Below are 49,477 nucleotides of genomic sequence, written 5' to 3' on the forward strand. Positions count from 1 at the left end.
GGCGGCCGCGGAAAGCCGTAAAGGCCGGCCGCCAGGTCGAAGTAGTCGCCCATCTTGAGCTGGGTGTCGTCGCTGGCATTGCTGGCGCGCTGCGGCTTGCCGCGCCACAGCGCCGCGAGGCAGGCGCGGGCCAGGTCGTCGGCGTGGATGTGATTGGTATAGACGTCGTCTTCCGCGCGCAGCACCGGCGTGCCCTTGAGCAGCCGGCCGCGCGGCGTGCCGCCTTCGCGGTCGGGCGCGTAAATGCCCGGGATGCGCAGCAGGTGCACCCGGGTGCCGGTGGCCCGGCCGAACAGCCGCACATGGGCCTCGGCGTGCACGCGGCGCTGGGCGCGGGGCGTGAGGGCGTTCAGCGGCCGGGTTTCACGCACCCATTGGCCGCCGCAGTCGCCGTACACCCCGCTGGTGGAGGCATAGACCAGGGAGCGCGGCAAGCCGCGCAGCCGCAGGGCGCGCAGCAGGGCCAGCGTGCGCGGGTCGCTGCGCAGCTCGGCTTTGTCATTCGGGGGCGGCGCCAGGTGCAGCACCCGGGTGGCCAGGCCCGCCAGGCGGCGCAGCGAGGCGCCGTCGTCCAGGTTGCCCCGCAGCGGCGTGATGCGGCTGGCCCGCAGTTCGGGCACGCGCGCGGCCGAAGAGGTGAGCGCCATGAGCCTGGCGTTGCGCGGCAGTTGCCGGGCCGCGCGCAGGCCCACGTCGCCGCAGCCGACGATCAAAATGCGCTCCCGGCGAAAACGGGAAGGCAGCGCGCCTAGGGAGTTCAGGTTTGAGGGCAAAATTGGGGGGTTGCCGGGAAAACCGGCCGAGTCGAGAACAGTTACCGCAAGGATACCGAATATGAGCTTTAACGTGACCGTGCAGCCCAGCGGCCGGACTTTCATCGCCCAGGTGGACGAAGCCCTGCTGGCCGCCGCCATACGCCAGGGCATAGGCCTGCCCTACGGCTGCAAGGACGGCGCCTGCGGTTCCTGCAAATCCAAAAAACTCGAGGGTACGGTGACCCACGGCGCGCACCAGGCCAAGGCCCTGTCGCCCGAGGAAGAAGCCGCCGGCTTCATCCTCACCTGCTGCGCCACCGCCCATTCCGACGTGGTCATCGAGTCGCGCCACGTGACCGACGAAAGCGCCTTCCCCGTCAAAAAGATGCCGGTGCGTGTCAACAGCCTGGCCAAGGCCTCGCACGACGTGATGGTGGTGCGCCTGCAGTTGCCGGCCAGCGACGTGTTCAAGTACCACGCCGGCCAATACGTGGAATTTTTGCTGCGCGACGGTGACCGCCGCGCCTATTCCATGGGCAACGCACCGCACACCCAGGCCGAGAACCCGGGCGTGGAACTGCACATCCGCCACATGCCGGGCGGCAAGTTCACCGAGCATGTGTTCGGCCCCATGAAGGAAAAGGAAATCCTGCGCATCGAGGGCCCCTTCGGCAGCTTCTACCTGCGCGAAGACAGCGACAAGCCCATGGTGCTGCTGGCCTCGGGCACCGGTTTTGCGCCCATCAAGGCGCTGATCGAGCACCTGCAGTTCAAGGGCATCACGCGCCCGGCCGTGCTCTACTGGGGCGGCCGCCGCCCGGCCGACCTCTACATGGACGAGTGGGTGAAAACCAAGACCGCCGAAATGCCGAATTTGCGTTATGTGCCTGTGATTTCCAATGCCCTGCCCGAGGACAACTGGACCGGCCGCACCGGCTTTGTCCACCAGGCTGTGCTGGAGGATTTCGCCGACCTGTCGGGCCACCAGGTGTATGCCTGCGGCGCACCCATCGTGGTGGACTCGGCCCAGGCCGCCTACACCGCCGCCGGCTTGCCGGAAGACGAGTTTTATGCAGACTCTTTTGTGACTGAAAAGGAAAAATCCCAGGCCACTGTTCCCGCGCAGGCCTGAGCGGCGCCCCCAACAAACAAGAAGAATAAAAGAAGAAGAAAAAGAAACGCCCCGGCTGATGCATCAGCCGGGGCTTTTTTATGCGCGGGCCAAGGGCGGCGAAGTTCAGCCGGCTTTGGCGGGCGCGACCTGCCGGTCGTGCTTCTGGCGGCGGATGGCGGCGCTGGCGCGGTTTTCTTCGTGCTTGAGTTTGCGGCGTTCGGCCTTGGTGACCTTGCCGTCGGATTTGGCGGCCAGCTTGTCGGCTTCGATTTTGGTCTCGCGCTTATCGAGCTTGGCCGTCTCCTTGGCGGTCAGCGCGCCCGAGCTCACGCCCTGGTCAATGCGCTTTTCCTGGTTGGCCTGGCGCTGGTCGATGCGGGGCGTGGCCAGCGGGTCTTTGGGCGCCGCGGGGGCGGCGGGCGCCTGGGCAAAGGCATGGCCACCGGCAGCCAGTGCGAGGGCAGCGACAAGGGTATGAATCTTCATGGGGTTTCCTTGAGTTTGAGGGGGGAGAAAACATGAAGCGGGCGCCTCATGAAACCCCAACGCGGCGCGGCCGCCGGGCGACCATGTCCCGCAGGTAAAGATGCTGTAAGCGCATGCGACGGAGCGGGCAAGCGCGGCACGGCTGACTTTTTTGCAACAATAGGGCAATGAATATTCGACCCCTCCCCCTCCCCTTCCTGATGGCCAAAAGCCTGGCCGTCGTTTTGATGGCCGGCGCGGCCCTGTCGCCCATCCCCGCGCTGGCCCAAGCCAAGATCATGCGCATCATCGTGCCGTACGCGGCCGGTGGCCCCATTGACGCGACCGCCCGCCTGATGGCCGAGCGCGTGAAAGACTCGCTGGGCACCGTGATCATTGAAAACAAGCCGGGCGGCGGCGGCAACATCGGCGTCGACGCGATCGCCAAGGCCCAACCCGATGGGCTCACGGTCGGCATCTCGGCGGTGGCCACGCATGCCATCAACCCCTGGCTCTATAGCAAGATGCCGTACAACGCGGCCACCGATTTCGCGCCCATCACGCAGATGGTGCGCGTGCCCAATGTGCTGGTGATGAACGCCGACACCGCGCGGCGCCTGAACATCAACACGCTGGCCGACCTGATCAAGTACGCCAAGGCCAACCCGGCCAAGCTCAACTACGCCAGCGGCGGCAACGGCAGCGCGGGCCACCTGGCCGGCGAGATGTTCAAGGCCCAGGCCGGCATCTTCGCGCTGCACATTCCCTATAACGGCGGCAACCCGGCCCAGCTGGCACTGCTCAGCGGCCAGGTCGACTACAACTTCGACAACCTCGCCACCGCCTCGGCCAACATCAAGGCCGGCAAGCTCAAGGCCCTGGCCGTGACCACGGCCAAGCGCAGCGCCATGCTGCCCGAAGTGCCGGCGGTTGCCGAGACGCTCAAGGGTTTTGAAATCGACACCTGGTGGGGCCTGGTGGCGCCCGCGGGCACGCCCAAGGACGTGGTGGCCAAGCTCAACCAGGCCTTTGTCGCCGCACTGAACTCCCCCGAAGCCAAGACCCGCTTCGCCACGTTGATGGCCGAGCCCGTGGGCAACACGCCCGAGCAGTTCGGCGCCTTCATGAAAAGCGAACTGGCCAAGTATGAAAAAGTGGTGAAAGCCTCGGGCGCCAAGGTGGACTGACCCGACGCCCATAAAAAAGGCCGGCCCCACGAAAGGGGCCGGCCTTTTTATTTGTTATGCGCCGTGACGGCTCACCGGGTCACACGATCACCGTAGCGGATGCTTTTGAGGGAGCCCCCCTCAAACAACAGCATGGTCATGAACTGCCCGTAGCCGGGGTTGTAGGTCCATTCCTCAACCTGCTGGCAGGTGTTGACCGTAACGTTGGTGGTGGTGCCGGAGGTGCTGGGCACCGTCGGCGTGGTGACGGGCGCGCTGGAGACGGTCTCCTGCACCGGCTTGCAGAAGCTGTCTTTCATGACGGGCTCGCCGCATTTTTGCAAAATGGTGCTCTTGGAGTTGCCGATCTGCGCAAGGTCGCCCTTGCAGCGCAGCGACTGGGCGGAGGCACCGGTGAACGCGGACGAAGCCAGGAAGGCCAGGGTCACGGCGGCGGCGCGGATAAAGATTGGATTCATTTTTTGTTCCCGGAGTTCTATAAAGATGCGCATGCGGCGCATCCTTTGAACTTTATGCGCAAAGATTTGGCGCCGCAAGGCATTTGTGGCCCCGGGGCGGCCCGCCGGTGTTACGGCTGTAATGCGCATCCCGCGGCGCCGTGCGGCGCGCGGGGCTGGCGCAATGCAATGGCTTACTCGCCGAGGTAGGCGGCGCGCACGCGCGGGTCGCTGAGCAGTTGCTTGGCGTCGCCGTTCATGGTGACGTTGCCGGACTCCATGACGTAGCCGCGGTTGGCGATGCCCAGCGCGCGGCTGGCATTTTGCTCGACCAGCAGTACCGTCACGCCGCGCGAAGAAACGTCCTTCACGACCTCGAAGATCTTGTCGACCATGATGGGCGACAAACCCATGGAGGGCTCATCGAGCAGCAGCACCTTGGGGCGGCTCATCAGCGCGCGGCCCATGGCCAGCATCTGCTGTTCGCCGCCGGACATGGTGCCGGCCAGCTGGTCCTTGCGCTCACGCAGGCGCGGGAACAGCACGAACATCTTTTCGATGTCTTCGGCGATGCCGGCCTTGTCGCTGCGGATGTAGGCGCCCATCTGCAGGTTCTCGGTAATGGTCATGCGGGTGAATACGCCGCGGCCCTCCGGCACCATGGCCAGGCCTTCCTTGACCAGGTCCCAGGCACCGCGGCCCTTGATGCTTTTGCCCAGGTATTCGATGTCGCCGTCCAGCATCGGCAGGGTGCCGGTGATGGCTTTCATGGTGGTGGTCTTGCCGGCGCCGTTGGAGCCGATCAGCGTAACCAGTTCGCCTTCGTGGACTTCGAAGTCCACGCCCTTGACCGCCTGGATGCCGCCGTAGGCGACTTTCAGGCCGGTCACTTTGAGGAGTGTGTTTGCTGCCATGTTCTTGTTTTCCTTCAATGACCGGTGCCGAGATAGGCGGTGATCACTTTTTCGTCTTTTTGCACCTCGGCGGGCGCGCCTTCGGCGATCTGCTTGCCGTAGTCGAGCACGGTGACGCGGTCGCACAGGCCCATGACCAGCTTGACGTCATGCTCGATCAGCAGGATGGTGCGGTTGTCCTTGCGGATACGGTCTATCAGTTCGCGCAGCTGCACTTTTTCGGTGGCGTTCATGCCGGCGGCAGGCTCGTCGAGCGCGATCAGCTGCGGATCGGTGGCCAGCGCCCGAGCGATTTCCAGGCGGCGCTGGTCGCCGTAGCTCAGCGTGCGGGCCTTGAAGTCGGCGTATTTGCCTATGCCCACGTAGTCGAGCAGTTCCTGCGACCGCTTGGCGATGGCGGCCTCCTCGTGCTTGAAGCCGGGCGTGCGGAACACCGCGCCCATGAGGCCGGATTGGGTGCGGATATGGCGACCGACCATCACGTTTTCCAGGGCCGTCATGTCGGCGAAGAGCCGGATGTTCTGGAAGGTGCGAGCGATGCCGGCCTTGGCGACTTCATGCACGGCCGTGGGCTTGTAGGCCTTGCCGGCGAGTTCAAAAGTGCCGCTGTCGGGCGTGTAAAGGCCGGTCAGCACGTTGAAGAAAGTGGTCTTGCCGGCGCCGTTCGGGCCGATCAGGCCGTAAACCTGGCCGCGCTCAATGTGGATGCCGACGTCGGAGAGGGCCTGCAAACCGCCGAAGCGCTTGGAGACACCGGAGACTTTAAGAATGGTTTCGCTCATGTCCATTCTCCTTAGGGGTTGATTGACTGGATGGGGTCTTTGCCGACGACCTTGTTCAGCGACTTGCCGTGCTCGGCGGAAGGCCAGAGGCCGCGCGGTCGCATCAGCATGATGGTGATCATGGCCAGCGCAATCAGCAGCTGGCGCAGGATGGCGGAGTCGAGGCGGCCGTCGGTCATGGCCTGCAGCGGGCCGGCGACGTGGCGCAGCACTTCGGGCAGGGCGGCCAGCAGCAAGGCGCCCAGAATGACACCAGGCAGGTGGCCTATACCGCCCAGCACCACCATGGCGACGATCATGACGGACTCCATCAGGCTGAAGGATTCGGGGGACACAAAGCCCTGGAAGGCCGCGAACATCGAGCCGGACACGCCGCCGAAGGTGGCGCCCATGCCGAAAGCCAGCAGCTTCATGTTGCGGGTGTTGATGCCCATGGCCTTGGCGGCGATTTCGTCTTCGCGGATGGCCATCCAGGCACGGCCTATACGGGAGTTTTCCAGGCGGTGGCAGATGACGACCGAGACGATCACCAGCACCAGGAACAGGTAGTAGTACATGGACACCGAGTTGACCTCGATGCCGAAAAACTCATGCGGCTTGCCCAGGTCGAAACCGAAGAACTTCATCGAGTCGATCTGGTTGATGCCCTTGGGACCGTTGGTCAGGTTGATGGGGCGGTCCAGGTTGTTCAGGAACACCCGGATGATTTCACCAAAGCCCAGCGTCACGATGGCCAGGTAGTCGCCGCGCAGCTTGAGGGTCGGGGCGCCCAGCACCACGCCGAAGAATCCGGCCAGGGCCGCTGCGGCCGGGATGATGGCCCAGATCGGCAGATGCAGCCCGTTCGGAAACTGCGCAGCGATCCAGGGGAAGGCATCGGCCAGGTGGGGCGAGCCCAGCAACGCGAACAGGTAGGCGCCGACGGCGAAGAAGGCGACATAGCCCAGGTCCAGCAGGCCGGCGTAGCCGACCACGATGTTCAGGCCCAGGGCCAGCAGCACGTAGAGCAGCGCCATGTCGACAATGCGCACCCAGGCGTTGCCGCCCTGCTGCAGGATCAGGGGCAGCACCAGCAACGCCGCCGCGACGACCAGGAAGGTCACCAGTTTTTTCGATTGTGTGGAATTCATCAATATTCTCCTTGTGTACCGGATGGCAGGGCCTTCAGGCCCGGTCCGCCACACGCTCACCGAGCAAGCCGGAAGGCCGCAGCGTGAGGACAAAAATCAGCACGATAAAGGCGAAGATGTCGGAGTACTGGCTGCCCAGCACCCCGCCGGTCAGCGGTCCGATATAACCCGCTCCGATTGATTCGATCAGGCCCAGCAGGATGCCGCCCAGCACCGCGCCACCCAGGTTGCCGATGCCGCCGAACACGGCGGCCGTGAAGGCCTTGAGGCCGGGCAAAAAGCCCATGGTGTGCTGCACCGTACCGTAGTTGGAGGCGTACATCACGCCGGCCAGCGCCGCCAGCACGGCGCCGATGATGAAGGTTGCGGAGATGACGGTGTCGGGCTTGACGCCCATGAGCGCCGCCACGCGCGGGTTCTCGGCGGTGGCCCGCATGGCGCGACCCAGCTTGGTGTAGTGCACCAGCCACATCAACACCGAGAGGGAGACGGCGGTGGCGCCCAGAATGAAGAGCTGGGTCACCGTGATGACGGCGCCGCCGACCTGGAAGGGCTCGGTGGGCAACAGGGTGGGATAGGGTTTGTAATTGGGTTTCCAGATGATCATGGCCAGTGTCTGCAGCAGCAGCGACATGCCGATGGCGGTGATCAGCGGGGCCAGCTTGGGGGAGTTTCGCAGCGGCCGGTAGGCGATTTTTTCAATCGCGAAATTGAGGGCCCCGCAGACGACAAAGGCAATCAGCAGCGATATCAGCAGGATCAGCCAGCCCGGTGTGCCCGGCATGGCGCTCTGCATCAGGCCGATAATGGTCCAACTGGTCAGCGCCCCCACCATCAATACCTCGCCGTGCGCGAAATTGATCAGGTTGATGATGCCGTACACCATCGTGTAGCCCAGCGCGATCAGGGCATACATGCTGCCCAGGACCAGACCGTTAATGATCTGCTGTAGCAATACTTCCATAACTCACTCTCCCGTGTAAATGAAATTGCCAACTCTGCTGGCGGCGCCTGCTGCCGGGATCACCGACGGCTGGCACGAGTTAACAAAAAGCCCGCCCATCAAAGCCGGTTGGCTGCTGAATGGCGAGCTAGTCCGCAAATTGTAGCCACCGGTGTTAAGCGAGAATCGGGCCAAGCGGGCGGTTTTCGCGGGGTTTACCCTTAACATTTGGTGAAACATCGATTTTTAACTTTTCATTAGTCAGTCTTATGTTGATCGCTCCTTGAAAATCAGACCTTATGCGAAGCCCACCTCGCCACCATGCGGCACCCCGTTGACACAGCGCAATTCGTTCATTTTTAGATTACGACATGCGATTTCATAAATACGAGGCCATCAACGCGGTATTTCTCTGCGGCACCGTCACAGGCGCGGCAAAGATGCTCAATCTTTCCCAGCCGGCCGTGTCCCGCCTGATTTCCAGCGCGGAAACCGAACTCGGCTTCCTGCTGTTTCACCGCCAGCAAGGACGCATGGCGCCGACCGACGAAGCCCAGCAGCTGCGTCCGGCGATCCTGAAAATCATGGAATCCATGAGCCATGCCTCTTCGCTGGCAGCCGGGCTGCGCAACGGAGGCGTCAAGCAGTTGAGGATCGCAGCCGTACCTTCGCTGGCCACAGCCGTCCTGCCCAGCGCTGTGAGATCCTTCATCGGGCAATATCCCAAATGCAAACTGACGCTGGAAACCTACCACTACGACTCTCTTGTTGAGGCGCTTCTGGCCGGGCAGGTCGATATCGGGTTTGTTTATGAACCGGTCGCGCACGCGGCGCTCGACACCACGGACCTGCTCCAGGCCCACTTTTGTTCAGTCTCCACATCGGGTTATTTTTCCAAATCCAAAAAATCCATCTCCATCCAGGACCTCGGCTCCTGCAACATCATCGGACTGAGCAAGGATGACCTGGTTGCCTCGCTGATTGCCCAAACGGACGGGATGGCGGACATTGCACTCACCCGCAATGTGTCGGTCGAAACCAGCGTGGTCGCCATGCACCTGGCCATGCAAGGGATGGGAGTGGCATTGGTCGACTCCCTGACCGGCGCGCTGGGCAAAATGCTCGGAGCGCAGGTTTTGCCCTTTGCGCCCGAAGTGCCAATACGGGTCGCCGCGATGCGCCTGGTTACGCACCAGGCAGGCTTGCATGAGAAAAAGTTTATGGAGCATTTCAAGGCCCAGGCGAGTCTCATTCATGGTGGCTGAGGTGGCGGCAGACACGGGCTTTGTCGCTCAGTAATTGTCGAAATAGCACTGCAACTGCACCGCATCCTGCGTCAAGGTCAATGCCAGGCAAAGCAGCACACGGGCTTTTTGCGGGCTGAGCGTGTCGGCACCCACACTGCCAAAGGCATCATCGTTCATCGCACCGTTGCGCGAGACAAGGCCGCTCCCGGTGCGGGAACTCCTGACAACCGGGACGCCGCGAAGGATCGCCTCGCGATACGCCGCCCGATGAACACTGGAGATGGAACCATTTCCGGTTCCCGCATGCACCAGGCCGCGCGCGCCATGGCTCAGGAACGCACGAATACTTTCACAGCCGGCGCCTGCGTAGGCGTAAACAATATCCACCTTCGGCAGGCTATGCAGACCGGCCACGTTGAAAGGCGAATCCATCGTGTGGTGACGCGACGGCATCCGATGCAGCTTGACCTCGCCGTTTTGCATATAGCCGACACAACCAAATTCAGGACTGCCGAAACTGTCAATCGACGAAGTATGGGACTTGGTCACTTCACGAGCCGAAAAGATGCGCTCGTTGGCAACCACCATCACACCCAAGCCCCGTGCAAGGGGGCTGGCGGCCAGTTGCACCGCCCGCAGGAGATTCAGAGGACCATCCGCGCTGAGGGCCGTTGCCGGCCGCATGGCCCCCACCACCACGACCGGCTTGGGCGTCTTGATCGCCAGGTGCAGAAAGTAAGCGGTCTCCTCCAGCGTATCCGTCCCCTGCGTCAACACAAATCCGTCCGGCGCCTCGGTCTCCTCAAGGCGGGTAATCGCGTCAGCCAGGCCGAGCCATGTATCGGTGGAAAAGTTTTCGCTGCCCAGCTGGCTGATTTGAACCACGAGCAGCTCAACGTTCCCGGGCAAATAGGGCCTCAAAGGCGCCAGTGTGTCAGCCGCGGAGAGTTGGGAATCCTGGTAGTTAAGTACGTCCGCCGCGGAATTGGCTTCGCCCGCGATGGTGCCTCCAGTGCCCAGAACGGCAATTTTTATTTTTGGCATCAATGTTCAACGATTGCGTTAGGCGCGCACCGGGAAGACAGCGGCGAGAATCACCGCCGCAGTCTTCTAAGGTGCTCGAACTTTCCAGGCGCGGTCACTTCATCGTGACAAGCGTGGTCTTGATGCCCTGGGGATAGGTGGACAAGGTGACGGCAGCATTCTTGCGCTGGCCCGTTCCGTCAAACTCGATATGCCCGGTGATGCCCTCGTGCTTTGTCTTGCCGACATACGCCAGGTATTTCGCGGGCTCCGCCGAACCGGCCGCACGCATGGCATTGGCCAAGATCATGACGTTGTCATAGGCATAAGGCGCATAAACCACGACCTCGGCACCGTAAGCGGCCTTGTAGCGTTTTGCAAAACCGGGGCCGCCTTTCATATCCATCAAGGCTTCGCCGCCGTCACCGCAAATAACGTTTTTCCCAACGGCCTGCGCACCCAGCTTGGGCAGATCGCCGGTGCAGACACCGTCACCGCCCATGAAAGGAAGTTGCCCCATTCCCAATTGGGCCATCTGGCGAAGCATGGACCCGGCCTGTCCATCAAGCCCACCAAAAAAAACAGCCTGCGCCTTCTTGCCTTTGATCGTCGTCAGGATAGGAGAAAAATCGCTCGCCTTGTCATTGGTAAATTCACGCGCGACAATTTCACCGCCCAGTGATTTGAAGGTTTTTTCAAACTCGTCCGCCAGGCCCTGGCCATAGGCCGTACGGTCGTCAATCAAGGCAACTTTTTGGAGCTTGAGTTTGGTCGCCGCGAACACAGCCAGGGCACTACCGATCATTCCGTCATGCGCAATGGTGCGGAAGGTGGTCTTGTAGCCCAGCTGGGTGAGTTTTGGGTTGGAGGCCGCCGGGGTGATATGCGGAAGGCCGGCTTCGCTGTAGATGCGGGCGGCGGGAATCGTGGTGCCGCTGTTGTTGTGGCCCACAACACCGTTGACGCCGCTGTCCACCAGCTTTTGCGCAACGGCGGTTCCCTGCTTCGGGTCGGCCTGGTCGTCTTCGGAAATCAGCTCAAACTTTACGGCCTTGCCGCCGATCTTGAACTGGCTGGCGTTCAGGTCCTCAATGGCCAGCTGCGCGCCGCGCTCATTGTCTTTTCCGTAGTTCGCCGCCTGGCCGGACAAGGGCCCGACGATGGCAATTTTTATTTTTTCCTGGGCGAAGGCCGAAGTTGCCGAAACAACTGCCAGCACCGAAAGAATGCTTTTTATGCAATAACCTGACGACATACCGACTCCTGATGAATTGATGAGTGGGTAGTATCAAACGGGGATTTCTCTTGGCGCATGCGCAGACGGGGCACGCCATGCAGAAAGCGTATGCGCTGTTTTGGGGAGCGCCGATGCGCATCGGGCGAGCCGCTCTTCGCTGCCCGCCGGCAAGCCCCGCCTCAACTCGCCGCGCGCGGCTTATTTCTTCGCGTCGTTCTTTGCCCGCAGCTGCTCGAGCTTTTCAGCGATTTTCATTTCCAGCCCCCTGTTAACCGGCCTGTAAAAGCCCGGGGCCCGCATGCCTTCGGGAAAGTAGTTTTCACCGGCCGCGAAGCCGTCTTCCTCATCATGGGCGTAACGGTAGTTTTTCCCGTAGTCCAGCTGCTTCATGAGCTTTGTTGGTGCATTGCGCAAATGCAGGGGCACCGGGCGGGTGCCGTCCTTGGCGATAAACGCCTTGGCCTCGTTGAAGGCCTTGTAGACCGCGTTGGACTTGGGCGCCACCGCCAGGTAAATCACGCACTGGGCCAGGGCCAGCTCGCCTTCGGGGGAGCCCAGGCGCTCATAGACCTCGGCCGCGTCCAGCGCCATGCGCAGCGCGCGCGGGTCGGCCAGGCCTATGTCCTCGCTGGCCATGCGCACCAGCCGGCGCGCCATGTAGCGCGGCTCGGCGCCGCCGTCGAGCATGCGCATGAACCAGTAGAGCGCGGCGTCGGGGTCTGAGCCGCGCACCGATTTGTGCAGGGCCGAGATGGTGTCGTAGAACTGCTCGCCGCCCTTGTCGTAGCGGCGCAGGCGCTCGCCCAGCACCTTGAGCAGCCAGGCGTCGGTAACCCCGGTGACCTTCTCGGCCTTGGCCGCCACGCTGAGCGACTCCAGCGTGTTGAGCAGGCGCCGCGCATCGCCGTCGGCATAGGTCACGAGGCGGTCCACGGCCTGCGCATCGATGGCGGTGATGGCCGGCAAGGCGTTTTCGGCCAGGACTTTGTCCACGATCTGTTTCAGGTCGGCCTCGCCCAGCGGCTGCAGCACATAGACCACCGCGCGCGACAGCAAGGCCGAGTTGACCTCGAACGAGGGATTTTCGGTGGTGGCGCCTATAAAGGTGAAAAGGCCGCTCTCCACATGCGGCAGGAAGGCATCCTGCTGGCTTTTGTTGAAGCGGTGCACCTCATCGACAAACACGATGGTGCGCCGCCCGCCCTGGGCCTGCCAGATGCTGGCCTGCTCCACCGCTTCGCGGATGTCCTTGACGCCGCCCAGCACAGCCGAGATGGTGATGAAGTGGGCGTCAAAGCTGCTGGCCATGAGGCGCGCGATGGTGGTCTTGCCGACGCCGGGCGGGCCCCACAGGATGCAGCTGTGCGGCTGGCCGGACTCAAACGCGATGCGCAGCGGCATGCCTTCGCCCAGCAGGTGCTGCTGGCCTATGACCTCGCCCAGGTTTTGCGGGCGCAGGCGCTCGGCCAGGGGCTGGTGGGGGGTGGACGCGGCTTTCACGGGGAGGCTGGAAAACGGAAGGTCAAGGGGATGATGAACGGCAATGACACGAGTCTAAGCCACGGAGCCCGACCCGGCGGCAGGGTTGCGGCAAGTCAGGTACAACGCCAATAACCTTCAGGAGGAATCCTCATGCCAAGCCCCGAAACACTGGAACGATTTATCGCGCGCGTGGAACAAAACGCCCATGCCGAGGCCATCGCGGAGTTCTACACCGAGAACGCTTCCATGCAGGAAAACCAGGCCCCGCCCCGCGTGGGGCGCGCCAATTTGATCCTGGGCGAGCAAAAGGTAATGGAGAGAGCGAAGTCCCTGACATCGACCTGCGTGCGCCCCGCCCTGCTCCAGGGCGACCACGTGGTGATCCGCTGGATCTTCCGCTTTGAATGGCAGGACGGCAGCCGCACCGAGATGGAGGAACTCGCCTGGCAACGCTGGGAAGGCGAGCGCATCGCGGAAGAAACCTTTTTCTACGATCCCGCGCAGCGGCTTCCCAAGCCCCCGGTCGCCTAGAACCGGTTTTGTTTACTGCCGGATCACGTCCGCGCCCTTGGGCGGGGTGAAGCGGAAGGTATCGGCCGGCAGATTGGGGTTGACCTCGACCTTGCTGAAGCTCAGCACCGAGCGCTGGCCGAAGCTGTCGGTGATCTCCAGCGCGGCCAGGCCGGAGGATTTTTCGCCGGGGCGAAAGCCCACGCGCACGGACTGCAGCTGGCCTTCCTTGGTCTTGGGCGTGGCCACCACCCATTGCAGGCCGCCGGCATCGGGCGCGGCGGCCAGCGTGAAATCGGCCTGCAGGGCGCGCAAGTCGGGCGCCGCGGCAATCAGCGCTGCGGGGGTGGAGCCCAGCACGCTGGACTGCTTGCGCGAGGTGACCTGGTTCAGGTCCACGTCGTGCAGCCACAAAGTCTGGCCGTCGGCCACGATGCTTTGCTCAAAGGGCTTCTTGTAAATGAAGCGAAAGCGGTTGGGCCGGGAAAACTCAAACGTGCCGGTGGAAGTCTTGCTGCGCGCGGCCTGGCCGTCCCTGGCCGGCGCGGTGACGACCTGGGTGAATTCGGCGCGGCCGCTGCTGACGGTCTTCACGAAAGCCTCCAGGCTGTCCAGGCCGTCGGCCCAGGCGGGATGCGCACAGGCCGCCACCAGCATCGTTGCAATGTATTTCTTCATGATCGTCACTCCGCCCTTGCGGGCACCAGGATGTCGCGCTGGCCGCTGCCACTCATGGCACTGACCAGCCCGGCTTTTTCCATGTCTTCGACCAGCCGCGCGGCGCGGTTGTAGCCGATCTTGAGGTGACGCTGCACCAGCGAAATGCTGGCCTTGCGGTTCTTCAGCACGACCTCCACGGCCTGGTCGTACATCGGGTCTTTCTCGCCGCTGCCGCCGTTGCCGCCCTCACCCAGCAGGTCGCCGTCCTCGCCATCGACCGTGCCACCTTCGAGCACGCCTTCGATGTAATTGGGTTCGCCCTGCTGCTTGAGGTAGGCCACCACGCGGTGCACTTCGTCATCACTCACAAACGCACCATGCACCCGGATTGGAAAGCCTGTACCACTCGGCATGTAAAGCATGTCACCCATTCCCAGCAAGGCCTCGGCGCCCATCTGGTCCAGGATGGTGCGGCTGTCGATCTTGCTGCTGACCTGGAAGGAGAGGCGGGTCGGGATGTTGGCCTTGATCAGGCCGGTGATCACGTCCACGCTGGGGCGCTGGGTCGCCAGCACCAGGTGGATGCCGGCGGCCCGGGCTTTTTGCGCCAGGCGGGCAATCAGCTCCTCGATCTTCTTGCCGACCACCATCATCAGGTCGGCCAGCTCGTCGATCACCACCACGATGTAAGGCAGGCGCTCCAGCGGCTCGGGTTGCTCGGGCGTGAGGCTGAAGGGGTTGTAGATGAACTCGCCCTTGGCCTTGGCCTCGTCCATCTTGGCGTTGTAGCCGGCCAGGTTGCGCACGCCCAGCTTGCTCATGAGCTTGTAGCGCTTTTCCATTTCGGCCACGCACCAGTTCAGGCCGTGGGCCGCCTGGCGCATGTCGGTAACCACCGGGGCCAGCAGGTGCGGAATGCCTTCGTAGACACTCATCTCCAGCATCTTGGGGTCTATCAGCAGCAGGCGCACGTCGCGCGCATCGGCCTTGTAGAGCAGGCTCAGGATCATGGCGTTGATGCCGACCGACTTGCCCGAGCCTGTGGTGCCGGCCACCAGGCAGTGCGGCATCTTGGCCAGGTCAGCCACCACCGCGGCGCCGCTGATGTCCTTGCCCAGGCCTATGGTGAGCAGGGACTTGGCTTCGTTGTAGACCTGCGAACCCAGGATTTCGCTGAGCTTGATGGACTGACGCTTGGCGTTGGGCAGTTCCAGCGCCATGTAGTTCTTGCCTGGAATGGTTTCGATCACGCGGATGGAGACCAGGCTCAGGGCGCGCGCCAGGTCCTTGGCCAGGTTGACGACCTGCGAGCCCTTGACGCCCGTGGCCGGCTCTATCTCATAGCGGGTGATCACGGGGCCGGGCGCGGCGGCGACCACACGCACCTCGACGCCGAAATCCTTGAGCTTTTTCTCGATCAGGCGCGAGGTCATCTCCAATGTCTCGGGCGCAACGCCCTCCTGGCGCTGCAGCGCGCCGTCCAGCAGGTCGACCTGCGGCAGCTTGGAATCGGGCATTTCGCTGAAAAGCGGCTTTTGCCGTTCCTTGGCCACGCGCTCGCTTTTGGGAATGTCGACCAGCACAGGCTCAATCAGCACCGGCACCGGGTGGTGTTCCTCGATTTCGATGCGTTCGTCGATCAGTGTCTCCTCACGCTCGCGGGCGGCCAGCTTGCCGAAGGCCAGGTCTTCGGCGATTTCGCGCTTTTCGCGGCGCGAATCGATCAGGTTGTCTATCCAGGCGCCTACGCGCAGCGCCACATGGGCCCACGAAAAACCAAAGACCGCCGACACGGCAATGACGCCCAGCGCGATGAACACCAGGCCGGAGCCGGCAAATCCCAGCCACTTCTCGCCCTGCACACCCGCCAGGTAGCCGAGCACCCCCCCCGCATGGCCGGGCAGCTTGAATTCAAAGCGGTAAAGCCGCGACCACTCCAGTGCCGCGCTGGCCAGTAGCAGCAGCAGCAAGCTGAGCCAGAAACGGATGCGATGGGACTCCCCGGCCTCCAGGGGTTCGCCGCGCAGCCAGCGCGCCAGCGACCTCAGCCAGGCTTGGCCGCCCGCGGCCAGTGCCCACCAGACCGAAAAGCCCAGCAGGTAATAGCTGGCATCGGCGAGCCAGGCGCCCACGCGCCCGCCCCAGTTGAGGGTCGCGGCATGGCCGCCGGCCACGGCTTGCGCGGTGCCGGAAGTCGACCAGGCCGCATCCTGCGGCGAATAGCTGAGCAAGGCGGCCAGCCAGAAAACCAGGCCGAGCAGGCCCAGGATCAGGCTGACTTCATGGGCAAAGCGTTTGATGCCGCCGGGCGCGCCCGTGACGGGGGAGTTTCTGGAGTTCAGGGTATCGAGTGAGTAAGTCATGGCTCACTTGAAGCTTACCGCAGTTGAGTGCAAGCCTTGAAGGAGCGCCATGGGCGCCAAACGGGTGGCGGGCGATCGGCCGGGCGTGTTAACCCAGGGTATGCAGCCGCTCTTTCACGAGCACGGAGCCGTCGTCCCGGGTTTCAATGAAGCCGCGCTCCTCCAGGTCCTTCATGACCCGGCTGACCATCTCGCGCGAGGCGCCGACCATCTTGGCCAGATCCTGGCGCGAGACCTTGTCGCGGATCACGGTGTTGCCGGTGCCGTCGTCGCTGGCGAACTCCAGCAAGGCCCTCGCCACGCGGCCGTAGACGTCCATCAGGGCCAGCGACTCGATCTGCCGGTCGGCGTGGCGCAGCCGCTGCACCAGGCCCTTGAGCACGGCATAAGCCATGGAGCTGTTCTCGGGCAGGCAGCGTGCGAATTCGAGGCGGCCCAGGATCAGGGCGTCGGTCTGGATCTCGGCGCGCACCGTGGCCGAGTGCGGCTCGTTGTCGATCAGGCTCATCTCGCCGACGTAATCGCCGGGGTGCATGGTGGCCAGAATGACCTCGCGCCCGCGGGCATCGGTGGTGACGACGCGGGCCCGGCCCGTCAGGATGATGGATAGCGCATTGGACTTCTTGCCCTGCTCGACGATAGGCTCGCCGCGCTTGAAGCGGCGCTTGACCACCGTATCGGCGACGGAAGCGGCCTGGGCGGCCGTCAAAACGGAGAAAAGGGGTACCCGGCGAATCAATTCCAGGTTGGACACCATCGTCGTCATATCTGATATCTCCCAACCTCACAAACAACGGGACGTCGCGTGAGTTCTTACAATGGCACGTAATTTATAAAACCCAATGCCGCAAAAGTACTACCTCGACGGTTTTACCTTGCGCTGCGCTTATGCGGCACGACTCTACCCGAGTTCTTACACTTTCCCAATCAGTTTTTCAACATGAAACATTCAAGCGTCTTAATCCTCGGTTCGGGGCCCGCCGGCTACACCGCGGCCGTCTACGCGGCCCGCGCCAACCTCAACCCGGTGCTGATCACCGGCATCGCGCAGGGCGGCCAGCTCATGACCACCACCGAGGTCGACAACTGGCCGGCCGACGTGCACGGCGTGCAGGGACCGGACCTGATGCAGCGCTTCCTCGAGCACGCGGAACGCTTCAAGACCGAAATTATTTTTGACCACATCAACAAAGTCGATTTCAGCAAGCGCCCCTTCACCCTGACCGGGGACAGCGGGACCTACACCTGCGACGCGCTGATCATCGCCACCGGCGCCTCGGCCAAATACCTGGGGCTGGAATCGGAAAGCGCCTTCATGGGCCGCGGCGTTTCCGGTTGCGCCACCTGCGACGGCTTCTTCTACCGCGGCCAGGAAGTCTGCGTGGTGGGCGGCGGCAACACCGCCGTGGAAGAGGCCCTGTACCTGTCCAACATCGCCAGCAAGGTCACGCTGGTGCACCGCCGCGACAAATTCAAGGCCGAGGCCATCCTGATCGACAAGCTGCACGAGAAGGTCAAGGCCGGCAAGATCGAGCTCAAGCTGCACCACACGCTGGACCAGGTGCTGGGCGACGCCTCCGGCGTGACGGGCGTGCGCCTCAAAAGTACCCAAAGCGACGCCACGCAGGATCTCAGCCTCAAGGGCTGCTTTATCGCCATCGGCCACCAGCCCAACACCGACATCTTTGCCGGCCAGCTGGAGATGAAGGACGGCTACATCATCACCAAAACCGGGCTGCAAGGCTTTGCCACCATGACCAGCGTACCGGGCGTTTTCGCCGCCGGCGACGTGCAGGACCATGTCTACCGCCAGGCCATCACCAGTGCCGGAACCGGCTGCATGGCGGCCCTGGATGCCCAGCGTTTCCTCGAACAAGCAGAGTAATCAAAAAATCCCTTATAATTCAAGGCTTTGCTAAATTTGCCCTGTTAATTCCGATTAAGGGGCCGGTTTGGCAGTCTCGGGTTACCGCCACCCTATTCTGGCGAGGTGAGGCAGGCATGACGACAGGCACAGGGTGCTTTCGGCGTGGCTGCTGTTGAAAATACTGGAGTGCATATGGCACGCGTATGTGAAGTCACGGGCAAGCGCCCAATGGTGGGCAACAATGTTTCCCACGCCAACAACAAAACCAAGCGCCGGTTCCTCGTGAACCTGCAATACCGTCGTTTCTGGGTCGAAAGCGAAAACCGTTGGGTCCGCCTGCGCGTTTCCAGCGCCGCCCTGCGCCTGATCGACAAGAACGGCATTGATTCCGTGCTCGCAGACCTGCGCGCACGCGGCCAAGCTTAAGGAGCACCATCATGGCTAAAGGCGCACGCGAAAAAATCAAGCTGGAATCCACCGCCGGCACCGGTCACTTCTACACGACCACCAAGAACAAGAAGACCACGCCCGACAAGATGCTGATCATGAAGTTTGATCCCAAAGCACGCAAGCACGTGGAATACAAGGAAATCAAGCTGAAGTAATTCGGCTCTTCCCGCCAAAAACCCGCCGCATCCCGGCGGGTTTTTTTATGGCCGACAATTTTCTCGCCGCCTTCTTTTACCAACTCGTCGGCCCAGGGTGATGCGCCCAAAACAAAACCGCCCCCGTGAATCAACAACGGAGGCGGCTTGAGGGGTCGGCGGGCCGGCCCAGGCCGGCGGACGGGGTGGCGTCAGGCGCGGGCGGCGCGCAGCTTCAGCGAGAACTCGCGCAGCGCGGCAATACCGCTTTCTTCCGCGCGGTGGCACCAGGCCTGCAGGTCGGTCGCCAGTTGCTCGCGGGAGGCCGAGGTGCTCATCCACATCTGGCGCAGCTCTTCGCGCATGGTGACCATCTTGTCGAGCACGGGGTGCTCGGCGCGGGCCTGGGCCAACTGCGGCTTGGCGGCCGCAGGCACCTTGTCGTCGTCGCGGTGCAGCCAGCGGTTGGCCGCGCGCAGCACGGACACGTCGGCCTTTTTGGCCTTCAGCACTTCGATTTCAGCCTTGCCGGCACGGCGCAGTTCGCGCGCAAAACCGGCCATCACTTCGTAGCGGTGGGCGATCAGGGCTTCCAGCGTTTTCTCGTCAGCCACGGGCTGGATGGAACCCAGCTGGAGCTTGGGCGGCACCTTCTTCACGGCGGCAAGGCCCATTTTTTCGAGGGCGCGGATGTAAATCCAGCCGATGTCAAACTCATAGGGTTTGACCGAGAACTTGGCCGAGGTCGGGTAGGTGTGGTGGTTGTTGTGCAGTTCCTCGCCGCCGATCATGATGCCCCAGGGCGAGATATTGGTGCTGGCGTCGGGTGCCTCAAAGTTGCGGTAACCCCAGTAGTGGCCGATACCGTTGATGATGCCGGCCGCCGTCACGGGAATCCAGGCCATTTGAACCGCCCAGACCGCCAGGCCGGCCGCGCCGAAGAAAGCCAGGTCGATGATCATCATCAGGCCCACGCCTTGCCAGCTGTAGCGGGTGTAGACATTGCGCTCCAGCCAGTCATTCGGTGTGCCATGGCCGTACTTGGTCATGGTTTCCTTGTTCTTGCTCTCGGCGCGGTACAGCTCGGCACCTTCCCAGAACACCTTCTTGATGCCGTGGGCTTGCGGGCTGTGCGGATCTTCAAGGGTTTCGCACTTGGCGTGGTGCTTGCGGTGAATGGACACCCATTCCTTGGTCACCTGGCCCGTGCCCAGCCACAGCCAGAAACGGAAAAAATGCGAGGGGATCGCGTGCAGGTCCATGGCGCGGTGCGCCTGGTGGCGGTGCAGGTAAATCGTCACGCTGGCGATAGTGATGTGGGTGGTCACCAGGGTGTACAACACGATCTGCCACCAGCTGGCGGCGAGCAGGCCATTCGCCAGCCAGTCGAGGGCGGCATCAAACAAAATCATAAAAATCCTTTAAACAACCTGCACCAGCCGCCCATCCAAATTTGTCTCCAGGCGCTGCACCAGACAAGGGTCTTATTGTAAGGCGAACCCCTGCAAACACCAAGTCGCCTGAGGCACAGGCGAAGGGGCAAATCAGTGCGAAAAATCACGAATAAATATGTAACATCAGCCTATCTGTCGTCTTTTGCCGGCAAAAATATCAGGACTTTTGCCATACTGCGGCGAAAAACCCGTCAGTCTGGTGCAAGTAGGGCCAGAGGCGAAGGTAGGGGCCGCGGCAGAGTTTTTCGGCATGTTCCACCCCCAGATGGGTCAACAAAGGCCCGGTTTCAAGGACGTTAAACCCTGTATTGGCCGCGCTGAAGGCTTCGGCAATCGCCTCGTTTTCTTCGCGCAAAACGCTGCAGGTGGCATAAACCAGCCGGCCGCCGGGCTTTAAAAGCCGCGCGGCGCTCTGCAAAATCGCGGTTTGCTTGGCCTGGAGCTCTTCGATGGCCTTGGGTGTCTGCCGCCATTTGAGGTCGGGGTTGCGCCGCAAAGTGCCCAGGCCCGAGCACGGCGCATCGACCAGCACCCTGTCTATCTTGCCGGCCAGGCGCTTGATGCGGTCGTCGCGTTCATGGGCGATGGCCACGGGGTGCACATTCGACAGCCCGCTGCGCGCCAGCCGGGGCTTGAGCGCATCAAGCCGGTGGCCGGAGGTGTCAAAGGCATACAGCCGTCCGGTGTTGCGCATGGACGCGCCCAGCGCCAGCGTCTTGCCGCCGGCGCCGGCGCAGAAATCGACCACCATCTCGCCGCGCTTGGCGTCCATCAGCAGGGCCAGAAGCTGTGAACCCTCGTCCTGCACCTCGATGGCGCCGCGCGTGAAGGCGTCCAGCTTGGCCAGCTGGGGCTTGCCGTCTATGCGCAGGCCCCAGGGCGAATACGGCGTGGCGACGGTTTTGATGCCCGCCTTCGACAGTTCTTTCTGGACATCGGCGCGCTTGTCTTTCAGCGCGTTGACGCGTAAATCCAGTCCGGCCGGCGCATTGAGGCTTTCCACCAGCGGCCAGAAATCGTCGCCCAGTTGCTCCTTGAGCGGTTCCACCAGCCACTGCGGCAGGTTGTGGCGGTGCAATTCCATCAGGTCGCCTGGCTTGACCTGATCGCAGCGGGACAGCCAGTCTTTCTCCTGGTCGGTCAGCGCGCCCAGCAGGAAATCCCGCTCGGCGGCAAAACCCAGGATCGCCAGGCGCCGCTCCAGCGGGCCGCTGCCGTGCTGGGCCAGGTAGGTATAGAGGTTTTTTTTACGCAGCACGCCGTAAATGGTTTCCGCCACGGTGGCGCGCTCGCGCGGGCCGAGCCGATAGTCGCGGAAGTAGCGCGAAACCACCATGTCGGCGGGATGATCAAATTTGAGGACCTGCTTGAGAAGCTCGGAACAACTGTCGAGTAAGGCTTTGGGGTGCATGGCCCCATTGTCCCACCCTTGCCGAGCGGCTCAACCCGGTTCAGTCCATGGCGCGCAGGTAGACGGCCTCAAAAGCGTTGCGTTCGATGTCACCCAGCGTGGGCGAATAACCGGCCCACAGGACCAGCACGGGGCCCGGCAGGTCCAGCGAACGCTCCAGGTCGCGGCACAGCGCATAGCGCGATTCATCATCCAGCCCCGGCAGGTCCAGGAACAGCAGGTAGCAGCGCCTGTGGGCAAATTCCTTGAGGTTCTTGCGCACCAGCCAGGCCCGCGCCACCGGCTTGCAGCGCGCAAGCTGCGCCTGCAGTTCGCCGTGCTCAAAAAGGCTGAGGTCGTGGCGACCTATGGCCTGGAAAAACGGCGTGTCGGTCAGCTCCTCCCAGGCACGCCCCTCGGCTTCTTCCGCCTGCTTGAGCCGTTCACGCCACAAGGCCAGGGCCTTCTCATCAAAACTGCCGTCGACGGCGGGCTGCTCCATCTCTGCCACGGCCACCCGGCAGGCCCACCAGCGGCTGGCCACGCTGTGCTCGAACAGCTGCCCCAGGCAATCCAGGCGCAGCGCGCGCTCCGCGGCCGGCAGGCATTGCGCCAGGCCGCGCAGGGCCCCTGCATGGCCGGGCGTCATCTGCAGCGCGCGCTCGTAGTGGCCGCGGACATCGGCCCGCGCGTCCAGGCGGCGCCGCAGGTTGCCCAGTTCGACCATTTCCTCGGCGTTGTTGCGCTTTTCGCTGGAAGCCAAGGCATCGGCACGGGCCCGCACCCGCCCCAGGTAGGCGTGGTGCTGCTTCCAGTCGCTGGCGTTGTCCCTGCACCATTGCTTGTCGAAATGCGCGATCCATTTCGCGCCGCCGTCACCCAGCAGCGCCAGCGCGGAGCGCGAAGAAGCAGACCATGCCGGCAGGTTTTTGCCGGCTTTCAGCGCCTCCAGCCGGTCGCGCAGGCCCGGATGGGTGTCGTCCACGTCGCTGATGCGGCGCAGGGCCTGCCGCAGCGACTCGCGGGCGAAATCCCCGGGCGGCGCCAGACCCAGCAAGGGCCGCATGGCCGCGTAAGGCCCCACCGGCAGGGCCTGGGCCGCGGCGGCGCTCCAGTGCTCGAGCCAGAACTCCCTGGCGACCCAGTCGCCCTTGACGGCCAGTTCGGTCAGCGCCGCGGCGGCGACGTCCTTGCCCAGCAGCTTTCCGGAAATGCGGTCGGCCTCGTATTCGTCCTGGCGGGCCAGCGCAAAGGTCTTGGCCGAAAAACGCGGAAAGTACCAGCGCAGAAAAGCCTGCGTGGCGGCCGCCACCGGGCCTTCGTCGTTGCGCAGGCCGTGGTTCAGCATGGCCCAGCTCAGGCGGGTGCGGTAGATCCAGGCGGCGAAACGGCCATGGTCGCCTCGCAAATGGCCGTACTCATGGGCCAGCACGGCCAGAAAGCGCGGACGGTCCAGGGCCATCAACAGCGGCAGGCCGATATTGAGGTGGTTGACGCCGCCGCCAAACAGGCCGAAGCGCGGATGCTGCCGGATGCTGGCGTTGAAGTCCGCGTCCAGCCGCACGCAGTGTATGGGCGGACCCTTGATCTTCCTGCGAATACGCTCCAGCGCCTCGAACAGGGCCGGCGCGTCGGCCGGCTGCAACACCACGCCTTCCGGCTCGTCAAAACGGCACCACAGCGCCCGCAGGCTGGTCCAGAGCAATCCCCCGGCCGCGACGACCAGGGCGACATAAAAACCCTTGATGCGCCCATGCATCATGGCGCTGGCGACCCAGGCCAGGATGCCGGCGGACAGCAGCAGGCAACCGACGACCCAGGCGTAACCCAGCGCCGCAAAAGCCGCCACGCTGCGGCGGTAGGCCTTGCTGTCGTCGGCGCTGGCATGCTCGCTCAGGCGCACCAAATGGATGAAATCTGCCCGGTCCATCGGCCCTCCCATTTTTGTTGGCGACAATCTTACCCATGAACCAAGACCCAGACCTGCCGCCCCTGATTGAAACCCCGCCCGGCCTGTACCGCCACTACAAGGGCATGCTTTACGAGGTGGTCGGCACCGTGCGCCACAGCGAAAGCCTGGAGCCCATGACGCTGTACCGCGCGCTTTACGGCGAAAAAGGCCTGTGGGTACGGCCCGCCGCCATGTTCAATGAACAGGTGGTGATAGACGGGGTGCAGCAGCCGCGATTTGCCCTGCAACCCGGCCCGGTGCCCGATTAAGCGCCGTCATCGATAATCGTGGGTTATGTCCGAATCCACCGAAATCGAAAAACAGGTCAAACGCCGCCGCACGTTTGCCATCATCTCCCACCCCGACGCGGGTAAAACCACGCTGACCGAAAAGCTGCTGCTGTTCTCGGGCGCGATCCAGATCGCCGGCAGCGTCAAGGCCCGCAAAGCCGCGCGCCATGCCACCTCCGACTGGATGGAGATCGAAAAGCAGCGCGGCATCTCCGTGGCCAGCTCGGTCATGCAGATGGAATACCGCGACTGCGTCATCAACCTGCTGGACACCCCGGGCCACCAGGACTTCTCGGAAGACACCTACCGCGTGCTGACCGCCGTGGATGCGGCGCTGATGGTGATCGATGCGGCCAACGGCGTCGAGCCGCAGACGCGCCGCCTGCTGCAGGTCTGCCGCGCGCGCAACACACCCATCCTGACCTTCGTGAACAAAATGGACCGCGAGGTGCAGGACCCGATGAGCGTGATGGACGAGATCGAACGCGAACTCGGCATGACGGTCATTCCCTTCACCTGGCCGGTCGGCATGGGCAAGCTGTTTCACGGCGTCTATGACAGGCGCGAAGACCGCATGCGCGTCTTCAGCCCCGGCGAGGAAAAAGCCGGCGGCGACGACGAGATCCTGGCCGGCCTGGACAACGCCGAAGCCGCCAAGCGCTTCGGCGCCGAATACGCGCAAGCCCAGGGCGAAATCGAGCTGGTCGCCGGCGCCACGCCCGAATTCGACCGCGCCGAATTCCTGGCCGGCAGGCAGACCCCCATGTTTTTCGGCTCGGCCATCAACAACTTCGGCGTGCAGGAAGTGCTGGACGCGCTGGTCGACCTGGCGCCCGCGCCCGCCGAGCGCGGAGCCATACAGCGCGTGGTGCACCCCGAGGAGAAGAAATTCTCCGGCGTGGTGTTCAAGATCCAGGCCAATATGGACCCGGCCCACCGCGACCGCATCGCCTTCCTGCGCGTGGCCAGCGGCGAATTCACGCGCGGCATGCGGCTGAAGGTGGTGCGCAGCGGCAAGGAACTGCGGCCCAACACCGTGGTGAGCTTCATGAGCCAGCGCCGCGAGCTGCTGGACACCGCCTTTGCCGGCGACATCATCGGCATCCCCAACCACGGCGTGCTGCAGCTGGGCGACACATTGACCGAAGGCGAAGCCCTGCAGTTCACCGGCCTGCCCTTCTTCGCGCCCGAAATGTTCCGCGCCGTCGAGGTGGCCGACCCGCTGCGCAGCAAGCAGCTGCGCGCCGGCCTCACCCAGCTCGGCGAGGAAGGCGCGATCCAGGTGTTCCGCCCGATTGCCGGCTCCCTGCTGCTGCTGGGCGCGGTCGGCCAGCTTCAGTTTGAAGTGGTCGCCCACCGCCTGGAGCACGAATACGGCGTCAAGGCCCGCATCATGGGCAGCAATTTCAACCTGGCACGCTGGGTCACCAGCGACGACGCCAACGAGCTGAAGAAATTCATGGATGCCAATGCCCACCGCGTCGCACTGGACGCCGTCGACGCGCCCACCCTGCTGGTGGACCACAGCGCCACGCTGCGCGCCGTGGAGCAGCAATGGCCCAAGATCAAGTTCCATGCGCTGCGCGAGCACGCCGGGCTGGTGTTCCAGTCCAAGATGTAAGCGGCTTTCCCCTCGCCTGCCCCAAATGCAAAACGGGCGCCAGAAGCTATCCGGTGGATAGCGGCTGGCGCCCGTTCTTTTGCGCGGCTTATTTGGCGTTCAAAAGCTCCCCGACCTCGAGCAGGACCAGTTCGTTGTCATCGGCCTTGTTCGGCTCGCGGCTGCTCGAAAACGGCAGGTTGTTGTCGTTGCCGACCACGATGTGGGTCGCGTCCACCACGTCCACGTTTTCAATCGTGAAGAAGGGGAATTTGAGCACGCCGTCGTTCAGCGGCTTGCGCGCCAGCTTGTGGGGGTCGGCGATGTTGAGCAGGTCGATGTAGCCGACCTTGCGCACCGGCCCGCCCACATTGGCGTCCGTCATTTCAATCTTGTAGACGCGCTTGAACTTCGCGATGTCGTGGAAGCAGTCGGTGCGTTTCTGGCCTTCGGGGCAAGCCTTGTCGGCCGTGCCTTCGCCGTTGTCGCGCTCGATGATCAGGCCGGTCGTGCCGTCGATCATATTGAAGTCGCCGATGGCGTTGCCGTTGGCTTCCAGCGGGTACATCCATGAACGGCCGCTCCACTTGCCGGCTTGCACGTCGAACTCCAGCACGCGCAGGGCTTCCTTGCCGGCCACGCGCTCATAGTCCTTGGCCTCGGCGTTCCACACCGGGCCTTCGAGCAGCGCGTAGAGCTTGCTGCCGTCCTTCGACGAGGCCATGCCTTCAAAGCCCTTGGAGCGCTTGACCTGGAAGTCAACCGCGCCGCCGGGCGCACCAGGCGTGGTGACGGCCGGGTGGTCGGGCGAGCGCACGACCTTGCCGTCCACCAGGGTCTCGAACACCGCCAGCACCTTGCCCTTGAGGTCGGCCTTGATCAGGAAGGGGCCGAACTCGTCGCCTATCCACAGCGCGCCGCCGGCGAACTGGAAGCTCTCGGTGTCGAAGTCGCTGCCGGTCAGGTAGCGTTTTTTGCTGCCTTCATGGACGATGCGAAACGGCACCTTTTTGTCCGGATCATGCAGGAAGACGGTTTCCAGCTTTTTCATGCTGCCGGCCTTGAAGTCGACCTTGTAGCGGTTCAGGTACAGCATGGCATCGGGCGAGTTCGCCTTGGCGCCGAAACCGTTGTCCGTGAGGATCCAGAACGTGCCGTCGGCCATCTTCTTGATGCCGGAATGGCCTTGCAGCGGCTGGCCCTTGAAAGGCAGCGACACGCCGGTGGGGCGGCCGGCCGACAGGCCCGGCACCGTGCCCAGCGCCTCGGTGCGCTGGCCGTTGGTGAACTTGCCGCTGACCTGCAGGTCCTGCGGCGCGTCCTTGGGCGCGGGAACAAAGGATTGGGCGGGCATCACCGCATGGCCTGCCAAGGTGGCCGGGAAAGCGGCGGGCGACTGTGCCAGCGTGGGCAGGGGGGACGCCAGCAGCACCAGCATCAAGGAAGAAAAAAGGCCGGCATGGCGTTTTGGCAAGGTGCGGGCGGTGCCGCCGAGGTCAGATAAGAACATGTGTCATCCATGGTTAGAGGAAGACGCATGGTCGCCACCCGGTGTGACGTCACGATGACATGGGATGCTTGAGGCCCGGTTCCGCCAGGCAGCGAGACTGCGGAAAACCCGGCCCTTACTGCAAGAAATACAAAATTGCCAAAGATGCTTTCCAGGCCGACTGGATGTGCAGGAACAAGCCCCGAGTTTTCAGGCGCCTGCGCCTTCTGACCGCGCTCTTTGGCGAGCGGCTGCAAGGCAGCGGTATCGGCCCTGCTTTTTTTATTGCCGGATTCTTCCGTTTCCGCTGACGATGGTCATCTCCACGAAGCGCGAACCGTTGCGCATCCCCGGGCGAAATCCGACGACATATCCTCCGAGGTCAAAGCTTTCCAGCCCGTCCAAAGCGGCGGCAAAACCTTCACGGGTCACACGCGAGCCTTGCCGCCGGGCGGCTTCAACGATCACCTTTGCCGCGATGAAACCTTCCATCATGGCGTAGCTGATCGGAACATCCTGCGCTCCGGCCGCCGCCGCGATGTCGTTGAACTCCTTGGAAAGCCGGTTTGTCAGTTTGTAGGGGCTGGGCGTGACCTGGGCGATCGCGATGCCTTGCATCTGCTCTTCAGAAAGCCGCTTTGCCATCTGCTCGATGTCCGCGCCAGAATGCGTATACAGTTGGGCCGCTCCTCCGGCTGAACGGTATTTCTCAATAAAGCTGGAAGCAGCGCCTCCGCTCGCAATCATGATGATCGCCTGCGGTGATGCCTGCAGCATGGCGTCAGCGGCGGCGTTCACGCGGCTGGTTCCAGCGTCATAACCCGCCGTTTGTATGATCCTGGCCTTGGCATTCGCCGCTGCTTCCTGTGCCGCGGCGATGAGGGGCGCGGCGCCGGCGCCATTTTCGTAAAACAGGCCGAGCCTGGTGATTCCGACCGTCGCCAGGTGCGCCGTGATTCGGGCAGGTTCGTCCCGCAGCGTGGCGCGTACGCCGTAAAGTTGCGGGGCTTCCAGATTCAGTTCGGTCGCGCGGAAACCGACCAGTACGATACGCTCGCGCTCAAACAAGCCCGCGCTGAGCAGTTGAGCGATATTGCGGCTTCCAAAGTAGCCGGCAAGCACCACGGGTTTGTCCTCGGCCAGAAGCGCGCGCGTTTGGTTCAGTGTTTCATCGGGTCGCCCTGCGTCGTCGCGGCGCGCCAGGATGAAGGTGTTTCCGTTGACGCCACCCGCCTTGTTCACGGCGTTGAAATGCAGCTGCATCCCAGCCGCGTAGGCACGGCCCTGGCTCGCGTCGATACCGGTCAAGGGCGCCACCTGGCCGACCACAAGCTGCGCGGCCAGTGTGGACGACGCGATGCCGCTTGCGACGACCAAGCCCGCCAGGCGGGCAATCAACTGACCAGTTCTCATTTCCAGTTTCCCTCATAAAGTCCAATTCGCATGTGCAAGGCTTTCACGCGGCACCCATGGTTTGTCCGGCGGGACCTGCCGGCGTCGGCGGGCCACCGTGATAGGGCGGCGCCGAGACGATCGAGGTCAGGGCGGGCTCGACGGCCTGCAGGCGGTCCAGCGCGGGACGCGGCCGTCGCAGCTCATCCGAGCCGGCAAAGGCCTGCTCCAGGGCCGCCGCCACGCCAAGCACCTGCTGGTCCGCGCGGAAGTGGCCGACGATTTGCAGGCCGAAGGGCATGCCCGCGTGGTCAACCCCGCAAGGCAGGCTGAGCGCCGGCAGGGTGGCCAGCGTCACGACATAGGTCAGGGCGAGCCAGCGGTAGTAGTTGGCTTGCGGCTTGCCGGCAATGGTGTCGGCGTGCAGCGTTGTCCAGGGGAAGGGGGACAGCGGCGTGGTCGGCGCCAGGATCACGTCATAGCCCGCCATCGTGGCGTTGAAGCGGGCCAGGATGCGTGTCTGCTCGGCCTGGGCCCAAGCGCTGTCCAGCAGGCTCATCGCCGCGCCCATCTCATAGTTGGCGCGCGTGTTGGGCCCCAGGCTGGCGGGGTCGCGCGCGTAGGCGTCGCGGGTCGCGGCCACAAAGGCCTCCGCGCGCAGCACGTCAAAGCAGCGGTGCACCTCGCCCAGGTCGAACTCCACCTTTTCGCAGCTGCGAAACAGGTGCGACATGGCGCGTACCTTGCGGCCGAAGGTCTCCCGTATCAGGGGATCGACATCGCAGGCGCCGAAGTCCTCGGTCCAGCCGACGCGCAGGGTCCCGAGGTCCAGCGCCGGGGGGTGCAGGAAACCGGCCGCGTCCACCGGATAGCTGAGCGGGTCGCCCACGGCGGCGCCGGCCGAGGCGGCCAGTTGCTGGCAGGTGTCGGCGACGGTGCGGCCCATGGGGCCCACCACGGAGATCGGGGTCCAGCCCAGCGGCTTGCGCGAACTGGGCACCAGGCCCGGCGAGGGCCGAAAGCCCACCACGCCGCACAGGGCCGCCGGTATGCGCAGCGACCCGCCGGTATCGGAGCCGGTGCATACCGGAAGCATGTCGCAGGCCAGCGCCGCCGCCGAGCCGCCCGACGATCCGCCGGCGTTGAGCCGGGGGTCGAAAGGGTTGCCGGTGGCGCCCCAGACCGCATTGCGGGTGTTTGCGCCTGCGCCGAGCTCGGGCACGTTGGTCTTGCCGACCACGATGGCGCCGGCGGCGCGCAGCCGCGCCACGAGCACGTTGTCGGCCGCGGGCACATGGTCGCGGTACAGCGCCGAGCCCAGGGTGGTCAGCAGGCCCTCGGTGGCCTCCAGGTCTTTCACGCCCATGGGCAGGCCGTGCAGCAGGCCCAGCGTGCGGCCTTGCATCACCGCGCGCTCGGCGTCCTTGGCCTCGGCACGCGCACGTTCAAAACAAGTGGCCGTCACGGCGTTGACGAAAGGGTTGACCGCCTCGATGCGATCGATGCAGGCTTCCAGCAGTTCGACGGGCGATACCTGCCTGGCCTCTATCAGGCGCCGCAGCTCCACCGCCGAGAGAGCTACCAGTTCCTTGCGGCTCGCCACCGTCAATCAATCCGGATGTTGGAACGCAGGGCGATCACGCGCATGCGGGGCAGCTCGTTTTCGATGCGCGCAGAGACCGCGGCAGCGGGCTCCCAGGCGTACTCGAGTCCGTTCGCGATGAGTTTTTCGCGAATCTCCGGGTCCTTCATGGTGTCAGCCAGCGCCTTCTGCAGCTTGGCTTTGACATCCGCCGGCACCCCCTTGGGCGTGGCAATGGCCAACCAGGAATCGGCCGAGAAACCTTTGAAGCCGCTCTCCGCCACGGTCGCCACCGTGGGCATTTGCGTCGCGCGGCTCTCGCCGGTGACGGCGATGGCCTTGATCCTCGGCTTGGCCGCCTTCAGCTGCGGTAGCGCGGCCGCGACGGTGTCAATGGTGAAAGGGATTTGCCCGGCCATCAAGTCGTTCATCGCCGGCGCGCTGCCCTTGTAGGCGATGTGCTGCAGCTTGATGCCCGTGGTGCTCCACAGCATTTCGCCTGCGAAGTGCCCCGTGGTGCCGTTGCCGAACGAGCCATACATGTATTTGTCCGGTGCGGCGCGCACTGCTGTTATGAGTTGCTTCAGATCGTTGATCGGGACATCGACGTTGGCCAGCAGCACAAGGGGCACGCGCGCCACCATCCCGACAGGCTCAAAACTCTTGATCGGGTCGTAAGGCAGCTTGGGCATGAGTGCCGGGTTGACGGTGAAGGTTGATCCCGAGCTGATCAGCAGCGTGTAGCCGTCCGGCGCGGCCTTGGCGACGAAGGCGGCGCCGACAACGGTGCCGGCGCCCGGCCGGTTGTCGATGACCACCGGCTGTCCCAGGCGCTCGCCCAGCTTCTTGGCGACCAGCCGCCCGGCGATGTCGGTGGCGCCTCCCGGTGGAAACGGGATGACCAGCTGGACCGGCTTGGACGGATAGCCCTGCGCGTGCACGCCGGCCCAGGGAGCCAGCAGGACCAGCGCCATGGCCAGGAGGAAGCGCTTCTCATACCTTGGTTTCATCATCGTACTGCTCCTTTTTGATACGGCACGGGCCGCGTTGATCAACCGTTGCGAAACAGGAAGCTGTAGGCATTGAGCGCCGGCACGCCGCCCAGGTGCGCGTACAGCACGCGCGAGCCGGCGGGGAATTCGCCGCGCCGCACCTTTTCAATCATCCCGTGCATGGACTTGCCTTCGTACACCGGGTCGGTCAGCATGCCCTCCTGCCGCGCGCACAGGCGAATCGCCTCCAGCGTGCCTTCGTTGGGCAGGCCGTACTCGGGGCCGCCGTAGCCGGTGTCCAGCACCACGTCTTTCGCGGTGATCTCGCGATTGAGCTCCACCAGCTTGGCGGTGTTCTGCGCGATGCGCAAAATCTGCGCATGGGTTTTTTCCGGCTTGGCCGACGCATCGATGCCAATCACGCGGTCGGCCCGGCCGTCGGCCGCGAAACCCACCACCATGCCGGCCTGGGTGCTGCCGGTGACCGAGCAGACCACGATGTAGTCGAACTGGAAGCCGAGTTCGGCCTCCTGCGCGCGCACCTCTTCGGCAAAACCGACAAAGCCCAGGCCACCGTAAGGATGCTCCGAGCAGCCCGCCGGAATCGGGAAGGGCTTGCCGCCGGCCTTGCGCACGTCGTCCATGGCCTGTTCCCAGCTGGGGCGTATGCCGATGTCGAAGCCCGCGGCGTCCAGGCGCACGTCGGCGCCCATGATGCGGGACATCTCGATATTGCCCACGCGGTCATACACCGCGTCGGAGTAGTTGACCCAGTTCTCCTGCACCAGCACGCACTTCATGCCCAGGTGCGCGGCCACCGCCGCCACCTGCCGCGTCTGGTTGGACTGGATGCCGCCTATGGACACCAGCGTGTCGCAGCCCTGGGCCAGGGCTTCGGGAATCAGGTATTCCATCTTGCGGGTCTTGTTGCCGCCGAAAGCCAGGCCGCTGTTGCAGTCCTCGCGTTTGGCAAAGAGCTCGACCTTGCCGCCCAGGTGGGCGCTCAGGCGCTTGAGCGGCTGGATGGGCGTGGGGCCGAAGGTCAGCGAATGTCTGGCGAATTTCTGGAGCTGCAGCGGATGTTTGAGAGGATGCTTGAGCGAAGTGGACATGAAGGAGGTTCCCGGTTGAAAGTGAAACTGAAGCCTTGAAGCGACGATGAATCAAATCGTAGCCAGGCCCTCCTGCAATGAGTTGCTTAAACAGCCATTCAAATAGACTAAAAAATCTTCCTTTAATGAATTTATGTGATTAATTCCATAAATTCTATTTTTCACGCAATATTTGTAGAATCCCCCCATGGAACACACGCTGGACCGCATTGACCGCAAACTCCTGAAGCTGCTGCAGCAGGACGCTTCCCTGCCCAATATCGAGCTGGCTGAAAAGACCAGCCTGAGCCCGCCCGCCTGCTCGCGGCGCGTGGCCAGGCTCAGGGAAGCCGGCCTGATCCGCAAGACGGTGGCGCTGGTGAACCCGCGGGCGCTGGGCTACAACGGGCTGGTCATCATCGGCGTGGTACTGGACCGCTCCACCACCGACTCCTTCGCGGCGTTTGAGAAAGCCGTGGCCGGCCTCACGGGCTGCCTGGAAGTGCAGCTGGTGACCGGCGAGTTCGACTACTTCGTGAAGCTGCGTATCCAGAGCATCGACTCCTTCAACGAGCTGCATGCGGCGCAGCTCATAGGCCTGCCCGGGGTGCGGCAGATCCGCACCTTTGTCTGCCTCAAGGAGGTGTTTGAGACCACGGTGATTCCGGTTTAGACCGGGCTTTTGCCATAAGCTATGCCCATGTCCCTCAAAGCAAGCCTGCGTGGTTTTTTCTTCATGCTGCTGTGCGCCCTCTGCGGCGCCGGCCATGCCCAGGTGTTTGACCGCCTGTATGAAAGCAGCACCCAGATCACCCTGGCCCAGCCGCTGCAATGGATCGCGGTGCCCAGGGATTCCATCGCATCGCCCGATGCCTTCGCCACGGGCGAATTCGCGGCCGCCGCAAAACGCGCCTTCCAGCCCTACACCGACGACACAATTCTTCCCACCTCGGACACGCAGGAAGTCTGGGCCAGCTTCGCCCTGCCCACCACGGAAACCCTGCAGACCTGGTACATCCGGCTGGCAGGCCAGGCTGTCTACAAGGTGAGCCTTTACTCGCGCGACGCGCAAGGCGGCTGGCAGGTCCATGCCGCCGGCGAGGCGATCGCCCCCGCCTACTGGGCCCTGCGCACCCGCGTCCCGAGCTTTGAGCTGCAATCGCACACCGACCAGCCACAAACCTACTACCTGCGCTTCGAACACCGCCGGCCCATCACCGAGCGGCCCATGCTGCTCACACCTGTCGAGTACATAGACGGCGCCTCGCGGGTCGGCGTGGTGATAGGCCTGATGTGGGGCATGTTCAGCGTGCTGGCGGTGCTGTGCCTGGCCGCCTTCAGCATGTCACGCAGCAAGGTCTTCCTCTGGTTCGGCGCCGTAGTGATCACACTGATGTTCACGCAGCTGGTGCTGATCGGCTACGGCGGCTGGCGCATCTGGCCCTACAGCGTCCATCTCAACCAGGTCATGGGCTGGGTGTCGGCCACGGTGACCATGGCCGCGGCCGCCTGGTTCTGCGCCCAGGCCAGCTATGCGCGCGACGGCCATCCGCGCCTGTACCGGCTGCTGGCCGGCGTCACGGCAGGCAGCCTGCTCATGGCCTGCGTGATGATGGTCCGACTGGACTTCGTGCCGCGCGACCTGCGCAACCTGTGGCTGGCGCTGGCCACCGTGGCGATCCTCGCGAGCCTGGTCTGGATATCGCTGCGCGGCCAGGCCTGGAACCTTCTTTTATTGATAGGCGCCGCGCCCATAGGCGGGGCCGCGCTGGCGCGGCTTTCCTATAACGCCGGCTGGGTGCTCAATGTGGAATCGGCGCAGGCCGCAGGCGTGCTGTCGGCCATGGTCGGTCTGCTGTGGATTTTCGGGGTGCTCGCGTGGCGCAGCCGGGCGGCACTGTTTTCCAACCACCGCGGCGCGGCTCTCGCGACCTACGACGCGGCCAGCGGCCTGATGCTGCCCCGCATCATCGAGGCCAGGCTGCCGGCCATGCTGCTGCGCGGCCGCCGGCAGAAGCTGGCCTGCGGCGCGATGATGCTGCACTGGCTCAACCAGGCGCCCAGCCATGACGAAGTGGGCGACTTGAAGCGCGGTGCCGCACTGTCGCGCATCGGCGAGATCCTGCGCCGCGCCGCGCGCGACGTGGACACCGTGGCACGCTGCGACGAAAACCATTTCATGGTGCTGGTCGAAGGCCCCGTCAGCCGCGCCGTGCTGTCCGAGATTTCCACCAAAATCCTGGCGGACTGCATACGCGCCTCTGAAAAACAGGGCGAGGCCGACGCCTTCACCCTGCACATCGCCATATGGCACGACACGCCGCGCGCACAGACCGCCGCGGAGGTGACCGACCTGCTCAAGATACGCCTGCACCACATGGCTGCCGGCACCAAACGGCCCGTGCAGTTTGTCGACTCGCCGCTGGAGCCCGCCAGCGCCGCGGCCGAAGAGGCCAGCCGGCGCGAAGACCTGGTCGCCAAAATCAACGCGATCGAGACCTCGCATCCCACACTGGGATAAAGGCGGCTCGCTGGAGAGCCGCCCCGGTCAGTGCCCGGGAAGCGGCAGGGCTGTTTTGTACCGGACCTGCTTGAGCGCAAAGCTCGAGCGGATTTTTTCGATCCCCGAGATCGGCGACAGCTGCTCGAGGATGAATTTCTCCAGCGCGCCTATGTCGGCCACCGCCACGCGTATCAGGTAGTCACTGTCGCCCGACATCAAATAACACTCCATCACCTGGTCGTGCTCGGCAATGCGCCGCTCAAAGTCGGCCAGCGACTCCTTGCTTTGCGTGCGCAGGCTGATCGAAATAAACACATTGAGGCCCAGGCCCAGCGCTGCGGCGTTGGCAATCGCCACATACCGGTCAATCACGCCGCCAGCCTCCAGCGCCTTGACGCGGGCCAGGCAGGGCGAGGGGCTCAGGTGCACACGCCGCGACAGCTCCACATTGGACAGCGAGCCGTCGCGCTGCAGTTCGTCGAGGATCTTTAAATCGAGGGCATCAAGCTGCATCATCTGTAAAAACCAGTTTTCACGGCATTTTATGCCTCTCAATAGTCAAATACCACGATATTGAGGCTACAACTTCTGGACAAACCTGCGTACAGTCATTTTTGCCATGAACCATTCCACTCCCCACCATTTGCTGGCGCAGGCCGAAATGCCCGCCGATACCGATCCGCAGGAAACCGCCGAATGGCGTGAAGCTTTCGAAGCCCTGGCCCTCACCCATGGCCCTGCCCGCGCGCGCCACATGCTGGGCGAATTGAGCCGCGTCGCACGCAAGCAGCGCATAGGCTGGCAGCCCGAGCTGGCCACGCCCTATATGAACACCATCGCCGTGGACGAGCAGCCCGTGTTCCCCGGCGACCTCGCGCTGGAAGAACGCCTGGCCTCGCTGATGCGCTGGAACGCGCTGGCCATGGTGGTGCGCGCCAACCAGGCCGAAACCGGCGGCTCCGCCGAACTCGGCGGCCACATCGCCAGCTACGCCAGCGCGGCCGACCTGTTTGAGACCGGCTTCAACCACTTCTTCCACGCACGCGAAGGGGTGGCTGAAGGCCAGCACCGCGGCGACCTGGTGTTCTTCCAGCCGCACAGCGCGCCCGGCGTCTATGCGCGCGCCTACCTCGAAGGCCGGCTCAGCGAAAAAGACCTGGGCTTTTACCGCCAGGAGCTCAGCGCGCCCGGCCAGGGCGCGCAAGGCCTGTGCAGCTATCCGCATCCCTATTTGATGCCGGACTTCTGGCAGTTCCCGACCGGCTCCATGGGCATAGGCCCCATCAGTTCCATCTACCACGCGCGCTTCATGCGCTACCTCACGCACCGGCGCTTGCTCGACTGCGCGGGACGCAAGGTCTGGGGCGTGTTCGGCGACGGCGAGATGGATGAGCCCGAATCCATGAGCGCGCTGACCCTGGCCGCGCGCGAAGGCCTGGACAACCTGGTCTGGGTCGTCAACTGCAACCTGCAGCGCCTGGACGGCCCGGTGCGCGGCAACGGCCGCATCATCGACGAGCTCGAAAAACTGTTTGCCGGCGCCGGCTGGAACGTCATCAAGCTGGTCTGGGGCAGCGACTGGGACGGCCTGTTCGCGCGCGACCTCACCGGCGCGCTGACGCAGGCTTTTGCCCAGACGGTCGACGGCCAGATGCAGACCTTTGCCGCAAAAGACGGGCGCTTTAACCGCGACAATTTTTTCGGCCAGAACGCCGAACTCGCGCGCCTGGCCCAGGGCATGACCGACGAGCAGATAGACCGCTTGAAACGCGGCGGCCACGACCTCGTGAAAATCCATGCCGCCTACGCTGCGGCGGCGAACCACCAGGGTCAGCCCACCGTGATCCTGGCGCACACCAAAAAAGGCTACGGCATGGGCAGCGCCGGTCAGGGCCGCATGACCACGCACTCGCAAAAGAAGTTCGACGGCGAGGACCTCATTGAATTTCGCAACCGCTTCAACTTGCCCCTGTCCGACGAGCAGGCCAGAAACCTGGCTTTCTACAAACCCGCCGCCGACAGCGCCGAGATGCAGTACATGCACGCCAGGCGCGCGGCGCTGGGCGGCTATTTGCCGCGCCGCGAGACGGCAGCCGACGTGGTGGACATCCCCGCCCTGTCCTCCTACGCCCAGTTCGCGCTGGCCGCCGACGGCAAGGACATGAGCACCACCATGGCCTTTGTGCGCATGCTGGGCGGCTTGCTCAAAGACCCGGCGCTGGGCCCGAAGATCGTGCCCATCGTCGCCGACGAGGCACGCACCTTCGGCATGGCCAACCTGTTCAAGCAGGTCGGCATCTATTCCAGCGTGGGCCAGCGCTACGCGCCTGAAGACATAGGCTCGGTGCTGAGTTACCGCGAAGCGCTGGACGGCCAGATCCTCGAGGAAGGCATCAGCGAAGCCGGTGCCCTGGCCAGCTGGACGGCCGCCGCCACCAGCTACAGCGTGCACGGCCTGGCCATGCTGCCCTTCTATATCTATTACTCCATGTTCGGCTTCCAGCGCGTGGGCGACCAGATCTGGGCCGCCGCCGACCAGCGCGCGCGCGGCTTTTTGCTGGGTGCCACCTCGGGCCGTACCACCCTGGGCGGCGAAGGCCTGCAGCACCAGGACGGAACCAGCCACCTGGTCGCCGCCACCATCCCCAACTGCAAGGCCTATGACCCGGCTTTCGCCGGCGAACTCGCCGTGATCCTGGACTACGGCATGCGGGAAATGATGGTCGAGCAGAAAGACGTCTTCTATTACGTCACGCTGATGAACGAAAACTATGCCCAGCCCGACCTGCGGCCCGGCGCCGAGGCCGACATCATCCGCGGCTGCTACCGCTTTGACAGCTTCCTGCCCGCCGGCAAGAAGGCCGAGGGCGAAGTGACCCTGATGGGCTCGGGCGCCATCCTCACCGAAGTCATCAAGGCCGCGCGGCAGCTCGCGCAACAGGGCATCGCCGCCACGGTGTACAGCGTGACCAGCTGGAGCGAACTCGCGCGCGACGGTGCAGCCTGCCAGCAAGCGGCGCTCAACGGTGAAGCGCACGCCACAGCCTTTGTCGCGCAGCAGTTGAAGACCGGCACCGGCCCCATCATCGCCGCCACCGACTATGTGCGCGCCGTGCCCGAAAGCATCCGCGCCTTCCTGCCCGAAGGCCGGCGCTACCTGACCCTGGGCACCGACGGCTTCGGCCGCAGCGACACGCGCGCCGCGTTGCGCGAGTTTTTCAGCGTCGATGCGCAAAGCATCGCCAAGGCCGCGCTGCACCTGCTCAAGCCGACCTGAGGCCCTTCACCGGGCAGCCGGGCGGCCAGGCCGCACCGGCCCCGCCCCTGCGTGTCCCCGGGCACGCCTTCACCCGTCAACCCTTCTTCGCGAGTTCGCGCGGGCTTAAGCCTGCCCGCGACGATTGCTCGCGCCTCAGGCTGGGTTCATGAGCACACACAAAAGAAACAGCAACATCCCACAAACATTGTCCGCACAAAGACCATCTCTCATCTCTTGGAAGGGTGTGCTCAGTAAGCTTCAAAACATTCTGTATCGCGAACTACTACTGGCTGCTGATCTCCTTCATCACCGCAACATGCATTGCACCCACGCCGCGCCACACAAGATGGCACCTTCCTACACCATCACGCCGACGGCGGCTGGCAACAAGGCCTGAACCATGATCGCCGGCAACATCAGCTACAGCCACGGCACCACCATCGGGTTTGAGTGCTCCGCCGCCATGATGGCGATTTTGATGATGGCCCGACGCCAGCCCGACCGCTCCAGGGTCGGCGCCCCTCGCCAGGCCCACCTCGCCCATCGCTCCCGCCAGATCATCCGCATGATGCTCGTAGCACTGATGGGTTGCTCGCTGCCCTGCGGCGCGGTCAGCCTCGGCGACGCCACCCTGCTGTCCGGCCCAGCCCAACCGCTGCGTGTGGAGATTGAACTCGCATCCGAACTACAGCCCGGCCTGCAGGTCAGGCTGGCTTCCGAGCAGGCATTCCGCGAAAGCGGCATTGCCTATCCGGCCTGGCTGGGCAATGCGCAAGTCTCCCTGCTGCAGGCGCAGGGCCGGCGCAGGCGCCCCGCGCTGCTGCTGCAGGCCCCGCAAGCGGCGCAGGCGCAGCTGGTCGAACTGGTGCTGGAGTTTTCCTGGCCTGCGGGCAGCAGCCAGCAGCTCTACGTGCTGATGCTCGATGCCCCGGTCCAGGCCGGAGACACACGAGAAGTTGCCGACGTACCAGTCCCCGCGCTAACTGCGCCGCCGGCAGACGGCATCGCTGAGCCTATTGCCAGCAGCCCTGAACCCAACCCGGCGGTCGATGCAATGCGGCCCGGCCTGCTCAAGGGCATGACGTTCGAAACGGCGCTGCGCTTTCCTTTTAAGAATCGCGAGCATGCCGGCGTGGTCTCCGCACGGCGCGCCTCGCCGCCAGCCGCCGGGCCCAAGCAAGACCGCCTGCGGCTCGCAAAAGCCAAATCGGACCAAGCCGACCGCATCGCGCAGGAGCGCCGCGAGGCCGACCAGCAGGCGCGCATGCGGGAGCTGGAACGCAACGCGCGGCAAATGCGCGAGCTTGCCGACCAGGTTGCGGCCGCGGCACCACAAACTCCCGCGTCCGCCGCGACCCCTGCACCCGCCACATTGGCCGTGGCACTGGCGCCCAAGGCGGCTCCCCTCCCACCTCAAAAGCCTGCCCATACCGGCCAGCGCAACTCCGCATCCGTCTGGCCCTGGGTGCTCGCCGGGCTCACCGTGCCGCTGTTTATCGTCTGGGCCCTGCGTTTCTGGCTGGCCCGGCGCCGCCCTGAATTCGCCGACAGCGCGGGCGCGGCGCGTTCGGTCTTCGAACTCAGCCCGGACGAAGCCGAGCGTGCCTACACCGACTACATGCAGCAACGGCAGGCGCCGGTGCACGCGGATGCGTCACCGCTGGAAGACGCCCGCGCCCTGTTTGTCGTCGGCCGCTTCGCCGATGCACAACAACTGCTGGACACCGTGCTTCGCGAGAACCCGCGCAACCATGAGGCCTGGTTCGTCCAGGCGCGCGTGCTGTGCGCCCAGGGCGACAGCGCCGGCCTCGCGCGGCGCATGCCGCTGATCAAAAAATTGACCGGCGAGACCGGCGAACTCTGGGACCGCGTGCTGATGCTGGGCCAGGAGCTGGACCCGGGCAATCCGCTCTATCAGGCCGCCGTACGCCAGCCGCAGCCGCAAGAGCGGCCCGTGCCGCCCGCGGCGCAGGTGGTGCCACCAGGCAGCCAGAAAGCACCCGCAGCTGCCACCGCCAGCAGCGCCGTCGACGACGCCCTGCGCATGGCCACAGCCTATGGAGCACGCCCCGCATGAGCTGCATCCCCTCCTCCTTGTCTCCACCAGGTCTTCGGCTCGCCTGGCCGCCTGGCCTTGCCTTTCTTTCTGGTTTTCCCCTCAGTCCCCTCTCCATCGCCAACATCAACAGGAGCCAAGCATCATGAAACGCCATGCATCCAGTACCCGCCGCCAAGGCGGCTTCACCCTTGTGGAAATCGCCATTGTGCTGATGATCGTCGGCCTGCTCATAGGCGGCATCCTGCGCGGCCAGGAGCTGATCCAATCGGCGCGCGTGCGCAACATCATTGACCAGAAGTCGGCCATCCAGACGGCGTATATCGGATTCCTGGACCGTTACCGCATGCTGCCGGGCGATTTGACTGTGGATCAAGCCAAAACTGTCGGAAACAGTGCCCAGCCCGGTAAAACGGGCAGCAGCGGCGACGGGGTCATTACCCTTGCCACCGAATCCACGTTGTTCTTTCAAAACCTCACTGCCTCAGGTTTTCTGTCCTGCGGTGGCTGCATGACTGTAGTGACTTCCGACACCGGTGGCGATGGGCCAGCCCCCGACATCAGCAACAGCCCGATCAACGTATACGGCACCCCGCTTTCGATAGGCCATTTGGCCAGCAATACCGCCGCCTCTGCCACAACCAAAGGTTTCGACTGGTTTGATGAGAAAACAGTTACTCGCCTTGTCATGGCAACGGGGTCCAGCATTCCTTCGCAGGTTATGGCGGAGGTGGACCGCAAGGCCGATGACGGATTGCCCGGCACCGGGCAACTTCGCTTCGCGGCTAGCGGTAGCGCCACGCTCACAAATTGCGCCAAGGACCTGAGCGCCACAGCTTTGAAAACTCAATGGGCCAATCCCAGTCAAGCCAACTGCCAGGGTGCTTGGCTGTTCTGATCATCCGCGTTTTTTTCTAACCTGGAGCTCAAGACCATGAAAACCTGTTCAGATACCCACCGCCAAGGCGGCTTCACCCTCGTCGAAATCGCCATCGTGCTGATGATCGTCGGCCTGCTCATAGGCGGCATCCTGCGCGGCCAGGAGCTGATTCAGTCGGCGCGTGTGCGCAACATCATTGACCAGAAGTCGGCTATCCAGACCGCCTACATCGGCTTTCTGGACCGCTACCGCATGCTGCCGGGTGATTTGACGCAGACTCAAGCTGATGCGCTGGGAAGTGCACGGGCCAGTGCTCCTGCGACAGGTAGCGACGCTCTTGCCGGTGACGGAGTCATCACGTGGGATAGCGAGGGGATTCTCTTCTTCCAGAATCTGACCGCCGCGGGTTTTCTTTCCTGTGGAGCCTGCATGACTGTGACAGGCAATGGTGCAGCAACCGTCACCAACAGCCCCACCAATGTGTATGGTGACTTTCTCAATGTTGGGTTCCAGAAAAGCACCACGAAGGGTGACGGAACTTCCTGGTTCGATCCGACGACTGGCGGTCTTACCCAATTGGTCATGACGACAGGAGGAACCGTCCCTTCGCAGGTTTTGGCCGAAGTTGACCGCAAGGCAGACGACGGAAGGCCTGGAACCGGCCAGCTCCGGTTCTCTGTCTCAGATAAGAAGACAGATGACCTTGACAAATGCGCGCCTCTTGGCACGGGAACGGGTGCCGTTAACACCTGGGCCAATCCCAGCGAGAGCAACTGCCAGGGCTCCTGGTTGTTTTGATCCTCGAAATATCTCGCCTGCAGGTTTGGGAATCACAGGCGCCGAAATGGGGCCACCATGCCCCATCGACACCATTGCCATGGCATGCGTCATGCCTGCATCACTGAGGAGGCAAATATTATGAAAAGCCATTCCGACACCTGCCGGCAACGCGGCTTCACTCTTGTGGAAATCGCCATCGTGCTGATGATCGTCGGCCTCCTGATAGGCGGCATCCTGCGCGGCCAGGAACTGATCCAGTCGGCGCGCGTGCGCAACCTCATCGATCAGAAAACAGCGGTTCAGACGGCCTACATCGGCTTCATGGACCGTTATCGGATGTTGCCAGGGGATTTAACGGCCACTCAGGTCGCGACCGTGGGGAGCAACGTGATCGCCGCTCCTGCGGATACGACTGCCGGTGATGGGCTGATCAACGACTATCACCACTCTGTCGTGTTCTTTCAGAATCTCACGGCCGCGGGATTTATTTCCTGCGGTGCCTGCATGACCGTGACAGGTACCGCCATTCCACGCGTCTCCAATTCCCTCATCAATGTTTATGGTGACTACCTTGTTGCAATGCACCTAGCCAGCAACACTACAGGTGATGGCGCCTGGTTTGACACCACGCCGGCACCAGGCATCACCCGCTTCATTGTCGGCACGGGTGGGTCCATCCCTTCGCAGGTAATGGCCGAACTTGACCGCAAGGCCGATGACGGCTTGCCTGGCACCGGTCAACTTCGGTTTTACAAAATGCTGACTTCAGCAGCCGCGGACGTATGCGCTCCCGGCATGACCACCACCCCAAAGGTCAGTGGCTGGGCCAATCCCAACCAGGCGAATTGTGCGGCGGCCTGGCTGTTTTGACAGAGAGCGGTACACCCACATGAAGCAGACGGAAACGACGGTTGTTTTTGCGCTTGCGTTGCTGACCGGCTGCGCAGTGCCACCGCCGCCTGCCAGCACGCAGCACATAGGCATGTTCGAACCGGCAAAGGCGCCGCCCGCACCGGCGGCGCTGCGCCCTGTGCGCCTGCCGGCACTGCCGGCGGCGCCCCAACCGCAGGCGCAGCAGGAGCTGTTCAGCGTGGTGGTCAGCGAGGTACCGGTCAAAACCCTGCTGTTCGCGCTGGCGCGCGACAACCGGCTCAATGTGGACATCGCCCCTTCAGTGGCCGGCCAGGTCACGCTCAATGCCACTGATCAAACCTTGCCGCAGCTGTTTGAGCGCATCGCTCAACAGGCCGACCTTCGCTACGAAATGAGCGGCAACACCGTTCGGATGCAGCGTGACACACCTTACCTTGCGCACTACGCAGTCGACTATGTCAATCTGAAACGGCAATCATCCAGCCAGACTTCCGTGTCTTCCCAGCTCAGCGGGAGCACGGCTGGCTCGTCGAATGCCAGCATCAGCAACGCCGCCGACAACCAGTTCTGGGACACGCTGATCAACAACGCCTGCCTGATCATTGGCGCGGCCAATCTGGAGTTCAAGCAAAAAGACGACCAGGCCCAGAAGCAGGACCGCGACCGTGACCGCGACGAGCGGCTGCGCATCGCGATGGAGCTCACGCGCGCCGCGCCGGCAAGCGTATCTGCTACCGGAACCACCACGACCCGATCAGCCAACAACGAAACTTCCGACGTCCTCAAACAAGTGCTCGGAACAAAGGACGCCGTGGACAGGGTCGATTGCAGCAGCGGTTCAGGCGCTTCGTCGGGTACTTCCGGAAGCTCCTCCATATCCAGCTCCAGTTCCAGCGCCAACAATATCGTGGTCAATCGGGAGACCGGCCAGCTCTCGGTCTACACCACCTCACGCGGCCATGAGCAGTTCCGGCAGTTCCTGGACCGCATCAGCGCCAGCGCGCGACGCCAGGTGCTGATAGAGGCCACCATTGTCGAAGTCACACTGTCGAATGCCTCGCAGCAAGGCGTCAACTGGCAAAAAGTGGTGCAGGGCGGGCTGCTGCGCGGCCTGAATTTCCAGATGCTGCCTTCGGGTACCGGTTCGTTTTCCGGCACGCAGGATGCCTCAATGCTGCGCATGAGTTACACCAGCGGCAGCGGCGACTGGAGCGGCATCCTTACCTTGCTCGAATCCTTTGGTCAGGCGCGCGTGCTGTCCAGCCCCAAGGTGTCCGTGCTCAACAACCAGACGGCCGCCCTCAAGGTGGTGGACAACTATGTTTACGCCACCATCGCTTTCACCCCTGGCACACGCACGTTGAGTTCCGCCGGACAACTGGTGCAGACCTCTCCCGACACCTACACCACCAACGTCAATTCCGTACCCGTCGGTTTTGTGATGACCGTAACGCCTCAAGTGGCCGAAAGTGGCGAAGTCACACTCAATGTGCGGCCCACCATCAGCCGCGTGGTGCGCGAGATCATAGACCCCAACCCCGCATTGCTGGGCGCGACCCCGCCCATCGTCAACCGCCTTCCCGTGGTGCAGTCACGCGAACTCGAATCCGTGCTGCGCGTGCAAAGCGGCGAAATCGCCGTGCTGGGCGGCCTGATGCAGGACGCCAGCAACGACGGCGAAGACGCGGTGCCCGGCCTCAGCCGCATTCCTTTGCTGGGTGAGGCCTTCAAGCAGAAGCAGCAAACCCGCAGCAAGACCGAGCTGGTGGTGTTCTTACGGCCCGTGGTGGTGGGCGATGCCTCGGTGAATGGTGATTACAAAGCCTTCAAACCGTTGTTACCCACGTCCAGTTTCTTCAAGGATGCGGCGCCGGAAGCCCTGGGCCGAAAGCCGCTGGAAGCCCCGCCATCCCGCTGACCCGATAAAAACCCATGAAGCCCTCTCTAAGCCTCCTGCCCTTGCTACTGTGCGCCGCCTCCCTGGCGTGGGGCCAGGTCAAGCCAGGCACCGTCGCGCCAGCCCAAACCAGTGCCGCATCGCGCGATCCCGACATCCGCATCACCCGCCGCAAGCCCGCGCCCGTGGTGGACGCGGACGTCAAGCGCGGCTATGAAGCCCTGCAAGGCGGGCGCTACGGCGAAGCGCGCGGCGCGTATGAACAGGCCTTGAAGCGCGACGGCGCCCTGCGCGATGCCTTGATAGGCCTGGCCTGGAGCCTGGAAGGGCTGGAAGACCACCAGGGCGCGCAGGTGGCGCTGCGCCGCCTGCTGGAGCTTTACCCGCGCGACGCCGAGGGCCTGGCCGCGCAATACCTCGTGGGCGGCGGCATTCCCGGCGATGCGGCCGCCCGCTTCAAGCAGCTGGCCGAGCGCAGCGAGCGCAACGCCCCTTTGCATTTCGCGCTGGGCGTGATCCATGCCGAGCAAAACCGCTGGGGCGAAGCGCGCCTGTCTTTTGAGCGCGCGGCGGCGCTGGAACCCGGCCAGCCCGACTACCTCTACAACTTCGCCCTGTCGCTGGACCGTCTGGGCCAGGGCCCCGAGGCCATGCGGGCCTATGTGAAGGCCCTGAACCTCTCCTTCCGCCAGCCCGCCGCCTTCAACCAGGAAGCGGTGCGCAACCGCCTGCGCGCGCTGGCCGCGCCGGCTTCCTGATTCCCAAAGGTCGCCGCACATGTCCATGGCACCCGCAGCCCATCTGCAAGACCCGCCGATGGTCATGCGCAAGGCGGAGCGCGAGCTGGCCGAGGCCCTGCTCCAGCAACGGCGCCTGTCGTCCTCCCAGTTGGCCATCGCGCTGGCCGAAAAACGCCTGCGCGGCGGCAGCCTGCATGCGCAACTGGCCGAACTGGGCTTTGTGAGCGAACTGGAGCTGCGCGCCCTGCGCGCGCAACTGCACCAGCTGCCCGAGGTCGACCTGGTGACCCGGCGCCCCGACCCCACCGTGCTGCCACTGCTGGCCGCACCGCTGGCGCGCAAGCACGGCGTGCTGCCGGTGGAAATGACGGCCCAGGGCGAGCTGCTGCTGGCGGTCGACGAAACCGACGACCTGGTGGCGCTGGACCAGATAGGCGCCCACCTGCGTGCCAAGGGCGTGCCCCGCATGCGCCTGGCGCTGGCGGCGCCGGGGGAACTGGTGCGCGAGATTGACCGCGTCTACGGCGAACGCCCCAACGTGGACGCCCTGCTCGCCGCCAGCGGCAAGGAGCCGCCCGTGGACAAGCTCATCGAAGCCATCGTCCACAACGCCTACGACAGCCTCGCGTCGGACATCCACTTCGAGCCCGACGAGCACCTGCTGCGCGTGCGCAACCGCGTGGACGGCGTGCTGTTGCAGGCGCACCTGCTGCATGCCTCGATGTGGCCGGCGCTGGCGGTCAAGCTCAAGGTCATGGCCGGCATGAACATCGCCGAAAGCCGGGCCGCGCAGGACGGCCGCTTCTCCATGCAGGTGGGTGCGAGCCGCATCGACTTTCGCGCCGCCTGCCTGCCCACGGCCCACGGCGAGAACATCGTGCTGCGCCTGCTGGACCGGCGCCGTAGCATCGTCCCGCTGGAGCGCCTGCAGCTGACCCAGACCATCATGGACAGGCTGCATTCGCTGATGAACCGGCCCGAGGGCATCGTGCTGGTGACCGGCCCCACCGGCAGCGGCAAGACCACCACGCTGTACTCCATGCTGGCCGAGATCAGCACCGAGGCGGTCAACGTCATGACGCTGGAAGACCCCATCGAATACCCCCTGCCGCTGATACGCCAGACCCAGGTGACGGAAAAAATCGGTTTTGCCGAGGGCGTGCGCGCCCTGATGCGGCAGGACCCGGACGTGATCCTGGTCGGCGAGATCCGCGATTCGGAAACGGCCGAGATGGCTTTCCGCGCGGCCATGACGGGCCACCAGGTGTTCGCCACGCTGCACACCAATTCCGCCCTGGGCGCGGTGCAGCGCCTGCGCGACATCGGCGTGTCGGCCGAAATCCTCGCGGGCAACATGATTGGCGTGATAGGCCAGCGCCTGGCGCGGCGCCTCTGCCCGCACTGCAAAACCCACCGCCCGCCCACCGCGCAGGAAAAAATCCTGCTCGAACTGACGGAGGACGACCACCCCCTGTACCAGGCCGTGGGCTGCGCGCACTGCAGCCAGCGCGGCTTCCTGGGACGGGTGCTGCTGATGGAAGTGCTGTGTTTCGACGAAACGCTGGACCACCTGGTGGCCAAGCACGCCAGCCACATCGAACTGGCGCGCCATGCCCGCGCCGAGGGCTTCACCTCGCTGCGCGACGACGCGATCCGCTACGTGCTGGCCGGCCACACCACGGTCGAAGAGGTCAGCCGCGTGGTCAACCTCGCGGCGCACTGACGCGCGGCGGGAAAGAGGAAGGGAAGCCGCCATGCCGCGATACAAATGGACCGCACTGGCCGCCGACGGTGCGCGCCTCAGCGGCCAGACCACCGCGGCCGACGCCGGCGCCCTGGCCGCGCAACTGGAGCAATCGGGCTTGCTGCTGGTCAAGGCACGCGCCCAGGGCGGTTCGCTGCACCTGCTGCGCGCCCGCATACGCCTGCTGGATTTGGTCAACTTCAGCTTCCAGGCAACCATGATGCTGCGCGCCGGCGTTCCGCTCATGGAGGCCTTGCGCGACATGGAGAGTGCCGAAGGCAACCCGGCACTGCAGCAGGTGATCAGCGGGTTGGCCGAGGGCCTGAGCTCGGGAAAGACGCTGTCGCAGGCCATGGCCGCACACCCGCAGGCCTTCGACGAGGTGTATGTGAGCCTGGTGCGCGCCGGCGAGAGCAGCGGCCAGTTGCCCGAGGTCTTCGCCAAACTCACCGAGACGCTCAAGTGGCAGCATGAAATCGCCTCGCAGACGCGCAAGGCGCTGATCTATCCTTGCGCGGCGCTGGTCATCATCACCGGTGTCACCCTGTTCCTCATGAGCTACCTGGTGCCGCAGGTCGCCAGCCTGCTCAAGGTCATGCGCATCGAGCTGCCCTGGCAGACCGTGCTCATGATCAAGATTTCGGAAGTGGTCGAAGCCCATGTGGGCAAGATCGTGGTGGGCTTGGTCTTGCTGGTCGTTGCGCTGCCGACGCTCGCGCGCATACCCGGGCCCATGCGCGGCGTGGTCGACGGCGTCAAGCTCAAGCTGCCCATCGTGGGGCCGGTGCTGCGCCAGATCGCGCTGGCACGCTTTGCCTATGTGCTGGCGCTGCTCTACGCGGCCGGCATCACAGTGGTGGAGGCGCTCAAGGTGGTCGAGATCGCCGTCGGCAACCGCGCCGTGGCGCAGGCCGTGGCGGTGGCGCACGGCAGCATCGTGCAGGGCCGCGGCCTGAGCGCCGCGTTTTCCGGGATGACCATGTTTCCGCCCATGGTGGTCAGCATGCTGCGCGTGGGCGAGGCCACCGGCTCGCTGGACGCCGCGCTCGAAAACGTCAGCTACTTCTACACGCGCCAGGCGCGCGAGTCGGTCGAAAACCTGCAGGCCACGCTGCAGCCCGTGCTCACCGTCGTGCTGGGGCTGATGCTGGGCGCCGTGATCTTCTGCACGCTGGGGCCCTTGTACGACTCGGTGATCACCAATGCCAAATTCTGAATTCGCTCCCGCGCGGCTGCGCATCCTGCACCTGGAGGGCGAGCAGCCGCGCGTCTATGCGGTCACCGGCCACGGCCTTGAGGAAGAAACAGGCCCGCAACAGGGATGGACACAACCCGAGGCGCTGGCCGACCACGCGCGGCATGACCCGGCCTGCCGCTGGCTGGTGCTGGCCGACTATGCCGAGGAAGAGTTCTGGGGCGACGTGATGCCGCCCCTGCGCGGCGCGGCGCGCAAGGCCTGGCTGGCGCGCATGCAGCATCGGTTCGCGATGGAGTCGCCGTTTCGCTGGATCTCCCTCCAGGGCGCCAGCCGCTCGCGCCCCGGCAAGCTGCGTGTGCTGGGCTACAGCCTGGGCAATGCCGAACGCGTAATGCCCTGGCTGGAAGCGCTGGAGGGCGCGCAGGCCCGGCTGGGCGGTGTCTACACCCCCATCATGCTGGCGGCGCCGCTGCTGCGCCGGCTCAAGCTGCCACGGCGCGGCGCCGTGGTACTGGCCACGGCGCATCCGTCCGGGCTGCGGCAATGCGTGGTCATAGACGGCCGCCCCTGCTTCTCGCGCCTGGCGCTGCGCGCCGACACCGCCGGCGCCGGCTGGCTGCCCGCCGTGCGCGAGGAAACCGCCCGCCTGAAGGAATACCTGTTCGAGAACGGCATCCTCGTGCGCGACAAGGCGCCGCTGCACGTGGTGAGCGTCTGCCCCCCCGGCATGGACGGCCAGGCCGCGCCCGGCCCCGACGCGGCGCAGAACATCCACCACCTGCTGCGGGCCGATGCCGTCGCCCGGGCCCTCAAGCTGCCGCCGGCCTGGGCCGCCTCCCCGGAGCTGTCCCGGCTGCTGTTCGTGTTCGCACTGGCCCGCGGCACGCCGCCCGACCAGCTGGCGCCGCCCACCATGCTGCGCAACGACTGGGTGGCGCGCATGGCGCGCAACACACGCCTGGCGGGCTACGGCTTCAGCGGCGCGTGCCTGCTTTACGCAGCCGGCCTGGCCGTGTCGCTGTGGCCGCTGGCCGGGGAGCTGAACGACGCCGCGGCCAGCACCCGGAAATTCGACGCCCGCTACCAGCGCGAAGCCGCCACCTTTCCCGCATCCCCGCTGAAGGCCGATGAACTCGTCGCGCTGGAGCAAAAAGCCAGGGCCCTGGCGCCATCCCCGCCCGGCCCGCGCGCGCTGCTGGCCTCGGCAGGTAGCGTATTGGAGAAACACCCCGAGCTGCAACTGGACCAGTTGCGCTGGGAGCAGGAGGCCGCCAGTCCCGCAAGCCCGCCCACGCTGCGCATCCGCGGCGAGGTGCGCGGCCTGCAGCCCGACGACCTGCGCGGCACGCGCGATGCCATGGCGCGCTTTACCGCCAGCCTGGCCTCCTCGGGCCTGTCGGCCGAGGCCACCAAGGTGCCGCTGGACCTGCAAAGCAGCGCCAGCATCAACGGTTCGGGCCAGCAGGACAAGGCCGAACTCGGTTTTGAGGTGAAGGTATGGAACAAATAGCATCACGCCCGGCCTGGCACCCCGGCGCATGGCCGCCGCCCCTGCGGCGCGCCGTGCTGCAGGCCGGTGCCCTGGCGGCGCTGGGGCTGCTGCTGGCGGGCGCCTT

44 protein-coding genes are annotated in these 49,477 nt (G+C 64.3%); 22 read left to right on the plus strand and 22 right to left on the minus strand.

The window, feature by feature from the left end; genetic code table 11:
* The coding region (locus PMI15_RS02085; RefSeq protein WP_036837178.1) for an NAD-dependent epimerase/dehydratase family protein at positions 1 to 773 on the minus strand (773 nt) is incomplete at its 3' end.
* Positions 774 to 834: 61 nt separating this feature from the next.
* Between PMI15_RS02085 and PMI15_RS02090 the strand changes: the two genes are divergently transcribed.
* Positions 835 to 1,887, plus strand: a complete 1,053-nt coding sequence (locus tag PMI15_RS02090) for a CDP-6-deoxy-delta-3,4-glucoseen reductase (RefSeq protein ID WP_007863154.1) — start codon at positions 835 to 837, stop codon at positions 1,885 to 1,887.
* Between the two features lie 105 nt (positions 1,888 to 1,992).
* Here PMI15_RS02090 and PMI15_RS02095 read toward each other — a convergent pair whose 3' ends face one another.
* A complete protein-coding gene (locus tag PMI15_RS02095; RefSeq protein WP_007863155.1) occupies positions 1,993 to 2,355 on the minus strand; it encodes a hypothetical protein in 363 nt (120 codons plus the stop codon).
* A 167-nt stretch (positions 2,356 to 2,522) separates the two neighbouring features.
* Between PMI15_RS02095 and PMI15_RS02100 the strand changes: the two genes are divergently transcribed.
* Positions 2,523 to 3,521, plus strand: coding sequence for a tripartite tricarboxylate transporter substrate binding protein (locus tag PMI15_RS02100; protein ID WP_007863157.1), 999 nt, complete (start codon positions 2,523 to 2,525; stop codon positions 3,519 to 3,521).
* 71 nt (positions 3,522 to 3,592) lie between these two features.
* On the opposite strand, the gene PMI15_RS02105 is transcribed toward PMI15_RS02100, so the two are convergent.
* The 5 genes from PMI15_RS02105 to PMI15_RS02125 form a co-directional block, all read right to left on the minus strand.
* On the minus strand, positions 3,593 to 3,979 hold the full coding sequence (locus tag PMI15_RS02105) for a DUF2845 domain-containing protein (RefSeq protein ID WP_081499526.1): 387 nt from the start codon (positions 3,977 to 3,979) through the stop codon (positions 3,593 to 3,595).
* Between the two features lie 173 nt (positions 3,980 to 4,152).
* Positions 4,153 to 4,872 (minus strand): ABC transporter ATP-binding protein, encoded by a 720-nt coding sequence (locus PMI15_RS02110; protein WP_007863159.1) that lies wholly within the window; start codon positions 4,870 to 4,872, stop codon positions 4,153 to 4,155.
* Between the two features lie 14 nt (positions 4,873 to 4,886).
* Positions 4,887 to 5,654, minus strand: coding sequence for an ABC transporter ATP-binding protein (locus PMI15_RS02115; RefSeq protein WP_007863160.1), 768 nt, complete (start codon positions 5,652 to 5,654; stop codon positions 4,887 to 4,889).
* An 11-nt stretch (positions 5,655 to 5,665) separates the two neighbouring features.
* Entirely contained in the window at positions 5,666 to 6,784 is a 1,119-nt protein-coding gene (locus tag PMI15_RS02120; protein WP_007863161.1) for an ABC transporter ATP-binding protein, read from the minus strand.
* Positions 6,785 to 6,818: 34 nt separating this feature from the next.
* Positions 6,819 to 7,748 carry a branched-chain amino acid ABC transporter permease gene (locus tag PMI15_RS02125; protein ID WP_007863162.1) on the minus strand — a complete coding sequence of 310 codons (930 nt, stop codon included), beginning with the start codon at positions 7,746 to 7,748 and terminating at the stop codon, positions 6,819 to 6,821.
* Positions 7,749 to 8,098: 350 nt separating this feature from the next.
* Between PMI15_RS02125 and PMI15_RS02130 the strand changes: the two genes are divergently transcribed.
* Positions 8,099 to 8,992, plus strand: coding sequence for a LysR family transcriptional regulator (locus PMI15_RS02130; protein WP_007863170.1), 894 nt, complete (start codon positions 8,099 to 8,101; stop codon positions 8,990 to 8,992).
* A 27-nt stretch (positions 8,993 to 9,019) separates the two neighbouring features.
* Here PMI15_RS02130 and PMI15_RS02135 read toward each other — a convergent pair whose 3' ends face one another.
* From PMI15_RS02135 to PMI15_RS02145, 3 genes are all read right to left on the minus strand, one after another.
* Complete coding sequence (locus PMI15_RS02135; RefSeq protein WP_007863172.1) at positions 9,020 to 10,018, minus strand: asparaginase; 999 nt, start codon at positions 10,016 to 10,018, stop codon at positions 9,020 to 9,022.
* Between the two features lie 94 nt (positions 10,019 to 10,112).
* Entirely contained in the window at positions 10,113 to 11,252 is a 1,140-nt protein-coding gene (locus PMI15_RS02140) for a branched-chain amino acid ABC transporter substrate-binding protein (protein ID WP_007863174.1), read from the minus strand.
* A gap of 180 nt (positions 11,253 to 11,432) precedes the next feature.
* Positions 11,433 to 12,734, minus strand: a complete 1,302-nt coding sequence (locus PMI15_RS02145; protein WP_007863176.1) for a replication-associated recombination protein A — start codon at positions 12,732 to 12,734, stop codon at positions 11,433 to 11,435.
* A gap of 132 nt (positions 12,735 to 12,866) precedes the next feature.
* Between PMI15_RS02145 and PMI15_RS02150 the strand changes: the two genes are divergently transcribed.
* Complete coding sequence (locus PMI15_RS02150; protein WP_007863178.1) at positions 12,867 to 13,247, plus strand: nuclear transport factor 2 family protein; 381 nt, start codon at positions 12,867 to 12,869, stop codon at positions 13,245 to 13,247.
* 12 nt (positions 13,248 to 13,259) lie between these two features.
* Here PMI15_RS02150 and lolA read toward each other — a convergent pair whose 3' ends face one another.
* The 3 genes from lolA to PMI15_RS02165 form a co-directional block, all read right to left on the minus strand.
* Positions 13,260 to 13,904 carry an outer membrane lipoprotein chaperone LolA gene (gene lolA / locus PMI15_RS02155; protein WP_007863180.1) on the minus strand — a complete coding sequence of 215 codons (645 nt, stop codon included), beginning with the start codon at positions 13,902 to 13,904 and terminating at the stop codon, positions 13,260 to 13,262.
* A gap of 5 nt (positions 13,905 to 13,909) precedes the next feature.
* The gene (locus tag PMI15_RS02160; protein WP_007863181.1) at positions 13,910 to 16,249 is read right to left on the minus strand and encodes a DNA translocase FtsK; all 2,340 of its coding nucleotides are present in this window, start codon (positions 16,247 to 16,249) and stop codon (positions 13,910 to 13,912) included.
* Positions 16,250 to 16,337: 88 nt separating this feature from the next.
* Complete coding sequence (locus PMI15_RS02165) at positions 16,338 to 17,015, minus strand: Crp/Fnr family transcriptional regulator (protein WP_007863182.1); 678 nt, start codon at positions 17,013 to 17,015, stop codon at positions 16,338 to 16,340.
* A 174-nt stretch (positions 17,016 to 17,189) separates the two neighbouring features.
* Between PMI15_RS02165 and trxB the strand changes: the two genes are divergently transcribed.
* The 3 genes from trxB (at position 17,190) to rpmG (ending at position 18,721) form a co-directional block, all read left to right on the plus strand.
* Positions 17,190 to 18,134 (plus strand): thioredoxin-disulfide reductase, encoded by a 945-nt coding sequence (gene trxB, locus PMI15_RS02170; RefSeq protein ID WP_007863183.1) that lies wholly within the window; start codon positions 17,190 to 17,192, stop codon positions 18,132 to 18,134.
* A gap of 174 nt (positions 18,135 to 18,308) precedes the next feature.
* The gene (rpmB, locus tag PMI15_RS02175; protein ID WP_007863184.1) at positions 18,309 to 18,542 is read left to right on the plus strand and encodes a 50S ribosomal protein L28; all 234 of its coding nucleotides are present in this window, start codon (positions 18,309 to 18,311) and stop codon (positions 18,540 to 18,542) included.
* An 11-nt stretch (positions 18,543 to 18,553) separates the two neighbouring features.
* A complete protein-coding gene (gene rpmG / locus PMI15_RS02180) occupies positions 18,554 to 18,721 on the plus strand; it encodes a 50S ribosomal protein L33 (RefSeq protein WP_007863188.1) in 168 nt (55 codons plus the stop codon).
* 191 nt (positions 18,722 to 18,912) lie between these two features.
* On the opposite strand, the gene PMI15_RS02185 is transcribed toward rpmG, so the two are convergent.
* The 3 genes from PMI15_RS02185 to PMI15_RS02195 all read right to left on the minus strand — a co-directional run bounded on the left by PMI15_RS02185 (position 18,913) and on the right by PMI15_RS02195 (position 23,474).
* Entirely contained in the window at positions 18,913 to 20,112 is a 1,200-nt protein-coding gene (locus tag PMI15_RS02185) for a fatty acid desaturase (RefSeq protein WP_007863190.1), read from the minus strand.
* A 199-nt stretch (positions 20,113 to 20,311) separates the two neighbouring features.
* Positions 20,312 to 21,565, minus strand: a complete 1,254-nt coding sequence (locus tag PMI15_RS02190; RefSeq protein WP_007863192.1) for an RsmB/NOP family class I SAM-dependent RNA methyltransferase — start codon at positions 21,563 to 21,565, stop codon at positions 20,312 to 20,314.
* A 40-nt stretch (positions 21,566 to 21,605) separates the two neighbouring features.
* Positions 21,606 to 23,474, minus strand: a complete 1,869-nt coding sequence (locus PMI15_RS02195; protein ID WP_007863194.1) for a M48 family metallopeptidase — start codon at positions 23,472 to 23,474, stop codon at positions 21,606 to 21,608.
* A gap of 35 nt (positions 23,475 to 23,509) precedes the next feature.
* Between PMI15_RS02195 and PMI15_RS02200 the strand changes: the two genes are divergently transcribed.
* Together PMI15_RS02200 and PMI15_RS02205 are read left to right on the plus strand one after the other, a co-directional pair.
* A complete protein-coding gene (locus tag PMI15_RS02200; RefSeq protein WP_007863197.1) occupies positions 23,510 to 23,764 on the plus strand; it encodes a DUF1653 domain-containing protein in 255 nt (84 codons plus the stop codon).
* Between the two features lie 25 nt (positions 23,765 to 23,789).
* On the plus strand, positions 23,790 to 25,406 hold the full coding sequence (locus tag PMI15_RS02205) for a peptide chain release factor 3 (RefSeq protein ID WP_007863198.1): 1,617 nt from the start codon (positions 23,790 to 23,792) through the stop codon (positions 25,404 to 25,406).
* Between the two features lie 88 nt (positions 25,407 to 25,494).
* Here the strand turns inward: PMI15_RS02205 and PMI15_RS02210 are convergent, their stop codons facing one another.
* The 5 genes from PMI15_RS02210 to PMI15_RS02230 form a co-directional block, all read right to left on the minus strand.
* On the minus strand, positions 25,495 to 26,823 hold the full coding sequence (locus PMI15_RS02210) for an esterase-like activity of phytase family protein (RefSeq protein ID WP_036837190.1): 1,329 nt from the start codon (positions 26,821 to 26,823) through the stop codon (positions 25,495 to 25,497).
* Between the two features lie 333 nt (positions 26,824 to 27,156).
* A complete protein-coding gene (locus PMI15_RS02215) occupies positions 27,157 to 28,287 on the minus strand; it encodes an ABC transporter substrate-binding protein (protein WP_007863202.1) in 1,131 nt (376 codons plus the stop codon).
* A 43-nt stretch (positions 28,288 to 28,330) separates the two neighbouring features.
* A complete protein-coding gene (locus tag PMI15_RS02220) occupies positions 28,331 to 29,869 on the minus strand; it encodes an amidase (RefSeq protein WP_007863205.1) in 1,539 nt (512 codons plus the stop codon).
* A 2-nt stretch (positions 29,870 to 29,871) separates the two neighbouring features.
* Positions 29,872 to 30,858 carry a tripartite tricarboxylate transporter substrate binding protein gene (locus PMI15_RS02225; protein ID WP_007863207.1) on the minus strand — a complete coding sequence of 329 codons (987 nt, stop codon included), beginning with the start codon at positions 30,856 to 30,858 and terminating at the stop codon, positions 29,872 to 29,874.
* A gap of 41 nt (positions 30,859 to 30,899) precedes the next feature.
* The gene (locus tag PMI15_RS02230; RefSeq protein WP_036837192.1) at positions 30,900 to 31,916 is read right to left on the minus strand and encodes a 1-aminocyclopropane-1-carboxylate deaminase; all 1,017 of its coding nucleotides are present in this window, start codon (positions 31,914 to 31,916) and stop codon (positions 30,900 to 30,902) included.
* Between the two features lie 223 nt (positions 31,917 to 32,139).
* Between PMI15_RS02230 and PMI15_RS02235 the strand changes: the two genes are divergently transcribed.
* On the plus strand, positions 32,140 to 32,604 hold the full coding sequence (locus tag PMI15_RS02235; RefSeq protein ID WP_007863209.1) for an Lrp/AsnC family transcriptional regulator: 465 nt from the start codon (positions 32,140 to 32,142) through the stop codon (positions 32,602 to 32,604).
* Positions 32,605 to 32,631: 27 nt separating this feature from the next.
* Complete coding sequence (locus tag PMI15_RS02240; RefSeq protein WP_007863216.1) at positions 32,632 to 34,452, plus strand: 7TM diverse intracellular signaling domain-containing protein; 1,821 nt, start codon at positions 32,632 to 32,634, stop codon at positions 34,450 to 34,452.
* A gap of 27 nt (positions 34,453 to 34,479) precedes the next feature.
* Here PMI15_RS02240 and PMI15_RS02245 read toward each other — a convergent pair whose 3' ends face one another.
* The gene (locus PMI15_RS02245) at positions 34,480 to 34,947 is read right to left on the minus strand and encodes an Lrp/AsnC family transcriptional regulator (protein ID WP_007863218.1); all 468 of its coding nucleotides are present in this window, start codon (positions 34,945 to 34,947) and stop codon (positions 34,480 to 34,482) included.
* Between the two features lie 106 nt (positions 34,948 to 35,053).
* On the opposite strand from PMI15_RS02245, the gene mdeB reads away from it, so the two are divergent.
* From mdeB to PMI15_RS02295, 11 genes are all read left to right on the plus strand, one after another.
* The gene (mdeB, locus tag PMI15_RS02250; protein WP_007863219.1) at positions 35,054 to 37,711 is read left to right on the plus strand and encodes an alpha-ketoglutarate dehydrogenase; all 2,658 of its coding nucleotides are present in this window, start codon (positions 35,054 to 35,056) and stop codon (positions 37,709 to 37,711) included.
* A gap of 148 nt (positions 37,712 to 37,859) precedes the next feature.
* Positions 37,860 to 38,090 carry a hypothetical protein gene (locus tag PMI15_RS24615; protein ID WP_157214502.1) on the plus strand — a complete coding sequence of 77 codons (231 nt, stop codon included), beginning with the start codon at positions 37,860 to 37,862 and terminating at the stop codon, positions 38,088 to 38,090.
* 3 nt (positions 38,091 to 38,093) lie between these two features.
* Entirely contained in the window at positions 38,094 to 39,770 is a 1,677-nt protein-coding gene (locus tag PMI15_RS24565; RefSeq protein ID WP_007863220.1) for a FimV family protein, read from the plus strand.
* Positions 39,771 to 39,894: 124 nt separating this feature from the next.
* A complete protein-coding gene (locus tag PMI15_RS23890) occupies positions 39,895 to 40,647 on the plus strand; it encodes a type II secretion system protein (RefSeq protein ID WP_007863222.1) in 753 nt (250 codons plus the stop codon).
* 36 nt (positions 40,648 to 40,683) lie between these two features.
* Positions 40,684 to 41,427 carry a type II secretion system protein gene (locus PMI15_RS23895; protein ID WP_007863224.1) on the plus strand — a complete coding sequence of 248 codons (744 nt, stop codon included), beginning with the start codon at positions 40,684 to 40,686 and terminating at the stop codon, positions 41,425 to 41,427.
* 120 nt (positions 41,428 to 41,547) lie between these two features.
* Entirely contained in the window at positions 41,548 to 42,279 is a 732-nt protein-coding gene (locus PMI15_RS23900) for a type II secretion system protein (RefSeq protein WP_007863226.1), read from the plus strand.
* A gap of 19 nt (positions 42,280 to 42,298) precedes the next feature.
* Positions 42,299 to 44,200 (plus strand): type II secretion system protein GspD, encoded by a 1,902-nt coding sequence (locus PMI15_RS02275; protein ID WP_007863228.1) that lies wholly within the window; start codon positions 42,299 to 42,301, stop codon positions 44,198 to 44,200.
* 14 nt (positions 44,201 to 44,214) lie between these two features.
* Complete coding sequence (locus PMI15_RS02280) at positions 44,215 to 44,937, plus strand: tetratricopeptide repeat protein (protein ID WP_007863231.1); 723 nt, start codon at positions 44,215 to 44,217, stop codon at positions 44,935 to 44,937.
* A 19-nt stretch (positions 44,938 to 44,956) separates the two neighbouring features.
* Positions 44,957 to 46,642: a GspE/PulE family protein gene (locus PMI15_RS02285; protein ID WP_007863233.1), complete on the plus strand. Its 1,686-nt coding sequence runs from the start codon at positions 44,957 to 44,959 to the stop codon at positions 46,640 to 46,642.
* A 31-nt stretch (positions 46,643 to 46,673) separates the two neighbouring features.
* A complete protein-coding gene (locus tag PMI15_RS02290; protein WP_007863234.1) occupies positions 46,674 to 47,879 on the plus strand; it encodes a type II secretion system F family protein in 1,206 nt (401 codons plus the stop codon).
* A complete protein-coding gene (locus PMI15_RS02295) occupies positions 47,866 to 49,371 on the plus strand; it encodes a hypothetical protein (RefSeq protein ID WP_007863235.1) in 1,506 nt (501 codons plus the stop codon). Before PMI15_RS02290 ends, PMI15_RS02295 begins: the two co-directional genes overlap by 14 nt.
* Positions 49,372 to 49,477: the final 106 nt, after the last annotated feature.

Source organism: Polaromonas sp. CF318 (genome assembly GCF_000282655.1).
Taxonomy (GTDB): domain Bacteria; phylum Pseudomonadota; class Gammaproteobacteria; order Burkholderiales; family Burkholderiaceae_C; genus Polaromonas.

What these genes read in the sequence shown, in the direction of transcription:
- PMI15_RS02090 (WP_007863154.1), top strand. Translation starts at nt 835, where the DNA reads ATGAGCTTTAACGTGACCGTGCAGCCCAGCGGCCGGACTTTCATCGCC.
- PMI15_RS02095 (WP_007863155.1), bottom strand. Translation starts at nt 2,355, where the DNA reads ATGAAGATTCATACCCTTGTCGCTGCCCTCGCACTGGCTGCCGGTGGC.
- PMI15_RS02100 (WP_007863157.1), top strand. Translation starts at nt 2,523, where the DNA reads ATGAATATTCGACCCCTCCCCCTCCCCTTCCTGATGGCCAAAAGCCTG.
- PMI15_RS02105 (WP_081499526.1), bottom strand. Translation starts at nt 3,979, where the DNA reads ATGAATCCAATCTTTATCCGCGCCGCCGCCGTGACCCTGGCCTTCCTG.
- PMI15_RS02110 (WP_007863159.1), bottom strand. Translation starts at nt 4,872, where the DNA reads ATGGCAGCAAACACACTCCTCAAAGTGACCGGCCTGAAAGTCGCCTAC.
- PMI15_RS02115 (WP_007863160.1), bottom strand. Translation starts at nt 5,654, where the DNA reads ATGAGCGAAACCATTCTTAAAGTCTCCGGTGTCTCCAAGCGCTTCGGC.
- PMI15_RS02120 (WP_007863161.1), bottom strand. Translation starts at nt 6,784, where the DNA reads ATGAATTCCACACAATCGAAAAAACTGGTGACCTTCCTGGTCGTCGCG.
- PMI15_RS02125 (WP_007863162.1), bottom strand. Translation starts at nt 7,748, where the DNA reads ATGGAAGTATTGCTACAGCAGATCATTAACGGTCTGGTCCTGGGCAGC.
- PMI15_RS02130 (WP_007863170.1), top strand. Translation starts at nt 8,099, where the DNA reads ATGCGATTTCATAAATACGAGGCCATCAACGCGGTATTTCTCTGCGGC.
- PMI15_RS02135 (WP_007863172.1), bottom strand. Translation starts at nt 10,018, where the DNA reads ATGCCAAAAATAAAAATTGCCGTTCTGGGCACTGGAGGCACCATCGCG.
- PMI15_RS02140 (WP_007863174.1), bottom strand. Translation starts at nt 11,252, where the DNA reads ATGTCGTCAGGTTATTGCATAAAAAGCATTCTTTCGGTGCTGGCAGTT.
- PMI15_RS02150 (WP_007863178.1), top strand. Translation starts at nt 12,867, where the DNA reads ATGCCAAGCCCCGAAACACTGGAACGATTTATCGCGCGCGTGGAACAA.
- lolA (WP_007863180.1), bottom strand. Translation starts at nt 13,904, where the DNA reads ATGAAGAAATACATTGCAACGATGCTGGTGGCGGCCTGTGCGCATCCC.
- PMI15_RS02160 (WP_007863181.1), bottom strand. Translation starts at nt 16,249, where the DNA reads ATGACTTACTCACTCGATACCCTGAACTCCAGAAACTCCCCCGTCACG.
- PMI15_RS02165 (WP_007863182.1), bottom strand. Translation starts at nt 17,015, where the DNA reads ATGACGACGATGGTGTCCAACCTGGAATTGATTCGCCGGGTACCCCTT.
- trxB (WP_007863183.1), top strand. Translation starts at nt 17,190, where the DNA reads ATGAAACATTCAAGCGTCTTAATCCTCGGTTCGGGGCCCGCCGGCTAC.
- rpmB (WP_007863184.1), top strand. Translation starts at nt 18,309, where the DNA reads ATGGCACGCGTATGTGAAGTCACGGGCAAGCGCCCAATGGTGGGCAAC.
- rpmG (WP_007863188.1), top strand. Translation starts at nt 18,554, where the DNA reads ATGGCTAAAGGCGCACGCGAAAAAATCAAGCTGGAATCCACCGCCGGC.
- PMI15_RS02185 (WP_007863190.1), bottom strand. Translation starts at nt 20,112, where the DNA reads ATGATTTTGTTTGATGCCGCCCTCGACTGGCTGGCGAATGGCCTGCTC.
- PMI15_RS02190 (WP_007863192.1), bottom strand. Translation starts at nt 21,565, where the DNA reads ATGCACCCCAAAGCCTTACTCGACAGTTGTTCCGAGCTTCTCAAGCAG.
- PMI15_RS02195 (WP_007863194.1), bottom strand. Translation starts at nt 23,474, where the DNA reads ATGGACCGGGCAGATTTCATCCATTTGGTGCGCCTGAGCGAGCATGCC.
- PMI15_RS02200 (WP_007863197.1), top strand. Translation starts at nt 23,510, where the DNA reads ATGAACCAAGACCCAGACCTGCCGCCCCTGATTGAAACCCCGCCCGGC.
- PMI15_RS02205 (WP_007863198.1), top strand. Translation starts at nt 23,790, where the DNA reads ATGTCCGAATCCACCGAAATCGAAAAACAGGTCAAACGCCGCCGCACG.
- PMI15_RS02210 (WP_036837190.1), bottom strand. Translation starts at nt 26,823, where the DNA reads ATGCTGGTGCTGCTGGCGTCCCCCCTGCCCACGCTGGCACAGTCGCCC.
- PMI15_RS02215 (WP_007863202.1), bottom strand. Translation starts at nt 28,287, where the DNA reads ATGAGAACTGGTCAGTTGATTGCCCGCCTGGCGGGCTTGGTCGTCGCA.
- PMI15_RS02225 (WP_007863207.1), bottom strand. Translation starts at nt 30,858, where the DNA reads ATGAAACCAAGGTATGAGAAGCGCTTCCTCCTGGCCATGGCGCTGGTC.
- PMI15_RS02235 (WP_007863209.1), top strand. Translation starts at nt 32,140, where the DNA reads ATGGAACACACGCTGGACCGCATTGACCGCAAACTCCTGAAGCTGCTG.
- PMI15_RS02240 (WP_007863216.1), top strand. Translation starts at nt 32,632, where the DNA reads ATGTCCCTCAAAGCAAGCCTGCGTGGTTTTTTCTTCATGCTGCTGTGC.
- PMI15_RS02245 (WP_007863218.1), bottom strand. Translation starts at nt 34,947, where the DNA reads ATGCAGCTTGATGCCCTCGATTTAAAGATCCTCGACGAACTGCAGCGC.
- mdeB (WP_007863219.1), top strand. Translation starts at nt 35,054, where the DNA reads ATGAACCATTCCACTCCCCACCATTTGCTGGCGCAGGCCGAAATGCCC.
- PMI15_RS24615 (WP_157214502.1), top strand. Translation starts at nt 37,860, where the DNA reads ATGAGCACACACAAAAGAAACAGCAACATCCCACAAACATTGTCCGCA.
- PMI15_RS24565 (WP_007863220.1), top strand. Translation starts at nt 38,094, where the DNA reads ATGATCGCCGGCAACATCAGCTACAGCCACGGCACCACCATCGGGTTT.
- PMI15_RS23890 (WP_007863222.1), top strand. Translation starts at nt 39,895, where the DNA reads ATGAAACGCCATGCATCCAGTACCCGCCGCCAAGGCGGCTTCACCCTT.
- PMI15_RS23895 (WP_007863224.1), top strand. Translation starts at nt 40,684, where the DNA reads ATGAAAACCTGTTCAGATACCCACCGCCAAGGCGGCTTCACCCTCGTC.
- PMI15_RS23900 (WP_007863226.1), top strand. Translation starts at nt 41,548, where the DNA reads ATGAAAAGCCATTCCGACACCTGCCGGCAACGCGGCTTCACTCTTGTG.
- PMI15_RS02275 (WP_007863228.1), top strand. Translation starts at nt 42,299, where the DNA reads ATGAAGCAGACGGAAACGACGGTTGTTTTTGCGCTTGCGTTGCTGACC.
- PMI15_RS02280 (WP_007863231.1), top strand. Translation starts at nt 44,215, where the DNA reads ATGAAGCCCTCTCTAAGCCTCCTGCCCTTGCTACTGTGCGCCGCCTCC.
- PMI15_RS02285 (WP_007863233.1), top strand. Translation starts at nt 44,957, where the DNA reads ATGTCCATGGCACCCGCAGCCCATCTGCAAGACCCGCCGATGGTCATG.
- PMI15_RS02290 (WP_007863234.1), top strand. Translation starts at nt 46,674, where the DNA reads ATGCCGCGATACAAATGGACCGCACTGGCCGCCGACGGTGCGCGCCTC.
- PMI15_RS02295 (WP_007863235.1), top strand. Translation starts at nt 47,866, where the DNA reads ATGCCAAATTCTGAATTCGCTCCCGCGCGGCTGCGCATCCTGCACCTG.